23 protein-coding genes, 2 pseudogenes and 2 CRISPR repeat arrays are annotated in these 43,506 nt (G+C 30.3%); of the genes and pseudogenes, 22 read left to right on the top strand and 3 right to left on the bottom strand.

The genetic code is table 11. The features are described from left to right. Positions 1-191: 191 nt before the first annotated feature. Entirely contained in the window at positions 192-1,010 is an 819-nt protein-coding gene (locus BX659_RS16220; RefSeq protein ID WP_097019349.1) for a hypothetical protein, read from the bottom strand. A gap of 232 nt (positions 1,011-1,242) precedes the next feature. Here BX659_RS16220 and BX659_RS16215 point away from each other — a divergent pair, with 232 nt between their 5' ends. After that, positions 1,243-3,069: a S8 family peptidase gene (locus BX659_RS16215; RefSeq protein WP_172431997.1), complete on the top strand. Its 1,827-nt coding sequence runs from the start codon at positions 1,243-1,245 to the stop codon at positions 3,067-3,069. A gap of 339 nt (positions 3,070-3,408) precedes the next feature. On the opposite strand, the gene BX659_RS16210 is transcribed toward BX659_RS16215, so the two are convergent. Then, entirely contained in the window at positions 3,409-4,905 is a 1,497-nt protein-coding gene (locus BX659_RS16210) for a recombinase family protein (RefSeq protein WP_172431996.1), read from the bottom strand. A 225-nt stretch (positions 4,906-5,130) separates the two neighbouring features. Between BX659_RS16210 and BX659_RS19120 the strand changes: the two genes are divergently transcribed. From BX659_RS19120 to cas6, 19 genes are all read left to right on the top strand, one after another. Then, positions 5,131-5,307 (top strand): hypothetical protein, encoded by a 177-nt coding sequence (locus BX659_RS19120; protein WP_172431995.1) that lies wholly within the window; start codon positions 5,131-5,133, stop codon positions 5,305-5,307. Between the two features lie 130 nt (positions 5,308-5,437). Continuing rightward, positions 5,438-7,876 carry a DnaD domain protein gene (locus BX659_RS16205; RefSeq protein ID WP_097019346.1) on the top strand — a complete coding sequence of 813 codons (2,439 nt, stop codon included), beginning with the start codon at positions 5,438-5,440 and terminating at the stop codon, positions 7,874-7,876. Positions 7,877-8,685: 809 nt separating this feature from the next. Beyond that, complete coding sequence (locus tag BX659_RS16200) at positions 8,686-11,007, top strand: S8 family peptidase (protein WP_097019345.1); 2,322 nt, start codon at positions 8,686-8,688, stop codon at positions 11,005-11,007. 1,598 nt (positions 11,008-12,605) lie between these two features. Continuing rightward, entirely contained in the window at positions 12,606-13,109 is a 504-nt protein-coding gene (locus tag BX659_RS16195) for a hypothetical protein (protein WP_097019344.1), read from the top strand. A 1,181-nt stretch (positions 13,110-14,290) separates the two neighbouring features. Continuing rightward, positions 14,291-14,551 carry a hypothetical protein gene (locus BX659_RS16190; protein ID WP_097019343.1) on the top strand — a complete coding sequence of 87 codons (261 nt, stop codon included), beginning with the start codon at positions 14,291-14,293 and terminating at the stop codon, positions 14,549-14,551. A gap of 720 nt (positions 14,552-15,271) precedes the next feature. Continuing rightward, entirely contained in the window at positions 15,272-16,942 is a 1,671-nt protein-coding gene (locus BX659_RS16185) for an AAA family ATPase (RefSeq protein WP_097019342.1), read from the top strand. Positions 16,943-17,512: 570 nt separating this feature from the next. Further along, a CRISPR array of direct repeats spans positions 17,513-19,918; the repeat unit is 37 nt; unit sequence ATTACAAACTATACTCCATTAACTAGGAGACTGAAAG. Between the two features lie 167 nt (positions 19,919-20,085). Continuing rightward, positions 20,086-21,102, top strand: coding sequence for a CRISPR-associated endonuclease Cas1 (cas1, locus tag BX659_RS16180; protein ID WP_097019341.1), 1,017 nt, complete (start codon positions 20,086-20,088; stop codon positions 21,100-21,102). 1 nt (position 21,103) lies between these two features. Continuing rightward, on the top strand, positions 21,104-21,355 hold the full coding sequence (cas2, locus tag BX659_RS16175) for a CRISPR-associated endonuclease Cas2 (RefSeq protein WP_097019340.1): 252 nt from the start codon (positions 21,104-21,106) through the stop codon (positions 21,353-21,355). 3 nt (positions 21,356-21,358) lie between these two features. Then, positions 21,359-21,925 carry a CRISPR-associated protein Cas4 gene (cas4, locus tag BX659_RS16170; protein WP_097019339.1) on the top strand — a complete coding sequence of 189 codons (567 nt, stop codon included), beginning with the start codon at positions 21,359-21,361 and terminating at the stop codon, positions 21,923-21,925. Then, positions 21,925-22,842 carry a type I-A CRISPR-associated protein Cas4/Csa1 gene (cas4a, locus tag BX659_RS16165; RefSeq protein ID WP_097019338.1) on the top strand — a complete coding sequence of 306 codons (918 nt, stop codon included), beginning with the start codon at positions 21,925-21,927 and terminating at the stop codon, positions 22,840-22,842. The genes cas4 and cas4a overlap by 1 nt, the downstream gene beginning before the upstream one ends. Before the next feature lie 38 nt (positions 22,843-22,880). Continuing rightward, positions 22,881-23,066: a hypothetical protein gene (locus BX659_RS16160; protein WP_097019337.1), complete on the top strand. Its 186-nt coding sequence runs from the start codon at positions 22,881-22,883 to the stop codon at positions 23,064-23,066. Positions 23,067-23,136: 70 nt separating this feature from the next. Beyond that, entirely contained in the window at positions 23,137-24,111 is a 975-nt protein-coding gene (locus BX659_RS16155) for a helix-turn-helix transcriptional regulator (RefSeq protein WP_097019336.1), read from the top strand. A gap of 335 nt (positions 24,112-24,446) precedes the next feature. Continuing rightward, positions 24,447-24,707 carry a transposase gene (locus tag BX659_RS16150; RefSeq protein WP_097019335.1) on the top strand — a complete coding sequence of 87 codons (261 nt, stop codon included), beginning with the start codon at positions 24,447-24,449 and terminating at the stop codon, positions 24,705-24,707. A 26-nt stretch (positions 24,708-24,733) separates the two neighbouring features. Next, positions 24,734-27,664, top strand: coding sequence for a DEAD/DEAH box helicase (locus BX659_RS16145; protein ID WP_097019334.1), 2,931 nt, complete (start codon positions 24,734-24,736; stop codon positions 27,662-27,664). Further along, positions 27,661-28,395, top strand: a complete 735-nt coding sequence (locus BX659_RS16140) for a CRISPR-associated endonuclease Cas3'' (protein ID WP_097019333.1) — start codon at positions 27,661-27,663, stop codon at positions 28,393-28,395. Before BX659_RS16145 ends, BX659_RS16140 begins: the two co-directional genes overlap by 4 nt. Beyond that, positions 28,392-31,514: a hypothetical protein gene (locus tag BX659_RS16135; protein ID WP_097019332.1), complete on the top strand. Its 3,123-nt coding sequence runs from the start codon at positions 28,392-28,394 to the stop codon at positions 31,512-31,514. Before BX659_RS16140 ends, BX659_RS16135 begins: the two co-directional genes overlap by 4 nt. A 16-nt stretch (positions 31,515-31,530) precedes the next feature. Then, positions 31,531-32,496: a type I-D CRISPR-associated protein Cas7/Csc2 gene (cas7d, locus tag BX659_RS16130; RefSeq protein WP_097019331.1), complete on the top strand. Its 966-nt coding sequence runs from the start codon at positions 31,531-31,533 to the stop codon at positions 32,494-32,496. A 12-nt stretch (positions 32,497-32,508) separates the two neighbouring features. Beyond that, complete coding sequence (locus tag BX659_RS16125) at positions 32,509-33,288, top strand: hypothetical protein (protein WP_097019330.1); 780 nt, start codon at positions 32,509-32,511, stop codon at positions 33,286-33,288. 11 nt (positions 33,289-33,299) lie between these two features. Next, positions 33,300-34,256 (top strand): CRISPR system precrRNA processing endoribonuclease RAMP protein Cas6, encoded by a 957-nt coding sequence (cas6, locus tag BX659_RS16120; RefSeq protein ID WP_097019329.1) that lies wholly within the window; start codon positions 33,300-33,302, stop codon positions 34,254-34,256. 279 nt (positions 34,257-34,535) lie between these two features. Continuing rightward, positions 34,536-39,746: direct repeats of the CRISPR family, unit length 37 nt; unit sequence GTTACAAACTATACTCCATTAACTAGGAGACTGAAAG. Positions 39,747-40,157: 411 nt separating this feature from the next. Here cas6 and BX659_RS16115 read toward each other — a convergent pair. Then, positions 40,158-40,550 (bottom strand): annotated as a pseudogene (locus BX659_RS16115) (nucleoside recognition domain-containing protein); the annotation flags it as partial. 469 nt (positions 40,551-41,019) lie between these two features. On the opposite strand from BX659_RS16115, the gene BX659_RS16110 reads away from it, so the two are divergent. Further along, on the top strand, positions 41,020-42,123 hold the full coding sequence (locus tag BX659_RS16110) for a GntR family transcriptional regulator (protein ID WP_172431994.1): 1,104 nt from the start codon (positions 41,020-41,022) through the stop codon (positions 42,121-42,123). A gap of 1,236 nt (positions 42,124-43,359) precedes the next feature. Next, positions 43,360-43,506 (top strand): annotated as a pseudogene (locus tag BX659_RS19735) (L-arabinose isomerase); the annotation flags it as partial.

The following is a 43,506-nucleotide window of genomic DNA, read 5'->3' as shown; positions in this document are numbered from 1 at the left end:
TAGTTTTTATTGACTATGATTATTATCTCTAGGATTTAGGTGTCTGACTTTGTTATTTTTAGGTAAATGTTTTATCTGATTTTTGTAAAGTGGTGTATTAGTTACTTGCTACCTATTATTACATTTTTCAATTATTTATCTTTAAATAAATATTTTCATTAAAAAAGCAGAGTTTCTATACTCTGCTTTAATCATTCTGAATAATGGAACATCACCAGCTTAATCTTCTTGATAAAATAGATAGTTAGAGATGTAAAGGTTAAAAATCCTAAAAATAATAGTAATCCACTGGACATTTTAGCAAAATGGTCCCAATAGCCGATAGTATAATGGACTCTATTGGCTAGAGAGGTAACCGGGGTAACTAAATTAGAAGAGATAGCTTCTAAAGGCTCAAATAAAAAGTAAGTAACAAGACTAGCTGTTATTCCATGAAAGACTCTGGCCCAAAGGTAAGGTTTCATTCGCAGATCAGTACCATTGATCATAGTAGCAACCTGGGCATGAACTGATAGTCCACTCCAAGCAATAATACCACTAGTGATGATTATCTTCTGGCTTAATGGGGCCATAGTCTGACTAGCCAAATGTGAACCATTGGTTATTTCAAATAATCCACTGATAATAGGTAAGACAAGGGATTGATCAAAACCAAAGGGTTTTAAGACAAATACTATTCCAGCAGTTATCAATTTAGTAAATCCAACTAAAGCTAAAACTCTTGTTAAGACTGAGAACAAGATAATATATCCTCCAATTAATAGTAAAGTATTAAGAGACTCTTTAGTGGCATCTCCAATCAGTTGTCCTAAACTTCTACCATCCTTTCTTCTGGCTTGATATAGCTCACTGAAAGCTCTAGTAAAGATATTTCCTTCGGTATTGGTGTTACGTACTACATCTTGATTATTCTCTTTGGGATTATAGAATCTTAAACCTATACCAACAATTAAACAGGAGATATAATGGGCCAATGCTAAAGTAGTACCTAGCTTAGCATTGCCAAACATCCCTACAGCTACAGCACTATGAACAATATGATATAAAAATCTATTCCCTTTTAGTTTATTTTAGCAATTAATGATTATGATAAGAGTTTAGAGGATTGATTAATATAGAATATCAATAGTCATTAAGTAATATACAAATTGATTTATAAAAGGGATTTTTTATTAGATGATGAATTAATAAGTATAATTTAATGAATTTTTATAATTATTAATGGAAGGAGTAGTTACATATATGCAAAAGAAGAAAGTAATATTGCTATTAATAAGCTTAGTTATGTTATTAACTAGCTGTAGTAGTTCAGGAGGAAGTGGAAGTAAAGACCAGAGCAATGCCAAACCTATAATCAATGAAGTAATGGGATTTCTAGAAGAAATTGATTTGGGTGAAAGTTTAAGTTTGGAGATTATAGCGACAGATGCGGATAATGACAAATTATCTTATGCTTTTGTTATTGCAAAAGGTGAGGGGGATATTGTTGCTAATGGTAATAAAGCAAAGGTTACTCCTAGTCAAGTAGGAGAATTAGCAGTTAAGATTATGGTTGAAGATGGCAAGGATAATACTATTAAAACTGTGACAACCAATGTCAATGCACCCCCTTTTGATATTGAATTAAATGGAACTGTTAAAGAAGCTATGGTAGGGGATAATATTGAAATAGAAGTACTAAGTGACACAAATAATTTATCTTATGAATATTATGTTGTTAAAGGAGAAGGAGAAATTACTTCAAATGATAATAAAGCTATAATTACTCCGAAATCTATTGGAGATTTAGAAGTTAAGGTTGTTGCTAGTAATGGTAGTGGAGAAGCGAGCAAGAGTTTTGTTATGAAAGTATTTGGAGAAGTGAATGTTGTAGGAAATATAGGATTTGAATTGCCAAACATGGAAAGATTAGAAAATCCAAAAACTCAATATTCAGCAGGAAAGTTCAATTATCCTTTCCCACTAGTTCAGATTGGGGTAGATAATTTAAGAGAATATAATCAATATATGCTTGATAATTTAGAAACTATCAGAGTAGGAGTCATAGATTCTGGTGTTAATTATGAACACCCTTATCTTTCTAAAGTAAATGTAGAGTTATCTAAAAAATTTAGGCAAGATTATTATGGAGACGAGGATATATTAGATATGAATTATCATGGAACTGCAATGACAGGATTGATTGGTGCTGATTTTAACAGTGATAATAATTTTGTTGGAGTAGCTCCAAATGTTGAATTAGTAGCTTTAAAAACTAGCGATACAAGTTATGATACAGCAAATGCTTTAGATTTTGTAGTTGATAATAATATTGATATTGTTAATATGAGTTTTATACATGTTTATTTTAATGAACAACTTCAAAATTCAGTTCAAAATGCTTCTGTAAATGGAGTAATTATGAACTCTGCTATTGGTAATCAAGGGGTCAATGACGCTGGCTATCCTGCTAAATATGATGAAACTTTTGCAATTGGAGGTATTGATAGATTTTATAATTATGCTGATACAAACTATTGTGATAAAGTTGATTTTGTTGTAGCAGGTAGTTCTTATCTTTCTACTCACCATGATTTAAGAGAAGGCGAACTATATACAATTACAGGCGAAAGCAGTGGGGCTACTGCAATTTTCACTGGAATAACTGCTTTAATCAAAGGAAAATATCCTAATATATCTCAAAGTGAAATGAAAGAGCTATTAAAGAGATATTCTTTTGATTTAGGAACTAAAGGTTATGACGAACAATTTGGTTGGGGTATGCCACACTTATATACTCTAATGAATAAAGTCTTGGATAAAGAGGTTAAAGTCTTTGTAGCTAAAAAAGATAATAACAACCTCGAAGTATTAGGAAATCCAAAAAATTATAGTTTAAGTGTTTTCACAAACCTATCTAATCAAATTAATTATGAATTTAATTTTGTATCCGACGCCCCAAATCATAGTGTATTCGCTTGGATTGACGTAAACGAAGACGGTCAAATTAATGCGGGAGATTATTTAGGAGAAAGTAGTAACGGAGATTTAAAGATAGATGTAACAAAACAAGATTATAATTTAATGTAATTGAAATATAATTCTAACTTTGCCCCCTTTACCTTAATAGGTAAGGGGTCGATTCTTTATATATATATAAACTGATAAAGATGTTATATTAGTAATTTTAAAATCAAAAGAGCAAACAATAATAATTTTTTGCCACGAATCGCACTAATCTTAACGAATTATTTCAAAATCATTTCAAATATTAAATTAGTTTTTGATTTTATTCGTATTTCATTCGTGCTAATTCGTGGCTAAAGGAATTTAAATTCTTTTTCGTGTTTTATATAGGGTTTGAATTTTATTCATTCATGTAGAATTGTGGCTAAATAAGATTTTAATCTCCTATTTAATTATAGTTAATCATTTCGACTTAAAGACTACTCTCATTATATCTTCTCTTTTAGATATCTGTATTTCACTGATAATGGATAATAGGGCATTCTTCTTCTGATTTAAGTCAATTGATTCATCTTCAATGGTCTTTATAACTTCTTTTAATTCTTCTATAAATGATTGATAGTCTACTTCTTGATTATTGATCTTTTCTTCCAATATCTCTACTCTTTCTTTGACTTCTTTTTGTTCATCTTGTAATTTTTCTTTATATCTTCCTAACTGATTTAAATCAATTATTCCTGCTTGATAGGCTTCCATCTGTTTGTCGAATTGTTCATCAAAGCTTTCATATATAGTTTGTAGTCTTAGATATTCTTCTGTTAAATCATCATTTTTAACTTGTTTTATGTCTAATGTCTTTAGGTCTACCTGCATATTAATAATTTTTCTAAGAAATTGTAACAATTCATCTTCAACTTCATCCATCTTATGTAGATTAGAATAGCAGTTAGCTAATCTAACATGATTAGAACATCTTAACTTGCGATAAGTTCTTTCTTCTCCAGTGCTAGTAATATATTTTTGGGTTAGTTGTGATAAAGAACCACCGCATTCTGCACAACTAACCAATCCTTTTAACAAATAATCCTTACTATTTCGTCTTCTTGATCTTTTATTCTTATCCAATAGTTCTTGGACTAAGTCAAAATCCTTTATTTTAATTATAGGAGGATGATTGTCTTCAATTATTTGTTCATTCCAATGAAATTCTCCCAAATAAGCCTTATTATTGAGAACTCTCTTAACAGTATTGGCCCTCCAAGTAAGTTTCTGATCTTTATGTTTTCCTTCATTGCCTATAGCTTTAGATTTTTTAGTAAGAGCTACTTCTCCAAATAGTTTCTTTCCATTTTTACGAAGATCAACACCTATACTTCTTAAGCTTCCGCCCTTGATATATTCTTGATAAATGTATCTAACTACCTCTGCTTCTGGCTCATATATATCAAATTTTCCAGTATCATCATTGATACTATAGCCGTAAGGGGGTTCCCCTAAGGCACCTCCAGAGCTGGCCTTTTCATTCATTCCTTTCATAACTTCTTTTGATAAATTAGCTGAGTAGAATTCAGCTACTACTTCCATAATTCCTTCCATCATTCTACCTTGAGGACCATCGCCAAATTGTTCTGTAATAGAAATTACATCAATGCCACATTCTTTTCTTAATAATGATTTATATATTATAGAATCTTCACGATTTCTAGCAAATCTATCGGTTTTGTGTATTAGAATTGCTTCGAAAGGCTTAGGATTCTGCTTAGCAGTTGCAATCATATTTTGAAATTCTGGCCTATCAGCAGTTCGAGCACTCTCTCCACGGTCGATGAACTCGTGACTGACTATAAAATTATTATCTATGGCGTATTTTTTTAGTAATTTAATTTGGGCTTGAATAGACATTCCTTCTTCAGCTTGCTCTCGAGAAGAAACTCTAACATAGATTGCTACATTTTTCAATTCAATCACTCCCTTAATCATAATTATATTTCAATTAATCTGATAATGAAAGATTAAATAGCTAAAATAAAAAAATTTAAAAAAATTCCTAAAATGAGTTGCGGTTTATATCCAATGTGATTATACTATACCCGATTAATTAATTGAGAAAATAAAATAAACATATGACAAGTTCTTATTGGCATAAGAATGTTAATAGAACACCATGAGGGATGGTGATTACTTATGAAAGTAGTCGGTTGTTTTAAACAGGAAGATGGTACTTTAACTCCAGATATGACTGCAGAAGAGATATGTGAAGCTTATCCAGAAAAAACTCAAAAGTTAGCTTTTAAGTATATTAAAAATTTGCTAGAAAGAGCTTACAATATTGAAATTAACTTGAAAGCAGAGCTTAAATAAGAGGCTTATTATTAATTTGAAATCTAATTTGATATCAACCTTTGTTGCATAAGCAGAGGTTGATAATTTCATTCTCGTATATTATCAATAGAAAATTACTATATTTTATAAATGACGAAGGAGAGGTTTAATGGAAAAAACAATTAATAGTGAAGTAATTAAGTTGATTGATTATAAAGATTTAGTTAAGTTTGAAGAAAACAACAAGGAAGTTTATAGAGTGAATAAGATATACATAGATATGATGAAAGACTTTATTAGCGGGATACTATTGGGTCAAATAGTGTATTGGTATCTGCCTAATAAGAAGGGTAGAAGTAAATTGAGAGCTAAGAATAAGAAAGGTGAATACTGTATTGCCAAAACTATTGCTCAATGGTGTGATGAATTACGGATAAGTCACAGACAATTTTTGCGCGTTAGAAAAAATTTAGAAGATAAGAATTTAATTTCAACAGCACAAGGAATGTTTGCAGGTAAAAAGTGTCTTAATCTTGTTTTAAATATAAATGTTTTAATTAGCGAATTAAGCAAGCATTTTAAAGAAAATAATATTATACTAGATACACAAAAAGAAGAAGAAAAGCAATTAGACCAACCTTGGCAAAATGACAAGGTTAAACACCTACAAAGAGAGCTAAATGAGGGAAAAAAGGTTACAAATAGCCTCCAAAACCCTGATATTATGGGATGTTGTCAAAATGACAAGGTCGATGTTGGCAAAACGTCACGTTCCATTACAGAGATTACTACAGAGAATACAAATACCCTTAAAGACAATAAGGGGAAGTCGCGTTTGCTTAATTGTAATTCTAATTCTTATAAGAAAAAGGGAGTTTTTAAAAGTAATTCTTCTGCTTATACAAAAAACGCTCCTACCCCAAGTATAAAAAATAAGGGGATAACTACTCCTTCTTCAAATTCAAAGGACAAGCAGTTAGTTGACCCTTTATTTAATAATGAAATTGAGGAGGTTAATTATATGCGAGATGGAGATACATCTGCTATTGGTGATGTCTTAGATCAAACTATGTCTCAAATACAAAGTAGCACAGTAGAAAACACATCTGCTTCCACTGTCCAAGAAGATACTCCTGTTAGTAACAAGCATGTTAAAGAAAGTGAGTCTACCAAAACAAAAGATAAATCTGCTAAGGATATGCCAGAACGTTATGGTGAGTTAACCGTTGATGAATTGATAGATATATTTGCTTTAGAGATAAGAGGTGTGTATAAGAATTTATATGATCCTTCTGCAACACTTTATCAAGGTAACGATGAAGGTTTGACTATTGAAGACATTAGCTTTGCAGAATATTGTTTTAAAATTTATAATGACCCAAAGAATAAATTATATCAAAATAAAAGTTTACACGATTTATATCTTACAGAGCAGGAAAATTATAAGCAGTTAGTTAATAAATACAAAAATATTGAAAAAATAGAGGGATATTCATCTGCTGATGTAAAAGAAACTAGTATAATCCTTGAAAAAGAGCAAGTTGAAGAGGTTATTCTTGGCAAAAAAGAAAAAACAGAAGATTTAGAAGATAATGTTTCAGGAAATGAAGTTTTTGAAGATAATAATATTCAAGATTCCCTTGTTGACGAGGTAGTAACAGGTTATATTGAAATTATAGGCAACAAGAGCCTTACTAAACAAGATATCAGAGCAATTAAAGACCGCTTAGATGAAGGCCTCTCTACACAACAACTACTAAGAGCTATTATAGTTATGAGTAGTGATGCTTTCTTAGCAGAATACACTAAAGTTAAAGAACACCACTTAGTTCCTGCTGTAATTTTAACAAGTAAGCGACGTGTAAAAAGTTTATTAGGCTGGACAAGCACTGAACATAAGACTAAGTTTTGGCAACGATTCGCCATAGATTTCTTTAACAAGTTTAGAATGCATATTGGCGGTAATAAGTATGGCACTAAGATTAATAAATTGATTTTTGACTGCTTAGAGAATAATATGCACACAGAAGTTATCTACTTTGCCCTTAATGAGACTAAAGATCAACAACCTGTTCAGTATTTTGTTAGTATCTTAGAAGACTGGTATAGCAAAGGTGTTAAGACCATTGAAGATGCTAAAAGAGTAATTAAAGAACATCACCAAAAACGTCAACTAAAAGATTTTAATATCTGTTCTAACCCTAATTTAGATTGTTTAAATAAAACTTGCTCTAAGAAGGATAGTTGCCCTATCTATAAGGCTTGTGCTTACTTTAAACGCGTTAGTGGTGTAAACCTTAGAACTATCTCCTTTACTAGAAAGCATAAGTTAGAATTAGTTTTTAATCACTTTAGCTTAGACGAACTTAAAAAAGCTTTTGATAACTACACTAACTCTTATCAGTTTGCTAACGGAAGCAGAGAGTTAGAACAGGTTATTAGGACTATTGAGAATACTGAAAAATGGTTTAACTTTGTACCTAAGCAAAGGGTTGTAAATATGAATGAGTATCGAAAAAGACAACAAAGACTAATGAAAAAATTTGAAATTGAGCCTACTTTATCTTATGAGAAGATGAAGGCTGAAATGGAAAAGGAAGGGGGTTAATATTACTATTAGGAAGATCATTTGTTAAAATATCTTATAAAATAATTATAAATTTTATTGAAAATAAGTATAAAATTATGAATAATACTGTCTTCATAACAAGATTGATAATATTTATAATCATATATAAACAGGACAGGTTAATTGTTGGTATAACACTGTACTAAAGAGAAAGTAAAACTACAGATATCAAGGTGAATTCAGCTTAATATCTATTAGGCTCTTTTTTTATTATTTAGTATTGACAATATCTCTTATTTGATGCTTGCTTTCTACCATTTGGCATAACTCTTTATAGTATAGCAAGCGTTCCCCTCACACTTACTAAACTTATCTATTGGTAGAGGTTGATTTTTATCTGTATCTATAGATAGTTTCTGCATTTCTTTCATATTTGCTTGTATATTAGTGCTGATTGCTTTTATCTTTTGAGGTGTGATTGGTTCTTGGCAGGCTCTTCCTTCTTTTAAATATTCAATTTTAACTATTATCTGTTTGTCTGTTTGATAATTTTGAGTGTAATAATAAGCATAAGTATATAACGCTTCTTTCTCAATAAGAGCAATAAAGTTTTGATCAATTACCTGCTAAGATTAAATTACTTTATAAGTTTATTGAATACTCTTAATAGGGGTATTGGCTTTAGAATATATGTTTAAGAAATAATAACTTTATTAACAACTGGTTATTAGATTAATTGATTAGTAATTAGATAATCAAATCCTAAGTACTGATATAATTAAAAAAATAAAGGTGTTTTTGAATTTATAGTTAAATTTATACAAGGAAATATTTTATGGGAGGAAATTATGAGAAAGATACTTATATTATTAATTTTGATGATTGCAATTATAGCAACAGGTTGTGGTGGTGGAAGTTCATCATCTGAGAGCAACCATAAACCAGCTATTAAATCATTAACTGATTTTAGTGAGTTAGCAGTAGGTGAAAGTAAAAAAATAACTGTAGAAGCTGTTGATAAGGATGGAGATGCGTTAACCTTTAAATGGAATGCTAATCAAGGTAGTATTGAAGGTAATGGTAAAAGTGTAACCTATACTGCCCCTAGTACTGCAGGAGTGGATAATGTTAGTTTATTGGTGAATGACGGGAAAGAAACTGTAAGTACAAGTTTTCAAATTAAAATCATTGATAAATTGATTAGGTCATTAAATATTGCTAAAAATAATTTGATGACAGAAGAAAAGACTACCTTAACTGCTGATTTAGGAGAGGCAAGTGAGATTAGCTGGACGGCAGAGCAAGGAAATATTGAAGGGAGCGGTAAGGAAGTAACCTATATAGCTCCTAGTACAGAAGTTAATGACATTATCACCTTAACTGTTAAAGATAGTGATGGTAATGAGGAAAGTGAAAGTATTGATGTAAGTATTAAAGCGCCATATATGAATATTAACCTTGGTGATAGTAATAATTATTTATTTGTTAGTGAAGAAGCTAAGTTAATTGTAAGTGTTGATAGTAATCAAAATATTAATTCTATTGAATGGAATAGTAGTAATGGTACAATCACAGGAGAGGGGCAAGAAGTAGCTTATAAAGCACCTAACAGCACTGGGATAGATACTATTAGTGTTAAAGTAATAGGAGATTATACTAGCAAAGCAGGTAGTATAGAAATCAATATTATAAATAGAGCTTCCTTAACTGCTGATAGTGGTAAATTAGTTAGTGGCCAAAACTTGAATTTAAATGTTACAAATATTGATAATGAATTTGTAACAGACACAAAATTAACTGCTGAATATGGAAAAATTAATAATGAAGTTTATACAGCGCCAGATCATCCTTGCCAAGATACTATTACTTTAACTGTTAATTATGTAGATGGTAAAAGCGAAAATGTATCATTAAATATAGAAGTAGAAAAGCTAATTACTGCTAGTGGAATGGTTTCATTACATGTTCCTAAACATACTTGGGATGATATTAATGGATATGATTATAATCCATATTTCCCTGATGCAATGACTAACAGGTTATTAAATGGATACCTCTGGCATCATGTGGCCACTGGATTAAATTTGGTCTATGAATATAATCCAAGCTTAATTGAAGGATTAGCTCCTGTAAAAGTAGCTGTAATTGATAGCGGAGTAGATATAGATCATCCACAACTAGTTGACAGATTAATAGAAGGAAAAAATTATGTTACTGACGCTGATACTTTAGAATATGATCCTAATAACTGGGAGGATAATAATGGACACGGCACACATGTAGCAGGATTAATTGGAGCAGAACGTGGTGATAATGGAGTAATCGGAATAGCTCCTAATGTAGAGATAATGCCGTTAAAGGTTAGTGATAATGGGTTAACAGGAGGGCCAATTGTAGTTCAAGCAATTAGAGAAGCTATTTTGCAAAATGTGAATATTGTTAATATCAGTATAGGACTTTTAGATACCGAACATTTAAAAGACGCAATTCAAGACACCTATACACATAATATTGTTACTACTGCTAGTAGTGGAAATAGTTCAGCAAGTTCTTTAGATTTCCCTGCTGGTTATCCAGAGACTTTAGGAGTAGGTGGAGTTACTATTGACTTAACTAAGCTTAATATGTCCCATTGGGGGGAAGGATTAGATTTTGTAGCCCCTGCCTTTGGAATAGTTTCTACGTGGAACGATGGAGAAGATTACAGTTTAGAGGGGACTTCACAAGCGTCTCCAATTATTGCAGGGTTATCAGCTTTAGTATTGGGTAAACATCCAAGTTATAGCCCTGATCAAGTTAAAGCGGAGTTAAAGAAATATAGCTTTGATTTAAATACTGAAGGTTGGGATGAATATACAGGTTATGGATTACCTAATGCTTATCATATCCTAAGTGAAAAATCCGTTGAAGATATAATAGTATTTGTAGGTAAACGTCAAGGAGATAAGGTAGAGCGTTTAAGTGAAGAATATAATGTAACTGTAGATCATCCTACTAACTTATCAGATAAAGGTGAGTTTGCTATTACTGAAACAATTGCTACTAATGATTACTCTATCTTTGCTTGGTTAGATATTAATGATAATGGAACTATTGATTTAGGTGATTATCTAGGTGAATATGATAGTGGTAATATTGAGTTAAGTCCACTTGAAAAGGACTATATATAGTCTAGAAGCTATATTTTAATATATAGACTGTGAGGACTATATAAATTTAATTTTAAGCCATTAGCAGATAAAATCTGTTGATGGTTTTTTATCTATAAGAATAAAAATCAATGTTGTCAAAATGACAACATGCAGACCTAAAAATTGATTAAATTGGCTAAAAAACAGTCAAAAAACCACTGCAAACCCTTGTCACTATAAGATGATGTCAAAATGACAAGGTCGATGTTGTCAAAACGTCACGTTCCATTACAGAGACTACTACAGAGAATACAAACCCTTTTAAAGACAATAGGGGAAACTTCGCTTTTGCTTAATAGTGAGTTTATTTCTTATACGAAAGATAGAGTTGATAAATTAAATTATCTGCTTATATAAGACAAGCTTCATTTCCCAGTTATAATAAAGTGCTATTTATCTTCAATTTAAGAGATAAGATCAGCAGTTAAGTTAGACAGTTTGTTTCAGAGTAATTGCAATTTTGTCTTACAATTATATTATTACATTCTTATTATGGTATATAGATACCCCTCAAAAAGACAAGAATGTACCTTAAATTGTTCTGATCCCTCTTTTGGTATAAAACCATTAACCAAGAAGATAAGCTTCTTAAAGAGGTGTTTCTGCAACCATTAACTATGACAGGAATATACTAACTTTGTCAATATATCAGCTAAGGCTTAAAATTTATAAATCTTAGAGTTGATAGTCTGTTGAGAAGATAGCAATAAATTTAAACTATAACTTTTTAAAAGATAAGTTCTCAGTTAAGCTAAAGACTTATTTTAAGAAAATAGTTAACATTGTAGCGATTAAAAACTAGAATTTAAGATAATACCTCAAAACCACCTATAACCCCTTGATACTATGGGGTGTTGTCAAAACGTTATGTTGTGCTCAGCTCTTTAATAAAATATAAGTTCTTAAATGATAGATTAACAGACTAATATTGTAGGGGTTATAAGAAATGATAGGGTAACAGTAGAAATAGATATTAAGGATACTACATTGGGTTTCTAGTGTGAGTAATCTGGATTAGAATAATATACTTGAAGTCTAGAACCGATAGCTACTTATTTGATATATGTGCCAGCTAAGATAGTATGAATAAATAGTATTATGATATTTACACTGATTTTCTTTAAAATTATATGATGTGAGAACATTAGTAATTAGATTAGCAATTAATGAGTTAATTGATTATTATTTTATTTATCAGTTAATAATTGAGTTATCAAAGTATGATTACAGGTGTAATCATACTAAGAAATAAAAGGATATTTTTAATTGGGAGATAAATTTATATAATATAGTTTTAGAGCTTAAGATCATTTAATTTGTTATTTATAAAGATTCTTTTCTTCAATATTGAGGCGCAGTTTTTATTTTAGTCTACCTTATACGACCAAAATAAAAATTGGGCTTTTGATTTAAATTTAAAGACTTTGAATATAATGGGATATTTTGAATAAGGTATATTTCAGAAAGCTATGAAGATTATCTGGATTAGAATAATAAACCTTAAGGAATCACAGTGTGATAAATTAATAAAAATTTAGATATGGTGGGAATTGGTTGATAAATAGGGGGTCGTATAGTTGAATAATAGTATTGAAATTAATTTAACAGATAGAAATTTAAAGTGCGAGAAGGTAATAGCTCATTGTATTAATAAAGGTGAGACAATGCCTTCAGATATAATAGAAGGAGATTGGAGTATAGAAGAATTGGTGAGAGCAAGAGACTTTCTCACTACTGTTATAGAAGAGAATATTAAGGAAAGATTATCTGATATTCAAAGAAGAGCTTATCATAGTTTAAAGGATAAGATGGAGATTATGGAAGTAGAAAAAGAAGAAGATCTATTTCAAATTTTAAGTAAGAAGGAATTAGAGTTGCATAGCATAATATTTTCAGATAGGTTTACTGAGATAGCAAGCTTTGATTTTGAAATTCCAGTCGATATTTTAGAGAATGCAGATCAAGAGACTCTATTTGATTATATGTTGGACAATATGGGTAACAGTCAATTAGGAAGTAAAGATAAGTTAAAGCATAAAGATAATGTAATTCCCTTTCCAATCAATAAAAGTAAAAATTAATGTTGGCAAAATGACAACATGTAATCCTAAAAATTGATTAAATTGGCTAAAAAACAGTCAAAAAACCACTGCAAACCCTTGTCACTATAAGATGATGTCAAAATGACAAGGTCGATGTTGTCAAAACGTCACGTTCCATTACAGAGACTACTACAGAGAATACAAACCCTCTTAAAGACAATAGGGGAAAGTCGCTTTTTCTGAATTGAAATTATAATGCTTATAAGAAAGATGCAATAGATAAAGGTAAATTAGATATTTATCATATAATATCGCTTACTTTCCCAGTAATAGTAATTGAGTTTAGTGTGATTAATATTCTACAAGATTAAAAAAGAAGCAGTTAAGTAAACAGATTATGAGTGATACAGAAGATTAGCTTATTGAAGTTGAATTATATTTAAAGTCAAGAATCTAATTCTAGGTAATAAGATAATCTCAGCAAAATATTAATTTTAAGAGGTTAATTTGATATTTGGGGTTATTGTCAAGTTAGAAACATGCTTGAGAGGCTCTGTGGCTGGGTATAAAGGATATTTATACTTGTTATGGTATAAAACATTAAAAGATAGTTTTAGAGGTTATATGACGTATTTTTGGGCTTTTGAATAAAAATAGAGATAATTTTATCTTTAGCTTAGAGTTTATCGGTAGGAAAATTATTAAGAATTCATGCTAGAGTTATAAGTATACAACTAGCCAATAGTAATAGATTAATTATCAATCGATTGTTATTTCAATATTCAACTGATTATTAACTAGTAGCTAAGATAGTATAAGATTAATTAGTGATTGATTATTAATTGCCAAGATATTGATTACATTTGTAATCTAATAGTAAAATTCAGGTCAAAAATAGCTCTGATTTATTAAATATATATAACTTATGATTACAAAAGTAATCATAATTAAACTTGTATATTTTTAGGTTGTTAATTTGTAGTAGAGAGTAGTTTTGATTTAACTGATATAGTAATAAAAGCTTGATTTGTAGTCATTTTTATGGATTTTGAAGAGGTTGATTTTAGATAGAATAAGCTCAATGTTGAGCTTTTGAAGAAAGTTCCTTATTGTTGAGAATTATATTAAGATTACGAGTGTAATCACAGAAAATAAATCAAAGATTCCAGACTAATTTCAGTGAAGCTGAAAAGATAGCAATAGACCAGATTAGAAGTGGCTTGAAGAAGAATGAAGACTTAAAAGAGAAAGCTAAGGTTAATATCTTAGATGATTTCAGTTTAGCTTTTGAGAAGATATTTGATGATAATGTCGTCGATTCATATAGTAAGAATCAGAATTTTTACGGTAAAGTCTTACAAGATGAACAGTTTAAGAGTAAATTAATGGATTTATTAATTATGGATGTTTATCATTCATTAAGAGAAGGTCAAGAGGCTTGGTTTTTTATAGATAATTATCAATTTCAGATTGAAGCTTAGTTTTTATTTTAGTCTAATATATTAGACTAAAATAAAAATCAGGACATCCCATAAATAACCTAAAGCTAAATAAATTATTCCAATAGAATTTAGAATATAAATTATTACGATTACAAGCGTAATCAAAAAGTAGGAAACTCATAAAAATAGTCTTGAAGGGGATTAAAATCTCCATATATGATTACAAATGTAATCAAAAATAAAAGTATTTAAATAGATATGATTAACCTTCTGTTATTTTAACAGAAGGTTTTTCTGATTTACAGTGATTAGTAAAGAATAACTGATTAATAGCCATTGGTACTAAATTTAGCTAGATTAATTAAATTAACTTATACAAATTTAACAGTAAGCAATCTGAGTGGATATCTACAATAAAAATACTTATTTACTATCTAAATTCAGTATGATTACAGATGTAATCATTTTTTTCTATTTTTGATTACGAATGTAATCATATTAAAAGCAAAAAACAAAAACGCAGAATTTGATATTTTCTTATTGCTAGATTGATTAACTTGATATACACTCAAAATTAGGTATAATTTAAGTAATAGGGATAAGATAAGAAGAGAAAATTATAATTTGATTTCTAACTTAAATTAGCAGATGATTAATTTAAGAAAGAGGAAAATAACAAAAGGTTATTTTTGTTCTTTGATTAATTATTCAAAGTAGGTTATAGAATAAGTTTAAGATTAATGGGTAGGGGTGAAAATTATGCATAAATTACCGATAGGTGTGAGTGATTTTAAAGAGATAATAGAGAATGACTATTATTATGTTGATAAGAGTTTGCTTATTAAAGATATCATAGATGATGGTTCAAAAGTAATTTTATTACCTAGACCTCGACGATTTGGAAAGACTTTGAATCTTTCCATGTTAAGTTATTTTTTTGAAAAAGGTGAACTTGATAATAGTAGTTTGTTTGAAGAACTAAGTATACAGCAAGCAGGAGAAGAATATTTACAAGAACAGGGGAAATACCCTATAATTATGATTACATTTAAGGATATCAAAGAGGAGACTTGGGAGAGAACCTATATCAAGTTAAAGCAAGTTGTAGCTAGAGAGTATAAAAGACATAGATATTTACTAGATAGTGACCTTTTAGATAAGTATGATAAGGAGCAGTTTCATGAAATTATATCTTTAAAAGCTGAATTGCCTTTTTATGAAGACGCTTTAAGGAATCTTTCTGAGTATCTGGCTAATTATCATCAAGAAAAGACTATAATTTTAATTGATGAATATGACCAGCCAATTCAGCAAGGGTATTTAAAAGGTTTTTATCAGGAAGTAATGAGCTTTATGCGTAATATACTAAGTGGAGGACTAAAGGATAATCCTAACCTAAACAAAGGGGTCTTAACAGGTATTTTAAGAGTAGCTAAAGAAAGTATCTTTTCTGGTTTGAATAACTTATTAGTAAGTACCCTATTAGATATACCTTATGACTCTTATTTTGGTCTATTAGAAGAAGAAGTGGAGGAGATATTTGATTATTATAACCTTACTTATAAAGTAGAAGAGATTAAATCTTGGTATAATGGCTATAAGTTTGGAGAGAAGATTGTTTATAACCCTTGGTCAATAATAAACTGTATTTACCAACAAGGAGAACTCAGACCTTACTGGGCGAATACTAGTGGTAATGAATTAATTAAAAGGCTGATTACTGAATCAGGTAGTGGTGTAAAGAAAGATTTAGAACATTTGTTAGAAGGAAGTAGTGTTAAAAAAGAGATTGATGATAACATTATTTTTTCAGATTTAGAGAAGAGTAATAACACTATTTGGAGCTTTCTATTATTAAGTGGGTATTTAAAAGCCAGCAAACAGGAGAGAAAATTAGGTCATCTATATTGTGAATTAGAGATTCCTAATATAGAAGTCGAATATATTTATCGTAGTATTATTTTGGATTGGTTTAAAGAAAATCTAAGAAATGAAGAGTTAGAATGGATGCTAAAAAGTCTGACTGAAGGTGATATAGAGACCTTTACTAAGATTTTTAAAGAGATAGTAGAATCTTCATTTAGTTACTTTGATATTGGAAGAGGTAATTCGGAGAACTTTTATCATGCCTTTGTCTTAGGTTTAATGGTAAATCTACGGGGAGAGTACCAAGTTAAATCTAATCGTGAGAGTGGATATGGAAGGTATGATGTGATGTTAATTCCTAATAATAAGGAGCAATTAGGGATTGTGATGGAATTTAAGAAGGTAGGTAATAGTGATAGCTTGGAAGAGGGAGCTAAACAAGCATTAGAACAGATTAAAGATAGAAATTATAGGAGTAACTTAATGGAAGAAGGGATAACAGAGATTTTAGAGATAGGATTAGCTTTTCAAGGGAAGAGAGTATTGGTATTAAGTAGAGATTAAAGCAATAATTTAAAATGTTATAAGAAATAAGGTTAGGCTCAAAAAAGATGTTATTATGATTATAAATATAGTTAGTTTTTAGCTTATGTTTATAATACGAAACTGTTGGGATAATACTTTAATAGAAAGATTTTTGGATACATTAAAAACTGAGTTAATCTATCATAAAGTTTATCCAATTAGAATAAGTAAGGCGAGATATATTTGGACATATTAAAGCTTTTTATAACAGATTTAGAAGGCATATAACTTTAAATTATAACAATCAAGAAAAGTACCAAAACGAGAGAAAAACACTAAACTATATATTTAATTTAATGGGGAAATCTCAATTCCATCTCAGATCTTTTGATATAGAATTTTATAGTTTAGATTTTTTAAAGGAAAAAATTCATCAGTATAGAATTAATACATACATATTAGCTCCATATTTATTTTTAGTCCATATGTTTCGAAAACCACTAGTGTTTTTTCGCAAGAATTGGTTTGCGAAAGATTCCAAGCAATTTATGAAGGCTTAGGTGATATAAACCCTTGATATAATAGGATTCTTACCATTGGAAATTTGCGATTACAAACTATACTCCATTAACTAGGAGACTGAAAGTCTCTAAAGACCAAACCGTGGTAAGAGCTAAGATGATTACAAACTATACTCCATTAACTAGGAGACTGAAAGAATTCATAGTGTCCTATTTCACTTATAAATAAGCTACTTATTACAAACTATACTCCATTAACTAGGAGACTGAAAGATATCAACAGAAGAAAGAGCCTGTTTTGTCGGCATGTATTACAAACTATACTCCATTAACTAGGAGACTGAAAGTTTCCATCTTCGTCAGGAACCACCTTGATATAATCATATTACAAACTATACTCCATTAACTAGGAGACTGAAAGCTCGTCATAATTATAGATATTGCTTAATGCATTAGATAATTACAAACTATACTCCATTAACTAGGAGACTGAAAGTTCACCAGCTGCACGATTGACTCTCTCAATATAAGTTAATTACAAACTATACTCCATTAACTAGGAGACTGAAAGATATTTACCTTTACTACATTAAAAGGTGGTCAGTTAAATTACAAACTATACTCCATTAACTAGGAGACTGAAAGCTCTTCACCTATGTAAATAGTCTTGTTATCCCCTCCTAATTACAAACTATACTCCATTAACTAGGAGACTGAAAGGGCGTAAAAATCACTTGGGACAGACCTGACTATATTATTACAAACTATACTCCATTAACTAGGAGACTGAAAGCTTATGACATTGCTGATCGTGGGAGTAGGTGGTTTCTGAATTACAAACTATACTCCATTAACTAGGAGACTGAAAGATTTTAACCTCTTTCCTTTTTGCTGCAACCCTCTCAAATTACAAACTATACTCCATTAACTAGGAGACTGAAAGTTCTTCATATTCTGCAAGTCCAATTATAGCTATAGAAATTACAAACTATACTCCATTAACTAGGAGACTGAAAGTTCTATATACTCCATGATGTAATCTAAGCGTTCAAAAATTACAAACTATACTCCATTAACTAGGAGACTGAAAGTTATGCTATAGCCATAATTCTCTGCTATTTCCTCGATTACAAACTATACTCCATTAACTAGGAGACTGAAAGCTTTACTTTGTGAATATAAATTATTCAAAGTTAGAATTACAAACTATACTCCATTAACTAGGAGACTGAAAGTTTTATCACTCTCCTGTAAGTTTATTTGCTGATTTAATTACAAACTATACTCCATTAACTAGGAGACTGAAAGCCTTTTGTACTGGTTCTCATACTCCATCCTTCTGCAATTACAAACTATACTCCATTAACTAGGAGACTGAAAGTCTGCTCTATCCTCGGGGCAAGCCTACGAGGTTTGATTACAAACTATACTCCATTAACTAGGAGACTGAAAGCTTATGGTAGTTTTAAATCTAGCGTGTCGCCACCGTTATTACAAACTATACTCCATTAACTAGGAGACTGAAAGTTTCGTGAACCTTAGCTAATTTCTTTTTAGCTTTAATTACAAACTATACTCCATTAACTAGGAGACTGAAAGCCTTGTAAACGAGGGTAGAATCAACTACCCTCCTATATTATTACAAACTATACTCCATTAACTAGGAGACTGAAAGAAATCTAGTCTCTACCTCTAAATACCCATGCAACTCTCATTACAAACTATACTCCATTAACTAGGAGACTGAAAGGTACATCACAGATAGATACAGAAGCAGAAATGTTAGCCATTACAAACTATACTCCATTAACTAGGAGACTGAAAGTCCAGTTCCTCATTTTTAATTATTAGTTCTTTCTTAAATTACAAACTATACTCCATTAACTAGGAGACTGAAAGAGATTTCAGTTCGATATGGCTATCCAGCAATCGAAGTATTACAAACTATACTCCATTAACTAGGAGACTGAAAGCCATCATAACCCATAGGTATGTCTATTAAGCTACATAATTACAAACTATACTCCATTAACTAGGAGACTGAAAGCCATTCTAGCAATTCATCCTTTAGCCTAATCCCTTTTAATTACAAACTATACTCCATTAACTAGGAGACTGAAAGATCTTCAGGAAAGGCTTCGTCAGGTAAAGTTGGTAAATTACAAACTATACTCCATTAACTAGGAGACTGAAAGCTATTCTCTGCATTACTTCTAATGTCTTAGATTGATAAATTACAAACTATACTCCATTAACTAGGAGACTGAAAGTGCCCCGACCATGGAATCCCCTTGAGCTTTTAGGTAGAATTACAAACTATACTCCATTAACTAGGAGACTGAAAGAGTATATGATAATGCTCCAAGCTTGATTAATCTCATAATTACAAACTATACTCCATTAACTAGGAGACTGAAAGAATTGCAAGTATTATAGAGAAATAGAAAGAAAATGTACATTACAAACTATACTCCATTAACTAGGAGATTGTGTTAATAAATGCTATGAGATATAGATATAACTGATTAGAGTTAATTATCTGTTTGATACAGATGATTAGCTCTGTTTTTTTATCTAAATCAAACTTTCTCATTTTCATTCCCACCCTGTTGGGAATCTACTGTGTTATACTAGATTCAGATTCTTAAGGGAGGTGCTAAATTGGATAAAGAAGCTTTAGTAGTTGATGATTATGGAGTGTTTATTGGCAAGAAGGGTGAAAGGGTTGTTTTAAAGAAAAATAAGAAGATATTTAAGGAAGTACCCTTTTTTAAAGTAAAAGGGATATTGGTTAGTAGTTCAGGCGTATCTTTATCATCAGATGTGATAAAAGAATGTGCTAAAACAGGAATACAGATCCATTTACTTACGTATACAGGTAAACATTTAGCTCAAATTTCTTCATCTGCTATGACAGGAACTGTTAAGACACGTCGAGAACAATTACTTGCTTATAGTGACAAGCGCGGAATAGAACTTGCTATTGCTTTTGCTGAAGGTAAGATTGACAATCAAATTATTCTGTTAAAGTATTTAGCCAAGTATAGAAAGAACAAAGACCGAGAGTTATATAATTTAATTTATGATGGTATCGCTAAGATAGAAAAGATTAAAGCGGAGCTAAAGAATATAAAAGGAGAATGTATAGATGAAGTAAGAGAATTAATTCTATCTAGTGAGGGAAGATCAGCCAGAGAATACTGGAAGTTAGTAAGGATGATCTTGCCTGAAGAAATTGAGTTTAAAGGTCGTAAGACTCAAGGAGCTACTGATTTGGTTAATTCTTTATTAAATTATGGTTATGGAATCTTATATTCTAAAGTTTCTTCTGCTATTTTAAGAGCAGGTCTTGATTTATATGGTGGATTTTTACATGCTGATCGATCTGGTAAACCATCATTAGCCTTAGATTTAGTTGAAGAATTTAGACAGACTGTAGTAGACAGAACAATTATTGGTCTACTTAATAAAGGGGTTAAGTTTCAGATAGAAGATGGCAGGATAGCTGATGATGATAGAAGAATGTTAGCTACTAAGATTTTAAATAGATTAGAGAGCAAAGAGAGATATGATGGTAAAAAGTATAGATTGGAAGTAATATTGCAACGCCAAGCTAGAAATATAGCTTCTTATGTTAAAACAGGTAAAAAATATATTCCTTTTGTAAGTGGGTGGTAGAATGGATGTCTTATTAATTTATGATATATCTGAGGATAAGGTTAGAAATAAGGTAGCTGAGACTTGTAAAGATTTTGGATTACATAGAATACAGTGGAGTGCTTTTACTGGTAAGTTGAATCATAATTTGAGAGAAGAGTTGATGTTAAAGATAAGTAGAGCTCTAGGAGGTAGTGGAGGTAATATAAGATTATATCCTATCTGTAGTAAGGATATGAAATTATTTCGTGAGATTAATAGAGTAGGTGATTAGAAAATGATTACTGTAACTGATATTAAGCAGTATATGTATTGTAAGCGTATTATTTATTTTACATATTGTATGCCTATAATCAGAAAGAAGACATATAAGATGAAATATGGTAAAAGAGAACATGACCGTAATGATAGATTGGAGCCAAAAAGAACATTAAAGAGGTATGGATTAGAAGCTGGAGAGAAGAGATATGGTGTAGAGTTGATATCTAAGCGTCTAGGGTTAAGGGGAAAGATGGATTTGCTAATAGTACAAGAGAAAAAATACATACCTGTTGAATTAAAGTATTCCACTAGAGATCCAGGATTACATCATAAATACCAATTATCAGCTTATTGTTTATTAGTAGAAGACCAATACAAGACTAGGGTAAGAAAAGGGATAATTCATCTCATACCTCGAAAAGATACTTTTGAAGTAGAGATAACTGCTAATTTAAGAAGAAAAGTTAAAGATATAATTAAAGGAATTAGAGAATTGATTGATAGTGAAGAACTGCCACCTCCTGTTAAGGAGCAAGGGAAGTGTAAGGATTGTGAATATTATAATTTTTGTGGTGATGTATAATGTACTTTTTAACTGAAGAAGAGAGACAAAAGCTAGTAAGAGGACTGTTGCCAAAGTCAAGAAGGATAGGAATCACTGATGAATTACGAGGGTGGAATTGGAATCAGCCACCTCTAGAGCCGATTTATGATAATAAATTAGCTTTGTATGAGATAGCAGGTAAGTATTGTCCTACAGGCAGAGATTTATATTTAAGAAAGGTGGTAGGTGTAAAGAGTAAGTGGAATCAAGCAATGTTGCAGGGGAGTATCTTACATGATACTTTAGCAGAATTATTGGTAACTGCTAAGAGGTTAATCTACTCACACGGAGTAGATAAGCAGAGCTTAGTCATAGAAGAATTGCAAAAACCTAATTTTAAACATTTAGATAAGAGAAAAAGAATGTTGGATGAAGATTATTATTTAGAACTGAAAGATAAGGTGGAGATAATCTGGCAGTTTGAATATAATCGTTTGATTTTTAGAATGCAGGAGTTATTAGCTAAGCAACCTTATATTGGAGTTGATTCTTTAGCTAATCTAACCATTCCAGTTGTAGTAGAGCAAAAATTAGATGGTAGTTTTTTAGGACTTAGTTCTCATTTAAGTGCAGATGCTTTTAATTTCTGTGAGCCAATGATTTTAGATTTGAAGTTTGGAAAACCTAGAGATTTTCATAAGCTAACAATTACAGGTTATGCAATGGTGATGGAGAGTATTTATTCTTTTCCTGTTTCAGTAGGGTGTCTAGTTTATCCTGAGTTCAAAGATGGAAGATTGTTAATAGAGAAAGAGTTCCATATTATTGATGAAGAATTACGCCAATGGTTTATTGAAGAACGTGATGAGAAGATGAGAATAGTTGCTGAGGAAATTGACCCAGGTGTATCTAATAATTGTTATCAGAGCTGTCCTTACTATGAGGAATGTCATTAGGTTGAGTTAAATTTATTATTTTATAAGGAGTATGAATTATGGAACAAAATTACTGTTATAAATGTGATGCTTATTATTTTACTCCAGAAGACAATAAAAAGGTAGAAAATTGTCCTTTCTGTAGCTTAGAAAAAGTAAAGTATGATAATTTAGCGACTACGGGCAAATGGAAAATAAAGGAATTAAATGAAGATTATATGGATATAATAAGATTATATGTATAATTTTGCAGGAAGATAAATTTTTATCAAGAATTACATATAGAATTGTAGTTATTAGATTGGGGTGTTTAATGTGGGGAAAGTTGCAGATAAAGCTTGGAAGATGATAAAGATGGTAAATCTAATTGAAGGAAAACATTCTCGATATAATAGAGAGGAGATTCAAAACTTATTAGATATTAAGAAAAATACTTTTTTTCGTTATAAGAATTGTTTAGAAGAAGCGGGGATAGTTATTTATTATAATAGAAAATTAAAAGCCTATAAAATAAGAGAAGACTGTCACCTTAAACCACCTAATTTAACTTTATCAGAAGCACTTGCATTGATAGCAAGTAGTAACAGTATCTTAAATAACAGTGAATTACCTTATTATGAGGAAGTAAACAGTTCTTTGGCTAAAATAACTGCTACCTTACCCAGTAAAGTACAAGCTGTTTTAGAACCATTGAAAAGTAGAATTCACTTTAGTTTAAATTCATTGGTTGATTATAGTGAGTGTAGAGAAATATATACCTTGCTGGATAATGCTATTCATAAAGAAACAAATGTTTGGATTAAATATTATAGTCATAAAAGCAATAAGACTAGTGAGAGAATTGTATCTCCATATATATTAGATTTTAAAAAGGGATTTTTATATCTAATTGCCTATTGTCATAATAAAAATGAGACTAGAATGTTTAGAGTAGATAGGATTAAGGAGATTAAGATTACTAGGGATAAATTTAAGTATCCAGATGATTTTTCTTTGAAAAAATATATGGGTAATTCCTGGGGAACAATGCGTGGTGAGAAGGATGTACAGGTTAAAGTTAAGTTTAGTGGTGATATAGCTAGATGGATTAAAGAGAATAATTATCATCCAACTCAGGAGGTTGAAGAGTTAGAGGGTGGTAGTATCATAATGAGTTTTACGACTTCTGGTTTGAGTGAGGTTAAAGGTTGGATTTTGAAATATGGAGCTAGTGCTGAGGTGTTGGAGCCTGAGAGTTTACGAGAGGAGATTAAGGATGAAATTAAGGGGATGATGGAGGTATATAAGTAACCACCTCCTTCAATAAGATGGAAGTGGTATGATTTTAAAATGATTCAGTCTCCTAATTATGGGAGTAGGTTTTATTTGGATATCAAATACAAAAAACATATTTTCAGTCTCCTATTTTCGGAGGAAAGTTAGTAAAGTTCTTATTTATTATTTAATGCATCTATGTTATTTTACCTTGAAATCTTATTTTTATTCTTAAAAAGTATATTTAATTTAATGAATAAAAATATAATAAGAAATCAATAATAAATTTAAACCATATGTATTTTGAATTTATATAATAAATACATCCAGATTTTCTTATTGAGAATACAGATAAAGAAAGGAATTTTAACATGAATAAAAAAACTCATACTGAAATTTTTAAACAAATAATAGTAGAACTTTACAAATTAGGAGTACCTAAATCAGAGATTGCTTATAAATATGATATTTCTATAGTTTCTATAAATAATTGGATTAAACTTTATGAACAGAGAGAAATATTTATAGAAGATAATATTAATATTGAAGCATTATTAGCTATAAAAAAAGAAAATAAACAATTAAAACAAGAAGTAGAGATTTTGAAAAAAGCTCTAAATATACTTTTATAAGCGGATTTATGGAAAGGAGAGAATAGATGATAGAAGTAACTGTTAAGAAGAATAAGATAGACAGTTGTAAAGAAGAAGATATCACTAAAGAAACTAAGCCATTAATTAATTATTTTCAAAAATATATGAGTAAAGATGGGAAAAAGGCTGATTTTTTACCTTATAGTCATCAGCATGAAACATTTAAAAGGATAATGAATAATGAAGAGATACTGTTGACTGCTGGAACTTCTGCTGGTAAGACTTTATCTCATGCTATACCTTTATTTTATAAAGTTAAAGATGGTGCAATAGATAAAATACTATTACTTTATCCAACACGTGCTTTATTACAAGACCAGAAGGGAGTAATGGATAAATTAGCCAAAGAATATGAGCTAGAAGATGAAGTAACCGAGATAAAAGGTGGTATGAGTAGAGGTCAGGTAATAAAAGCACTAAATAAGAAAATAATTATTGCTACTCCCGATTCGATTTATTGGTTCTTTAACAAAAATATTAAGTATAGCTCATTTTTAATTTATGGGCTAGCTCAAGTTGATGAGGTAGTAATTGATGAAGCACATTTGTTTACAGGATTGGTGCTTAATAACCTTATCTTTTTAATTGATAGGATGAAGAAGTTAGCTGAGATGATTAGTAAGGAAGAGAACAGTAAAAGGGGACAGAGATATCATATTTTAACTGCAACTGCTAATGAATCATTGAAAAATATATACAAAAATAAAGATAATATTGATGAAATAACGGGTAAATCAAATTGTGGAAATATAGATTTAAAAATAATAAATAAAGAAGATGAATTTAGTGGTGAATTATTTGAAAAAAGTTTAAAAGAAGATGTAGTGGAAGTTGATGAAAAATTAAGTAGTGTAGCTATTTTAAATTCTGCTAAGATTGCTCATCAGTTATTTTACAGTAATACTGAAGGGATAGATACAGATAGTCTATCAAAGGAAGATATAGAACGATTTACTATTAATAGTGTTAAAATTAGCATTAATAAGTTATTAGAGAATATTAAAGAGGAAGAGAAGAATAAAGAGATAGAAGAATTATTGAAAAGTGAAGATAGTTTGGATGTATTACTTGATAATATTTTAGTAAGGGAATATTTAGAGATTACTAAAGCTGACATAGAATTAGATTTAAATAATGAACAAGTATTTGCTATAATTTCCGATTATTTAGAAGAGGGCTATAATAGATTTGAGAAGGTAATTGAACAGTCTGCTAGAGAAGATGGAGACTTGATTGATAATTTGGAAGAGAAGATAGCTGGAGATAATTATGTAAAAGAAATTTATAATAGTTTAAGAATAGATAGGGATATATCTATCTATGATGATAAAAAAATAGTTTTAAGTAAAGTTAAAACTGCTATAGATAGGATTAAAGATATTTTTATTAATCAAATAGAAAACAAAGAAAAGTTTACTATAGAATGTAAAGATAATTATTTTGATATTAAAACAATTAAAGTTGTTGATGATAAGAAGTATTTTAATTATAGTCCTAAATTAGCTAATAAACTAATTAGAGAGTTAAAGTTAAAAGATGTAAAAGCAAAAGATGAATTTGAAGAGGTTTTTGAAGATATTAAAGAGGTAGAGTTTGAGGTTGATATCTTTAAAGAGATTTTAGGAGATGAATTTGATAATTCTTGGATTAAAGAGGTTAAGGTTCTGCGTTATATTGCTAACTGGAAAGAGAATAAGGATGTTTTAGTAGTTTTATATACAGGTAGTATGTCTAACTATGTAAGAGAAGGGTTAATGGAATTTTTTAATCAAGCTGATTATAAGAAAAAGATTCTATTATCTACATCTGCGGTAGAGGTTGGGGTTGATTTTAATTGTGATTTATTGATTACAGAAGAGACTAATGTAGCTTCGTTTTTACAGCGATTTGGACGAGCCGGAAGAAGTGGAAAAGATAGTGAAGTAAAGTTATTCGTATCTGATGATAGCTATGTAAAAATTAATACTAGTTTGGGAGATAAAAAACAAATATCGAGAGGGAAATTTACAGAAAAAATCAAAGGTATATTTAAAGAAATTAAAGGAATTGAAGATGAAGAGTTTTTGAAAGCATATCATTATATTATTAATCAGAATTTAGGGAGAATTGGTAAAGAACTAAACAATCAACTAGATAAAAATATCAAAGATTTAGGTGATAAGTTAAGAGCAGAAGTTAATTTAAATTATGGATTACGAGGAACTATGCCATCAGTTTCATTAAAAGGTGGAGTAACTAAAAACCCATTTTATATTTTAAGATTTTTGGGAAATGGAGATCTATTAGATTCTGACTCTCCTTTTGAAATTGCTTATACTGATAAGAGCTTTGATAGCCTGATTTGGATGAGTTATAAAGATAGCGAGGATGTTTATGTGGATATTAACTCTACTCTTAAACATAGTAAATTAATGTTTGTTAAAGAAGAAGGAATGTTAAAGCCTTATGTAAGAGAGGGAATTTGCAAGAGATATGAGGGGCAATTTTTAAGGAAAGAAAAGAGTTTTAGAGATATAGGCAAAAAATTTGTTAGTAGTGATAAGTATCAAAATTTAGAAGACTATGACCAAGCAATGTTAAATTATTTATTAACTGATAGCTACAGATTTGTACTAGGATTTGGAGATATATTTTTACATAAAGATAGTGGCGCAGTAATGGTTGAAGATAGAAGGTTAAATATTCCTAATCAATTTTTCTTATTCTTAGCTGGAAATGAAGATGAGCAAAAAAATTATATGAAGTGGCTACAAGAGAATAGAATATTTGATTATGGTGAAATCATAGTTGATGATACTACTTATGAAAATCAATTAAACGAAGAACATAAAGGAAGAAATCCTAGAGGAATTGTTCTATTAGAGAATATCAATGGAGCTTTATTTTACTTATATAAAAGACTGATTAATGCTCAGAAAGAAGGTGAGTTATTATGAGCATATTTACAATTGATAAACTAGCTAAATCAGAAGATTATGTTGCTGAGGGAGCAGATGTTTCTTTAGAAGGTCATTCATGGGGAGTTTATAAGATTTTAAGCTATCTTTTAGAAAAAGTAGATTTAGATGATGATAAGAAGAAGGTTATGAAAATAGCAGGTTATTTACATGATATAGGAAAGAAGAATAAAGAGTTTCAACAGGTTTTAAAAGGAGAGTCAAAAAATTATCTTAAGCACGAAGTTAAGACTTTAGATTATATAGATGATATTAAATCTAACTGGGATAAGATTTTAGCTCATTTGGATTTAGAATTAGATTATTCTGAGGAAGTATTGGAAGATATTCTTGCTTTTGCAGTTAGTCATCATGGTCTATTTTTTCTGAGTAAAGTTGATGAAGATGAATATAAATATAAAGTTAAAAAGTATTGGACTGAGTTTTCCCCAGAAGAACAGAGTAGGATTACTTTAACAGATTTATTATTTGAATATCATCCAGCAGGTGGTTTTATTGTATTAGCGGATTTAATTCATTCCTATTCATTGGCAAAAGGTGTTGACTATCGAAAGAAAATAAAAGAATTGAGTGATAATGAATCTATTTTAGGTTTTATTGAAGAATACTTTGCTGATGAAGCTTTAGTTGCTGAGAAAGAAAAAGAAGCTAGAATGACAGATGCTTTAAAAGAGATTTTAAAGTTGACGCTAGGAGGTGTGAATTTGTGACAGAGAGTTCTATAGGGTTAATAAGAGAAAATATTAAAGCCAAATTTGATGAGATGGAAGAGCAGAATTTAGATTTTATTTCAGAGTTTATAAGAAATAATGGTCAGTATCAAAAGTTTGATAATTATGTTGTCTTTAGATTATTTAATGCAGTATCAGAAAGGGAAGAGGTCTTTATAGGTAATGTTTTATTTAATGACTATATTAGTAAGTTGTTATTAAGACTCTATGAAGAGAAGAAAAAGGATGATGGTAAGATAGAGTTAGTTTATAATGATTTAGAGAATTTTTATTATATAGTAAAACAGGATGATATAGAGAAATTTTCTTTAGAAGAGTTGGAAAAGGATTTTAAAGATTATTTTGCAGAGAATCTGGAAGAGTTATTTTTTGCCGATGAGGATTTAGAGAGAGGAATATATGGTAAAATTGATAATTTGCTTTTATGTCAAGGATATAATTATTTATCGTTACCCCTTACAATATTACCTAAATTTTTAGAAGAAGAATTTAAGAAAAATATGATTGAAAAAGGTAAAGCCAATTACACTATTGAGGATAATTTCAAGTTATTTACTCAATATTTTAATGTGAGTACTATGAATTATGAAAATCAGAGTTTACAATCTTTTATATCTAAATTGTTAATTAATAATGAGATTACTGATATTGAATTATTTAAAGATGTAGTCGAATTTAATTATGATACTGATTTTAAATTTGATTTACTTGTTAAAGTCATTAGTTATAATAATAAGATTAAAGCCAAAGATAAGAAAGTTATTAAAAATTATTTAAATGATAAATTAGATTTTAAAGAAATGAAAGATAAATTAATAGAAGTAGACTTGAATAATTGCATAATAAATTTTATTAAACAAGTTAAAGAAGAAAATAATTTTGTTAGTATAGTTGAGTTATTTATTAAAATAAGTTCTAATCAAAAATTAATATCACAATTAAAAAAATTGAAAAATAAATTTGATTTATTAGAAGTTAATGAATTAACTAAGAAACCTAAAGGAGAATACAGCAAGTATATAAAATATTATTTTGAAACTGAAAGATATAGTATAGAATTATTAAATTTTTTACAGAGGTTTGTTGATAGTCTTAAAAAGAGTGATAAGAAGGAAGAATTAATAATAGAGATAATGAATTCAGTTGCTAATTGTTGGGAAATTGTTAAAGAATTAAATGAGACAAAAGAATTTTTAGATTATTTTGCTATTAATATAAGTGATATGGAGAACTTTTTTAAAGAATTTTTTAAGCAAAATTCTATTTATAAAGTGATTTTTAATGATTATTTAGAAATTAAAAGTTCTGTTCCAGAAAGTATAAAAGAAAAACTATTAGATTCTATAAAAAGCTGTAAAATCGCAGAGAAAGTTACTTTACTTATAGATATAGAAAGAGAAAGTTATAGTAAAATAATTTTTCCACAGTTAACTCAAAGTATAGCATTAAATAAGAATAATAGTAAAAATAAATGTTTTATTTGTTTTAAAAAGAGTACTCATATTATTGCGAGAAATGTAATTACAGGTTTTGAATCATTTAAATTTGTTAATCAAGAGGCAACAATAGAAAATCATAAAAAAATATGTGTTAGTTGTGGGATTTATCTATGGTTAAAGCTAAAATATCTTGGTTCATACTATTCAGGTAATGTATTTCCTGAAAAAAGAAATTTAGTTTTCTTTTATGGTCAAATTCCACAAGAAAGAATTAATAAGATTCAAGGAATTTTAAATTCTCTTTATTACTGTACGCAAAAGCCTAGTGTTTATACTCATGAAATGATAAATGATTCTATAGGAGAATTAGAACAGGAGAACTCAGAGGGAAAAAGCCCTGATGTAGATGATTTATTGCAAGAATTAATAGATAGTGATAAAGAGAATAAAAAAGAGAAACCAGTTAAAGTACCTCCTACAATTTGGAGTTGGTATAAGAATGGTCAGCAGAATGATAAGGTTAATACACATATCTTTAGTTTGGGACAAGGTCAGAATAAGCTATATACTTTTGTTTTACCTTATGCCTTAAATAGGTCAGATGGAATTCAGAAGAAGTTTTCCCAAAATAGAGTGTCAGTTTATTCTATGCTTAGTTTCTTATCGAGTTTAGCTGGAGTAAAGGGGAGTTTTTATTATTTATCTACTCCAAAGTTAACAGATGAAATTAATAAAGAAAACTTTTTCTATTATAAGGATAAACGAAAAGAAGATTCTTTAAAAGAATATGAACTGTTAACTGAAGTTGCCTGGAAATTAATTAATCCACAAAGTGTAAGTGGTAGAACATTTATGGATAGACAAGAAAATGCTTTTAAAAAGAGATTGAAATTAGCAAGAGATTTAGAGAATTTGCCTTTAATAACTATATCTAAAATTTATAGAGAATTATTAGGTGATAATAAAGGTTCAAATTATAATAATTTAAGCAATATTTGGAATAGAAAAGTTTCTTCACCAAATTTATTTCCATTAATCAAGATTTCAAATAAAATTAGAAAGGAAGTGGATTTTATGGGACAAAAGATTGATACTCAGAAGTTAAAAGCTTTTACTGAAGATTTATTTTCGCAACTTGTTTTAATTAGTGGAGTATTTCCTAAAAACTTTCATAAAGCACCAACTGAATTTGAGAAATATCCTAGATTATTAATTAAGAAGATTTTAAAGTATGATGCTGAAGAGGGTAAGGATGTATTAGCAGGTTATAGGGAGTGGTCTACTAAGATACTTCATTCAGCTAAGGGATTTTATGATAAGGATAAGAAGAAGATAGCAGAAATAACAGAAGAGATTAAAAAGAGCGTGGTAAAGAATGAAAAAGTATTATCTAAAAAGAGTAATCTACTTTATTTAAAAAGGAGTTTATTTGGATGGATTACTGAATTTCTATATCCATTATACTCTTTAGTTGAAGAAATTAATTTAAATATAGAAATTTATAAAGAAGATGAAATTAATCAGGTGAAAGATTCAGATAAATTAAATAAGATAAAACAGAAATTTGAAGATATGAATTATGACTTTGAAAAGAATTTTGAGATAGCTAAAGAAGTATTATTAAATAATACTAGTTATTATAAGAAGTCTAAAAAATAAAAGGGGGATAAATAATATGGATTTAAAATTTAATAATATTGAGAGTTTATTAAAGGTAGGAGAAGAGTCACAATTAGGGAATTCACCTGTGGTTACAATTGTAGGTATGAAGAGAACAGTAGGTAATTTTTTACCTGTTTCTCATGATGGAGAAGGAAATGAGACTTATGTAGATAAGGTGGAGGGTCTGCTTGGGAAAAAGGATGGAGTAAGAGCAGAATTTATTGCTAGAAAGCAGGAAGGAATTGAAAGAAGAGGACATATTAATCTAATTAGAAATAAAATCAATGAATTCGTTAAAGAAGATACATATAAAGATAATAAGAAAGTTAAACAATTTATTAAAGCAGATGATTTTAATAAACAATGGAAAGTATTATTTGGGAATGAGTGTATAATTCCTCAAAGTTTATGCATAGCTTGCCCAAATTGCTCATTATTTGGTGGTTGGAATTCTAATAGTGGTAAAAAGAATTTCTCTCGTGTGAGAAGTTTTGATACTTATTCCATTCAGACAGATGATGACTGTATTGTTAATGATGAAGCAATTAATGGTATGAAGATAGGAAATCAAGTAGCAGAAGATAGTTCAAAGGCTACTTCCTCTAACTTTCATTATTATGAAACAGTAAAGGCAGGAGTATACTTTCCTTTTATAGTGATGATAGAGAGAGCTACTTTATTTGATGTAGCTTCCTACTTAAAGGCAATTCGCTGGGCTGATAATCATGGTTATGGAAAATATAGTGCTAGAAATGGAAAGTTCCAGACTAGGATTTGGGCTATAGGTAATGGTCATCCTAAATTTTCAGTATTAGATATATTAGAACAGGCTAAGGAAATAGATGAAATTAAAGTTGATAATTTTAAGGAGTTAATTAAATTTGAAGGAAATTCTATATATGAAAATAGTGAGATTGAAGAATTAGAAGATAAATTTGAGGGAGAGTTTAAAAAGTATTTTGATGAATTAATTAAGTAGGGGGTGAGTTAATTGGATAAAGTAGTTTATGGTAGGGCTATTATAATTAAAAATTGTGGTAGATTTTTGAATATAGCATCTGATTTTGGCTCTGAATACAAAACTCATCCCTTTTTGACTGAACAGATGGTTTATGCAGGTTTAACTAGAGAGAATGAATTGATTGGAGATAAGAAATTACAGATAGAAAAAGGCATTGTTCCAGATGAATATGAGTTTAATAATAGATATAAATTACCTAATGGTAGATATTTTACTTGTGCTTATATAATAGATAAGAAGAAGTGTAAAGAGGAAAAGAAGATAGACCTTTGGAATAAGAATCGAGATAATTCTGATATTAATGACTTTAATTCGATTGATGAAACAAATGCAGGAGTACAAGATAATAATAAATTGCCTAAGTTTGGTAATATAGAATCAATGCTTACTAATAATTATTTCTTAACGATAGCTTTTTCAACTGATAAGGACTATCTTGAGAAATACTATAGTGGACAAACCTTCTATATGGGTAAAAAGAGAACTATGTTTCAGATTCAAGAGATGTCTGATATAGTTAAAGGAGATTTAATTGAAGAAGAAGCAGAGCTATTTTTACCAATTCAAGTTAATCATAATGAAGTAGATAATTTTAATTATTATAGTATTATGACGTTAACTCAAAGGTACATTTTACTTAAAGGTAAGACCAAGCTAGGTGATAATTATAGATGGGATTTAGATTTCAAGGATTTGAATAAAATTAATCTGCCTAAGTTTTTTGTGGATAAATATTTAGGATTAGACTAGGAGGGTTAGCTATGCAACTACCAATTACTCAACTAACAATTACATTAATTGCAACTCAAACAATAAAATTACCATTACATCCCGGTTCAACATTCCGGGGTGCTTTTGGTAATGCTTTAAAGAAGTTATCTTGTAATATCAAGCAAGAAGAGTGTAAAGATTGTAATCTCAATGAAATGTGTCCTTATTCTCAGCTGTTTAATCCGCATTTAACAGAAGAAGAAAAAGATAATACTTCAAACCGTTTCAACCACAAACCACGCCCCTTTATCTTTGAACCCAAGACTAACGGACAACAAGTCTTTTATTCAGGTCAAGAAATTAGATTTAATCTTAATCTATTTGGCTACACTAATCAATTCTTGCCTTATATTATTGAAAGTTGGAAGTATCTACAGAATCAAGGGATAGGGTTAGGTAGAGGTAAGTTTATACTATCAGAAATTTGGAATATCAATGATTTAACTGGCAAAGCAGAACGTATCTATTCTGAATATGCAAATATGGTTCATAATTCAGAGCTAAAGATTAAAAAGGATGATGTTAGTAATTTAGAGCAGAATCTATCTGATAAGCATTTACGATTGAAATTAATTACACCAATGTTACTCAAACATAAAGGAGACTATCTTAATAAGATAGAGTTTTATCCTTTAATGAAGAATTTATTTAGAAGGATATCTGAGTTAAGTCATTTTTATGGAAAAGAGAAATTGGATATCAAGTTTGCTGAATACTTAGAAAGAGCTAAGGGTATTAAATTAGTCAAAGATCATACTAAGTGGGAAGATTGGGAGCGATATTCAAATAAACAAAAACAAAGAATAAAGATGTATGGAGTAATAGGAGAACTAGAATATCAAGGAGAACTGGCAGAGTTTTTACCATATCTAATATTGGGACAGTACACTCATATTGGCAAGAATACAGTTTTTGGATTGGGGAATTATAAGATAATAAAAGGTTAAAATTTACTTTTTATAAAGGAATTATTTGTTTAGTATAGAAAATAATAAGAGTAGGATTTCGCAAACCTATTATAAATAACACTTTGTATTTGTACATTGAAAAGAAGGAATAATCTTAAAGTGCTTAAAAGTCTAGTAGTATAAAGGGTTGAAGGTGCTTTCGCAAAACCCTAGGCTTTTTCTGCAAGAATTGCTTTGCGAAAAATTGTGAGCAATTTGTAATATCATAGGTGCTATAAACCCTTGATACAATAGGCTTCTTACTTTTTAAAATTTGCGGTTACAAACTATACTCCATTAACTAGGAGACTGAAAGACTACTTATAATCAAGCTATCAGCAATCTAAAAGGAGGTTACAAACTATACTCCATTAACTAGGAGACTGAAAGGCTCTAACCGCTGACTGAGTAGCATTAAGGTCTATTGTTACAAACTATACTCCATTAACTAGGAGACTGAAAGAAATCATACAACCATTTTTCAAATTGCGGGAATGATTCGTTACAAACTATACTCCATTAACTAGGAGACTGAAAGTCGGGTCTTTCAAGTCTGATAATACCGCATTAAGCAGTTACAAACTATACTCCATTAACTAGGAGACTGAAAGCTACTTCTTTAGTGTTAGGCATCACATCACTTCCGTTACAAACTATACTCCATTAACTAGGAGACTGAAAGACCACCACCAGACAATACACTCTGAGAATCCACAAAGTGTTACAAACTATACTCCATTAACTAGGAGACTGAAAGAAGTAGTGGAATAATCGACAGGTTAGAATCAAATAAAGGTTACAAACTATACTCCATTAACTAGGAGACTGAAAGACTCAAAAACCAGTAGCATTAATAAATGAATTATTAGGTTACAAACTATACTCCATTAACTAGGAGACTGAAAGGTCAATCCAGCTCTCATGTATCTCTATCCTTTTGATACGTTACAAACTATACTCCATTAACTAGGAGACTGAAAGCCGAAGATGCCGCCACCAGAATATCCAATTCCGCCACCGTTACAAACTATACTCCATTAACTAGGAGACTGAAAGATCTTCTATTGTGAATCTATTAATTGCCTCTTCTAGGTTACAAACTATACTCCATTAACTAGGAGACTGAAAGTGATAGGAATAACCACATCAGCATCTCTATTATCTTTGTTACAAACTATACTCCATTAACTAGGAGACTGAAAGATCTTCTGTAAAAACCGTTCTGTTTCTTGTTACTTTGGTTACAAACTATACTCCATTAACTAGGAGACTGAAAGGAGAAAAATGAAGAGCTAGAAGAGTGGAGCAATCAGTTACAAACTATACTCCATTAACTAGGAGACTGAAAGTTTTTACCCTCCTTATTAATAGTCCGACAAACATAGTTACAAACTATACTCCATTAACTAGGAGACTGAAAGATTATCCCTAATTTGCTTTAGCATTTTGGGAATACATGTTACAAACTATACTCCATTAACTAGGAGACTGAAAGATCAAGAAGCAAATCCCTAACTTAACGGTAGTTAGGGGTTACAAACTATACTCCATTAACTAGGAGACTGAAAGACATTCGCACCTGCTTGCCAGATATGTGTTTGGAAATTGTTACAAACTATACTCCATTAACTAGGAGACTGAAAGACTAGAATCAAAAAAAGAAGAGTGGAAAAAGATTTAAGTCTGTTACAAACTATACTCCATTAACTAGGAGACTGAAAGAACGGGTCAAATGTATCTTTTAGGGTTGCCATCCACTCGTTACAAACTATACTCCATTAACTAGGAGACTGAAAGCTTTCATCCGTGTCGGATTAGAACCGTGCCGGTCTTGAGTTACAAACTATACTCCATTAACTAGGAGACTGAAAGGCTCGTGGTCCTTCGTTTACTGTTTGTCCTATTGTAGGTTACAAACTATACTCCATTAACTAGGAGACTGAAAGAGGTTCTGCCTATAAGTTCAAGAGCAAAAGCTATTGGTTACAAACTATACTCCATTAACTAGGAGACTGAAAGCTAAGGTTGGCAGAGGGTACAGGATAACAGAAGAACAGTTACAAACTATACTCCATTAACTAGGAGACTGAAAGCTTTTTCTAAACCTGCCTGAAAAACCATATCAAAATTGTTACAAACTATACTCCATTAACTAGGAGACTGAAAGTTGTTGTATGATTGAAGACTACAACAAAGAATTAGAAGAGTTACAAACTATACTCCATTAACTAGGAGACTGAAAGCGTTCATAAGTCGGAAAGACCTGCCAGTTACCTTTGTTACAAACTATACTCCATTAACTAGGAGACTGAAAGTCTTCTACATAAGTGGGGTCGCCACAATAAGCGTTGAGTTACAAACTATACTCCATTAACTAGGAGACTGAAAGACCCGTCCTTTGATGGGGCGATAAGTCAAGTGGATAAGTTACAAACTATACTCCATTAACTAGGAGACTGAAAGTCATCGTAGCTATATAAACCGTTCTCATTACTATACCAGTTACAAACTATACTCCATTAACTAGGAGACTGAAAGTCATAATTACGCCATGTCGGCACTTGGTTGACTATGGTTACAAACTATACTCCATTAACTAGGAGACTGAAAGGGTATGGGAAAAACAACTATAGCTGAAAATTTGATTGTTACAAACTATACTCCATTAACTAGGAGACTGAAAGACTTGTATCGTCTCGTGTTCTGCTAATTCTTGATTACGTTACAAACTATACTCCATTAACTAGGAGACTGAAAGTACATATAGCCACTGCTGCCTTGATTGCTGAACCTTGTTACAAACTATACTCCATTAACTAGGAGACTGAAAGAAAATAACAATCAAAACTAACACATGGATAATTAACGGTTACAAACTATACTCCATTAACTAGGAGACTGAAAGTTGCTTAGAGCATATTGTTTGACGGCGGTTTCTTGGAGTTACAAACTATACTCCATTAACTAGGAGACTGAAAGAAGTAGGAAACATTACAGTAGCAGACACAGACTTAAGAGTTACAAACTATACTCCATTAACTAGGAGACTGAAAGGCCATTTATCAACGTACCTCTAACACGAATATCATAGGTTACAAACTATACTCCATTAACTAGGAGACTGAAAGAGAAGGGATGATACAGAACCCACCACCTGACTATAAGAAGTTACAAACTATACTCCATTAACTAGGAGACTGAAAGTCCGCCATTCCTCTGCGGCTTTCTGTGCGGCTTCTGCGTTACAAACTATACTCCATTAACTAGGAGACTGAAAGGTCAAGAGTTATCGGCAATGGCTGGGAGATTAGCAGTTACAAACTATACTCCATTAACTAGGAGACTGAAAGAAAGAATATAGATGTTGGCAACACCCTGAAGAAGAGTTACAAACTATACTCCATTAACTAGGAGACTGAAAGTCATTACTTAAAGCTTCAATAGCTGTCAACCAATCAAGTTACAAACTATACTCCATTAACTAGGAGACTGAAAGGCATATCTTTATATACGATGGATTAATTTCTTTTCTCGTTACAAACTATACTCCATTAACTAGGAGACTGAAAGCGCTATTCCGTCAATAGATGCAGATTGGGTTTTAGAAGTTACAAACTATACTCCATTAACTAGGAGACTGAAAGTCATTCCTAGTCTAGCTTTATCAGCACTAGATGTGTTGTTACAAACTATACTCCATTAACTAGGAGACTGAAAGAAGCATTCGAGGATGTAAGCAGAGAAACTGGAATACCGTTACAAACTATACTCCATTAACTAGGAGACTGAAAGTGCAGTTGCTTCAAAAGGAGGATTTGTCTGGCTCAAAGTTACAAACTATACTCCATTAACTAGGAGACTGAAAGTTATAATAATCTTCTATATCATCAACATAATTAGGAAGTTACAAACTATACTCCATTAACTAGGAGACTGAAAGGCATCCTCAAAATAAAATAAATCTAATACAAAGGTAGTTACAAACTATACTCCATTAACTAGGAGACTGAAAGTACCAACATCTTGCTTACTAATCCATCTTTCTTTTGTTACAAACTATACTCCATTAACTAGGAGACTGAAAGACCACCTCCTGACTGTTTTCCCTGTAGCCCCCAACATAGTTACAAACTATACTCCATTAACTAGGAGACTGAAAGTCTCAAAGCGTCTATTTTTGTATCTCCTACGGTTCCAGTTACAAACTATACTCCATTAACTAGGAGACTGAAAGCTAGACATTTCTATGTGTTTTAAGGGGTGGTTATATGTTACAAACTATACTCCATTAACTAGGAGACTGAAAGAAAATAGTACAACCTATACAAAGGAGGATGGTAATATGTTACAAACTATACTCCATTAACTAGGAGACTGAAAGTGACCAATAGAGCAGACAGAGGGGTCAAGGGAGCTAAGTTACAAACTATACTCCATTAACTAGGAGACTGAAAGTATATCTCCGTTAGCTTTTCTGCAATCAATCCCATGGTTACAAACTATACTCCATTAACTAGGAGACTGAAAGTTGATATATCTACTTAAAGCAGCACGACCTGGTTTCGTTACAAACTATACTCCATTAACTAGGAGACTGAAAGTAATTTCTCCATTAACTTTAAAAGCAGGATGGACTTCGTTACAAACTATACTCCATTAACTAGGAGACTGAAAGCTCATCGACATAGGAAGAAGAATATATATAGAGTCTGGTTACAAACTATACTCCATTAACTAGGAGACTGAAAGCATGTACAAATGAGATTAACTGTATTATCGTGTTTTTGTTACAAACTATACTCCATTAACTAGGAGACTGAAAGTTTGGGGTAATACTCAATATTACGGTGGATTCTTAGATAGTTACAAACTATACTCCATTAACTAGGAGACTGAAAGATCAGCTCACTACCTGCACTCAAGCATTGCATTTCAGTTACAAACTATACTCCATTAACTAGGAGACTGAAAGCAATATCTGCATTTTTGCATAAATTATTACCTCCTTGGTTACAAACTATACTCCATTAACTAGGAGACTGAAAGTTTGAATCTTCTATTTCTGTATGGCATACCATTATAGTTACAAACTATACTCCATTAACTAGGAGACTGAAAGTATTTTGATTTAGATGGAATATTTGATTGCTCTGTTGTTACAAACTATACTCCATTAACTAGGAGACTGAAAGCTTATAATCAATTCATCCTATAGAACACCAGAGCACAATAAGTTACAAACTATACTCCATTAACTAGGAGACTGAAAGCTTTGTCAACAGTATTGACCTTGCTTTCATTAGTTGTTACAAACTATACTCCATTAACTAGGAGACTGAAAGAAAGAAAAAGCAGGTGTGTCCTGTGGTAAACCTAAAAAGTTACAAACTATACTCCATTAACTAGGAGACTGAAAGACATAAATATAATTATCGTCTATTTGTAATAAACTCGTTACAAACTATACTCCATTAACTAGGAGACTGAAAGATAGTCTTAACTTTTGGTCTTATGCAAGAACGAATAATATTACAAACCCCACTCTATTAGTTGAGGTTAAAAGCATTCAAAAAAAACAATTAAAGTATTAGTTACAATAAGCTTAACCAAAAAAAGAGAGAACTTATGAAACTGGGTTAAGTTAGAATGGTTAAGAGATGAGAAGATGGTATTAAAGAAAGCCGAAAGAAAAGGTATGGACCAAGTAAGGTATAAAGAAAGTTAGAAAAGAAATATTAATGAAAATACAAAAAATAGAATCAAAGTAGAAGTTATAGTTAAAATAACTAACTTGAATGAAAAAGAAGTAGAAAATATTAAAGATACGATATTTAATATATGAGATAATCTTTAAAAAGGTCATCTTGTTCAAATTGTTTTTTTATATCATATTGTTACCTTTGCCACCGCTCCAATCATAAACAACGGATCAGCAGTATTGGTAAAAGATACCAACCTCTCACCTTCAGCTTGGGTACAGAGCTTTTCTCTTCTTAAGTTACCAGTAATCTTAGCACCAATAGGATATCCAGAAGCTAGACCCATAGCAAAAGCAAAGGCACCAACTCCAGGAACTTTAAAGATAGGCTGCATCAGGGGTTCTAATAATGTTCCCATAAAATGGACTACTCCCAAGCCCATTAAGATCTCTGCCATAATAAAGAAAGGTAGGAGTGCTGGAAATACAACTTCCCACCAGGTATGCAAGCCACTTACAGCGGCATCAAAGGCTTGTTCTGAAAATATAATCAAAGAGATTGTAAATAGGATAGCAATTAGAGCCTTTGTATTGATTGCTCTTTTATTAATATCATTTTTCAAAGGGCTCCCTCCTTTATTGAGATTCCTTATTTATTAATATTTGAATTGTAGATATAATATTACTTTGATTTTGAGGTGAGTAGCTCAATACTACAAGAATTATATAATAAATTGTCTATGAAAATTTTAATAGATTTAGACAAAGAAGCGTTAATATGGTATGATTAATATAATTAGATAATTTTATATCCGAAATTATTAAAAGAATAATTATATATCTGAAGTAGGTGTTTTTTAAGTAGGCTTATAATGGAGGAGAACAAGTCAGACTATTTAAAATGATAAATTTAATAGATAAACTTTTAAAAGTTTGTTCTCCTAATCAACTAAAAATTGTACGGATAACTGCATTAGTATTCTTAAATATATAATTAAGCAAGTAAGAAAATTGCTAAAAGCAGGTTAAAAACTTTGAGTTATTAAAGGAAGGGGTATGATAATAATGAATGTTAATGGTTTACCTAAATATATTCAAGTAAAGAATAATATCGAAGAATTGATTCATAGTGGTAAGATAAAGCCTAGGGATAAATTACCTACAGAGAGTGACTTATGTGAAGAGTATGGTGTTAGTAGGCACACTGTAAGAAAAGCACTTGATATCTTAGAGCAAGATGGCTTGGTATATAAAAAGCAAGGTTTAGGAACTTTTTGCTCTGAAAATAGAAAGCAGAAGACTTATAATATAGGATTTATCAGTATCAGTTTACATGATTATATCTTTGCTGATATTTTATCTGGAATTGATAGTATATTACATGAAAATGGCTATCAAATAATCTTGGGTAATTCTAAGGATGATCAAAATAGAGAGCGAGAAATTCTAAATGAATTTTTGAAAAAGGATGTCGATGGTTTAATTATCGAGCCTGCTAAAAGTGGTTACAACTATCCAAATATTGGTCTATTAGAGCGTTTTGTAGATAATAAGATACCAGTGGTGATTATTGACAGTAATTTTGAGAATGATAAGTTTAATTATATTACAGTAAATGATCAGCAAGGTGGGTATTTAGCTACAAAATACTTTATAGATAAGGGTCATACTAATATTGCTATTATCTATAAGGGGCTTCATAAGCCATCTATTAATCGGTTTAAAGGTTATGAGCAAGCATTAAAAGAGAATAGTATTCCAGTTTATAATGACTATGTCAAAAAGTATTATGTTTCTGAATTTGAAAACCCAAAAAAATTCAAAGAAGAGATAAGATCTCTAGCAATTGAATTGATAAAAGCTAAGACTCCTCCAACAGCTATATTCTGCTTTAATGACCAAATAGCTATCTTATTAAAGGAAATACTAGATGATTTAAACTATAAGATACCAGAGGATATATCTATTATAGGTTTTGATGATTCAAAATTAGTAAGGCTAAGGCATATATCGATTACTTCTGTTACTCATCCTAAGATAAAAGCTGGACAAAAAGCAGGAGAGATTATTTTAGATAAGATTAATGATGAAGTTTCTGATTTGAATGAAAACGTTATCTTCAACCCTAAAATTATTGAACGGAATTCTGTAAAAGAATTAAGAGAGTAGATGATTATTTGAAAAATAGAGGGATCTGTATTGAAACATCTCTATAGATTCTAAATCCAAAGTGAAAGTTAATGAGGATAGAGCGATAATTTCGTAATTAGGTGGATAGGTGGTTGGATGTTTAGGTTTTCCTAACTATCTACCCCCAAACTACCTAACTACCAAAGTAAAAAGTGTCCCATTATCTCTACATAACTTCATATTTGGATTTCATTCTAAAGTTGGATATCTATGTGTAGGATTGTGATTCTAAAACTTAATCTAGCTGTGCTTGCAAATGTTATAGTTTTTATTATTAAAATATTTATAATCTATTCTTGACAATGAGAAGGATATAATGTATTATGTAAGTAACAGATATGGTTGTGCGTACAACATGATCATGATAAGAGAATAAATTTAGTATAACAACCATTTCATAAGAAGAATTACCATAACTATATAATTGAATATAAGTGGTTATAAGCTATATAACAACTATTACAAGAACCCACAATTGCTAAGAGGAGTATTATTAGGATTCCTTTAGGTATATGTGGGAATTTTTATTCCAATGATTTGTACGCACAACATTACAATATGATTTATTTACTATAGTTACAGCTAAATCAAGCTCTATGTAACGTTATTTAAATTAAGTGTTCAAGCTGGTAGATTAACTATTAAATAGTATAGTTTTTAGCATTATTAGAATATTTATAATCTATTCTTGACAATGAGAAGGATATAATGTATTATGTAAGTAACAGATATGGTTGTGCATACAACATGATTATAATAAGAGAATAAATTTAGTATAACAACCATTTCATAAGAAGAATTACCATAACTATATAATTGAATATAAGTGGTTATAAGCTATATAACAACTATTACAAGAACCCACAATTGCTAAGAGGAGTATTATTAGGATTCCTTTAGGCTATATGTGGGAATTTTTATTTCAATAACTTGTTCGTACAACATTACAATCTTTTTAGGTGAGCTTCTAAAATAAGTATAGTTAGTATAATACAATAAAATATAGGTGGCTAAAATCTAATAACAATCATTATAAGAGCCCACATTACTAGCAAGAGCAGATAAATTAGAATTACCTTGGCTAAATGTGGGTTCTTTATTTATGGATGTTGTACGTACAACATTACAATATACTTATTGTACTATTTATAAGCAAAGTAAGTTCTAAAGGTTAGCTGATTGATTTTAAACTTAATTATAAGAGGAGGCTAAATAATGAAACCATTTAAAAATTTAGAGGTATGGTTTTTAACAGGAAGTCAACATTTATATGGTGATGATGTATTAAAAGAGGTTGCACAAAATTCTGAGGAGATTGCTAAATATTTTGATGCTTCAGAAGAAATTCCAGTAAAGGTTGTT

Source organism: Orenia metallireducens (genome assembly GCF_003001995.1).
Lineage (GTDB): Bacteria > Bacillota > Halanaerobiia > Halobacteroidales > Halobacteroidaceae > Orenia > Orenia metallireducens_B.
This window is presented reverse-complemented; position numbering and strand designations above follow the sequence as displayed.

Excerpts from the sequence above, each read along its gene's own strand:
- BX659_RS16220 (WP_097019349.1), bottom strand. The coding sequence starts at position 1,010 with ATGTTTGGCAATGCTAAGCTAGGTACTACTTTAGCATTGGCCCATTAT.
- BX659_RS16215 (WP_172431997.1), top strand. The coding sequence starts at position 1,243 with ATGCAAAAGAAGAAAGTAATATTGCTATTAATAAGCTTAGTTATGTTA.
- BX659_RS19120 (WP_172431995.1), top strand. The coding sequence starts at position 5,131 with ATGAAAGTAGTCGGTTGTTTTAAACAGGAAGATGGTACTTTAACTCCA.
- BX659_RS16205 (WP_097019346.1), top strand. The coding sequence starts at position 5,438 with ATGGAAAAAACAATTAATAGTGAAGTAATTAAGTTGATTGATTATAAA.
- BX659_RS16200 (WP_097019345.1), top strand. The coding sequence starts at position 8,686 with ATGAGAAAGATACTTATATTATTAATTTTGATGATTGCAATTATAGCA.
- BX659_RS16185 (WP_097019342.1), top strand. The coding sequence starts at position 15,272 with ATGCATAAATTACCGATAGGTGTGAGTGATTTTAAAGAGATAATAGAG.
- cas2 (WP_097019340.1), top strand. The coding sequence starts at position 21,104 with ATGGATGTCTTATTAATTTATGATATATCTGAGGATAAGGTTAGAAAT.
- cas4 (WP_097019339.1), top strand. The coding sequence starts at position 21,359 with ATGATTACTGTAACTGATATTAAGCAGTATATGTATTGTAAGCGTATT.
- cas4a (WP_097019338.1), top strand. The coding sequence starts at position 21,925 with ATGTACTTTTTAACTGAAGAAGAGAGACAAAAGCTAGTAAGAGGACTG.
- BX659_RS16160 (WP_097019337.1), top strand. The coding sequence starts at position 22,881 with ATGGAACAAAATTACTGTTATAAATGTGATGCTTATTATTTTACTCCA.
- BX659_RS16150 (WP_097019335.1), top strand. The coding sequence starts at position 24,447 with ATGAATAAAAAAACTCATACTGAAATTTTTAAACAAATAATAGTAGAA.
- BX659_RS16145 (WP_097019334.1), top strand. The coding sequence starts at position 24,734 with ATGATAGAAGTAACTGTTAAGAAGAATAAGATAGACAGTTGTAAAGAA.
- BX659_RS16140 (WP_097019333.1), top strand. The coding sequence starts at position 27,661 with ATGAGCATATTTACAATTGATAAACTAGCTAAATCAGAAGATTATGTT.
- cas7d (WP_097019331.1), top strand. The coding sequence starts at position 31,531 with ATGGATTTAAAATTTAATAATATTGAGAGTTTATTAAAGGTAGGAGAA.
- cas6 (WP_097019329.1), top strand. The coding sequence starts at position 33,300 with ATGCAACTACCAATTACTCAACTAACAATTACATTAATTGCAACTCAA.
- BX659_RS16110 (WP_172431994.1), top strand. The coding sequence starts at position 41,020 with ATGAATGTTAATGGTTTACCTAAATATATTCAAGTAAAGAATAATATC.